Annotated in this window: 46 protein-coding genes (1 of these 46 only partly in view); 14 read left to right on the top strand and 32 right to left on the bottom strand. The window is 62.6% G+C overall.

The genetic code is table 11. The features are described 5' to 3' along the window. Positions 1-19: 19 nt before the first annotated feature. On the bottom strand, positions 20-1,519 hold the full coding sequence (locus ACV1FX_RS01070; protein WP_473115681.1) for a CoA-acylating methylmalonate-semialdehyde dehydrogenase: 1,500 nt from the start codon (positions 1,517-1,519) through the stop codon (positions 20-22). A 147-nt stretch (positions 1,520-1,666) separates the two neighbouring features. Here ACV1FX_RS01070 and ACV1FX_RS01065 point away from each other — a divergent pair, with 147 nt between their 5' ends. Further along, on the top strand, positions 1,667-2,554 hold the full coding sequence (locus ACV1FX_RS01065) for a LysR family transcriptional regulator (RefSeq protein ID WP_473115680.1): 888 nt from the start codon (positions 1,667-1,669) through the stop codon (positions 2,552-2,554). A gap of 50 nt (positions 2,555-2,604) precedes the next feature. On the opposite strand, the gene ACV1FX_RS01060 is transcribed toward ACV1FX_RS01065, so the two are convergent. Next, on the bottom strand, positions 2,605-3,588 hold the full coding sequence (locus tag ACV1FX_RS01060; RefSeq protein WP_473115679.1) for a helix-turn-helix domain-containing protein: 984 nt from the start codon (positions 3,586-3,588) through the stop codon (positions 2,605-2,607). Positions 3,589-3,732: 144 nt separating this feature from the next. Between ACV1FX_RS01060 and ACV1FX_RS01055 the strand changes: the two genes are divergently transcribed. The 5 genes from ACV1FX_RS01055 to ACV1FX_RS01035 all read left to right on the top strand — a co-directional run bounded on the left by ACV1FX_RS01055 (position 3,733) and on the right by ACV1FX_RS01035 (position 9,762). Continuing rightward, positions 3,733-4,953 carry an amino acid ABC transporter substrate-binding protein gene (locus tag ACV1FX_RS01055; RefSeq protein WP_473115678.1) on the top strand — a complete coding sequence of 407 codons (1,221 nt, stop codon included), beginning with the start codon at positions 3,733-3,735 and terminating at the stop codon, positions 4,951-4,953. A 61-nt stretch (positions 4,954-5,014) separates the two neighbouring features. Further along, positions 5,015-5,890 carry a branched-chain amino acid ABC transporter permease gene (locus tag ACV1FX_RS01050; RefSeq protein ID WP_473115677.1) on the top strand — a complete coding sequence of 292 codons (876 nt, stop codon included), beginning with the start codon at positions 5,015-5,017 and terminating at the stop codon, positions 5,888-5,890. Further along, positions 5,887-7,560 (top strand): branched-chain amino acid ABC transporter ATP-binding protein/permease, encoded by a 1,674-nt coding sequence (locus ACV1FX_RS01045; protein ID WP_473115676.1) that lies wholly within the window; start codon positions 5,887-5,889, stop codon positions 7,558-7,560. The genes ACV1FX_RS01050 and ACV1FX_RS01045 overlap by 4 nt, the downstream gene beginning before the upstream one ends. Further along, positions 7,553-8,296, top strand: coding sequence for an ABC transporter ATP-binding protein (locus ACV1FX_RS01040; protein WP_473115675.1), 744 nt, complete (start codon positions 7,553-7,555; stop codon positions 8,294-8,296). Before ACV1FX_RS01045 ends, ACV1FX_RS01040 begins: the two co-directional genes overlap by 8 nt. 14 nt (positions 8,297-8,310) lie before the next feature. Further along, entirely contained in the window at positions 8,311-9,762 is a 1,452-nt protein-coding gene (locus ACV1FX_RS01035) for an aldehyde dehydrogenase (protein ID WP_473115674.1), read from the top strand. 68 nt (positions 9,763-9,830) lie between these two features. On the opposite strand, the gene ACV1FX_RS01030 is transcribed toward ACV1FX_RS01035, so the two are convergent. After that, positions 9,831-10,733, bottom strand: coding sequence for a LysR family transcriptional regulator (locus ACV1FX_RS01030; RefSeq protein ID WP_473115673.1), 903 nt, complete (start codon positions 10,731-10,733; stop codon positions 9,831-9,833). 146 nt (positions 10,734-10,879) lie between these two features. Between ACV1FX_RS01030 and hglS the strand changes: the two genes are divergently transcribed. Both hglS and ACV1FX_RS01020 read left to right on the top strand, forming a co-directional pair. Continuing rightward, positions 10,880-12,304, top strand: coding sequence for a 2-oxoadipate dioxygenase/decarboxylase HglS (hglS, locus tag ACV1FX_RS01025; RefSeq protein ID WP_473115672.1), 1,425 nt, complete (start codon positions 10,880-10,882; stop codon positions 12,302-12,304). Between the two features lie 11 nt (positions 12,305-12,315). Further along, positions 12,316-13,545, top strand: coding sequence for a pyridoxal phosphate-dependent aminotransferase (locus ACV1FX_RS01020; protein WP_473115671.1), 1,230 nt, complete (start codon positions 12,316-12,318; stop codon positions 13,543-13,545). A gap of 31 nt (positions 13,546-13,576) precedes the next feature. Here the strand turns inward: ACV1FX_RS01020 and ACV1FX_RS01015 are convergent, their stop codons facing one another. Continuing rightward, positions 13,577-14,257 (bottom strand): GntR family transcriptional regulator, encoded by a 681-nt coding sequence (locus ACV1FX_RS01015; RefSeq protein ID WP_473115670.1) that lies wholly within the window; start codon positions 14,255-14,257, stop codon positions 13,577-13,579. 165 nt (positions 14,258-14,422) lie between these two features. On the opposite strand from ACV1FX_RS01015, the gene ACV1FX_RS01010 reads away from it, so the two are divergent. Beyond that, positions 14,423-17,827, top strand: a complete 3,405-nt coding sequence (locus ACV1FX_RS01010) for a molybdopterin-dependent oxidoreductase (RefSeq protein ID WP_473115669.1) — start codon at positions 14,423-14,425, stop codon at positions 17,825-17,827. Between the two features lie 50 nt (positions 17,828-17,877). Continuing rightward, positions 17,878-19,332: a short-chain fatty acid transporter gene (locus ACV1FX_RS01005; RefSeq protein ID WP_473115668.1), complete on the top strand. Its 1,455-nt coding sequence runs from the start codon at positions 17,878-17,880 to the stop codon at positions 19,330-19,332. Positions 19,333-19,514: 182 nt separating this feature from the next. Here ACV1FX_RS01005 and iolB read toward each other — a convergent pair whose 3' ends face one another. The 11 genes from iolB to ACV1FX_RS00950 all read right to left on the bottom strand — a co-directional run bounded on the left by iolB (position 19,515) and on the right by ACV1FX_RS00950 (position 32,766). Beyond that, a complete protein-coding gene (gene iolB / locus ACV1FX_RS01000; protein WP_473115667.1) occupies positions 19,515-20,321 on the bottom strand; it encodes a 5-deoxy-glucuronate isomerase in 807 nt (268 codons plus the stop codon). Between the two features lie 45 nt (positions 20,322-20,366). Next, positions 20,367-21,260 (bottom strand): myo-inosose-2 dehydratase, encoded by an 894-nt coding sequence (iolE, locus tag ACV1FX_RS00995; RefSeq protein WP_473115666.1) that lies wholly within the window; start codon positions 21,258-21,260, stop codon positions 20,367-20,369. Positions 21,261-21,268: 8 nt separating this feature from the next. After that, positions 21,269-23,104 carry a 3D-(3,5/4)-trihydroxycyclohexane-1,2-dione acylhydrolase (decyclizing) gene (iolD, locus tag ACV1FX_RS00990; RefSeq protein ID WP_473115665.1) on the bottom strand — a complete coding sequence of 612 codons (1,836 nt, stop codon included), beginning with the start codon at positions 23,102-23,104 and terminating at the stop codon, positions 21,269-21,271. Further along, positions 23,101-25,011, bottom strand: coding sequence for a bifunctional 5-dehydro-2-deoxygluconokinase/5-dehydro-2-deoxyphosphogluconate aldolase (locus ACV1FX_RS00985; protein WP_473115664.1), 1,911 nt, complete (start codon positions 25,009-25,011; stop codon positions 23,101-23,103). Before ACV1FX_RS00985 ends, iolD (ACV1FX_RS00990) begins: the two co-directional genes overlap by 4 nt. A 14-nt stretch (positions 25,012-25,025) precedes the next feature. Further along, entirely contained in the window at positions 25,026-26,036 is a 1,011-nt protein-coding gene (locus ACV1FX_RS00980) for a Gfo/Idh/MocA family protein (protein ID WP_473115663.1), read from the bottom strand. A 27-nt stretch (positions 26,037-26,063) separates the two neighbouring features. Further along, on the bottom strand, positions 26,064-26,993 hold the full coding sequence (locus tag ACV1FX_RS00975; RefSeq protein WP_473115662.1) for a TIM barrel protein: 930 nt from the start codon (positions 26,991-26,993) through the stop codon (positions 26,064-26,066). 163 nt (positions 26,994-27,156) lie between these two features. Next, positions 27,157-28,059, bottom strand: a complete 903-nt coding sequence (locus ACV1FX_RS00970) for a sugar phosphate isomerase/epimerase family protein (protein ID WP_473115661.1) — start codon at positions 28,057-28,059, stop codon at positions 27,157-27,159. A 132-nt stretch (positions 28,060-28,191) separates the two neighbouring features. Then, on the bottom strand, positions 28,192-29,214 hold the full coding sequence (locus tag ACV1FX_RS00965; RefSeq protein ID WP_473115660.1) for an ABC transporter permease: 1,023 nt from the start codon (positions 29,212-29,214) through the stop codon (positions 28,192-28,194). Positions 29,215-29,264: 50 nt separating this feature from the next. Beyond that, on the bottom strand, positions 29,265-30,803 hold the full coding sequence (locus ACV1FX_RS00960) for a sugar ABC transporter ATP-binding protein (RefSeq protein ID WP_473115659.1): 1,539 nt from the start codon (positions 30,801-30,803) through the stop codon (positions 29,265-29,267). 122 nt (positions 30,804-30,925) lie between these two features. Further along, positions 30,926-31,864 (bottom strand): sugar ABC transporter substrate-binding protein, encoded by a 939-nt coding sequence (locus ACV1FX_RS00955; protein ID WP_473115658.1) that lies wholly within the window; start codon positions 31,862-31,864, stop codon positions 30,926-30,928. Positions 31,865-31,947: 83 nt separating this feature from the next. Beyond that, positions 31,948-32,766: a TIM barrel protein gene (locus ACV1FX_RS00950; protein ID WP_473115657.1), complete on the bottom strand. Its 819-nt coding sequence runs from the start codon at positions 32,764-32,766 to the stop codon at positions 31,948-31,950. A 328-nt stretch (positions 32,767-33,094) separates the two neighbouring features. Between ACV1FX_RS00950 and ACV1FX_RS00945 the strand changes: the two genes are divergently transcribed. Continuing rightward, positions 33,095-34,126: a LacI family DNA-binding transcriptional regulator gene (locus ACV1FX_RS00945; protein ID WP_473115656.1), complete on the top strand. Its 1,032-nt coding sequence runs from the start codon at positions 33,095-33,097 to the stop codon at positions 34,124-34,126. A gap of 147 nt (positions 34,127-34,273) precedes the next feature. Here ACV1FX_RS00945 and ACV1FX_RS00940 read toward each other — a convergent pair whose 3' ends face one another. The 5 genes from ACV1FX_RS00940 to ACV1FX_RS00920 form a co-directional block, all read right to left on the bottom strand. After that, positions 34,274-37,378, bottom strand: coding sequence for a DEAD/DEAH box helicase (locus tag ACV1FX_RS00940; protein ID WP_473115964.1), 3,105 nt, complete (start codon positions 37,376-37,378; stop codon positions 34,274-34,276). Positions 37,379-37,636: 258 nt separating this feature from the next. Then, entirely contained in the window at positions 37,637-38,137 is a 501-nt protein-coding gene (locus ACV1FX_RS00935) for a hypothetical protein (protein WP_473115655.1), read from the bottom strand. Between the two features lie 89 nt (positions 38,138-38,226). Then, positions 38,227-39,759, bottom strand: a complete 1,533-nt coding sequence (locus ACV1FX_RS00930; RefSeq protein ID WP_473115654.1) for an AMP-binding protein — start codon at positions 39,757-39,759, stop codon at positions 38,227-38,229. Positions 39,760-39,815: 56 nt separating this feature from the next. Then, positions 39,816-40,937 carry a DUF5938 domain-containing protein gene (locus tag ACV1FX_RS00925; protein WP_473115653.1) on the bottom strand — a complete coding sequence of 374 codons (1,122 nt, stop codon included), beginning with the start codon at positions 40,935-40,937 and terminating at the stop codon, positions 39,816-39,818. 133 nt (positions 40,938-41,070) lie between these two features. Beyond that, on the bottom strand, positions 41,071-41,874 hold the full coding sequence (locus ACV1FX_RS00920) for an SDR family NAD(P)-dependent oxidoreductase (RefSeq protein WP_473115652.1): 804 nt from the start codon (positions 41,872-41,874) through the stop codon (positions 41,071-41,073). A gap of 366 nt (positions 41,875-42,240) precedes the next feature. Between ACV1FX_RS00920 and ACV1FX_RS00915 the strand changes: the two genes are divergently transcribed. Then, entirely contained in the window at positions 42,241-42,843 is a 603-nt protein-coding gene (locus ACV1FX_RS00915; RefSeq protein WP_473115651.1) for a TetR/AcrR family transcriptional regulator, read from the top strand. A gap of 134 nt (positions 42,844-42,977) precedes the next feature. Here the strand turns inward: ACV1FX_RS00915 and ACV1FX_RS00910 are convergent, their stop codons facing one another. From ACV1FX_RS00910 to iolG, 5 genes are all read right to left on the bottom strand, one after another. Continuing rightward, entirely contained in the window at positions 42,978-43,982 is a 1,005-nt protein-coding gene (locus ACV1FX_RS00910; RefSeq protein WP_473115650.1) for a substrate-binding domain-containing protein, read from the bottom strand. Positions 43,983-44,035: 53 nt separating this feature from the next. Continuing rightward, the gene (locus ACV1FX_RS00905) at positions 44,036-45,139 is read right to left on the bottom strand and encodes an ABC transporter permease (protein WP_473115649.1); all 1,104 of its coding nucleotides are present in this window, start codon (positions 45,137-45,139) and stop codon (positions 44,036-44,038) included. Next, the gene (locus tag ACV1FX_RS00900; protein ID WP_473115648.1) at positions 45,129-45,869 is read right to left on the bottom strand and encodes an ATP-binding cassette domain-containing protein; all 741 of its coding nucleotides are present in this window, start codon (positions 45,867-45,869) and stop codon (positions 45,129-45,131) included. Before ACV1FX_RS00900 ends, ACV1FX_RS00905 begins: the two co-directional genes overlap by 11 nt. A 139-nt stretch (positions 45,870-46,008) precedes the next feature. After that, complete coding sequence (locus ACV1FX_RS00895; RefSeq protein ID WP_473115647.1) at positions 46,009-46,818, bottom strand: SDR family oxidoreductase; 810 nt, start codon at positions 46,816-46,818, stop codon at positions 46,009-46,011. Positions 46,819-46,934: 116 nt separating this feature from the next. After that, positions 46,935-47,939 carry an inositol 2-dehydrogenase gene (gene iolG / locus ACV1FX_RS00890; RefSeq protein WP_473115646.1) on the bottom strand — a complete coding sequence of 335 codons (1,005 nt, stop codon included), beginning with the start codon at positions 47,937-47,939 and terminating at the stop codon, positions 46,935-46,937. Positions 47,940-48,134: 195 nt separating this feature from the next. Between iolG and ACV1FX_RS00885 the strand changes: the two genes are divergently transcribed. Then, on the top strand, positions 48,135-49,007 hold the full coding sequence (locus tag ACV1FX_RS00885; RefSeq protein WP_473115645.1) for a MurR/RpiR family transcriptional regulator: 873 nt from the start codon (positions 48,135-48,137) through the stop codon (positions 49,005-49,007). Between the two features lie 22 nt (positions 49,008-49,029). On the opposite strand, the gene ACV1FX_RS00880 is transcribed toward ACV1FX_RS00885, so the two are convergent. From ACV1FX_RS00880 to iolD (ACV1FX_RS00865), 4 genes are all read right to left on the bottom strand, one after another. Further along, positions 49,030-50,100 (bottom strand): Gfo/Idh/MocA family protein, encoded by a 1,071-nt coding sequence (locus ACV1FX_RS00880; RefSeq protein ID WP_473115644.1) that lies wholly within the window; start codon positions 50,098-50,100, stop codon positions 49,030-49,032. Between the two features lie 71 nt (positions 50,101-50,171). After that, positions 50,172-51,146: a Gfo/Idh/MocA family protein gene (locus ACV1FX_RS00875; RefSeq protein ID WP_473115643.1), complete on the bottom strand. Its 975-nt coding sequence runs from the start codon at positions 51,144-51,146 to the stop codon at positions 50,172-50,174. 90 nt (positions 51,147-51,236) lie between these two features. Next, positions 51,237-52,136, bottom strand: coding sequence for a myo-inosose-2 dehydratase (gene iolE / locus ACV1FX_RS00870; protein ID WP_473115642.1), 900 nt, complete (start codon positions 52,134-52,136; stop codon positions 51,237-51,239). A 7-nt stretch (positions 52,137-52,143) separates the two neighbouring features. Beyond that, on the bottom strand, positions 52,144-54,015 hold the full coding sequence (iolD, locus tag ACV1FX_RS00865) for a 3D-(3,5/4)-trihydroxycyclohexane-1,2-dione acylhydrolase (decyclizing) (protein WP_473115641.1): 1,872 nt from the start codon (positions 54,013-54,015) through the stop codon (positions 52,144-52,146). A gap of 172 nt (positions 54,016-54,187) precedes the next feature. On the opposite strand from iolD (ACV1FX_RS00865), the gene ACV1FX_RS00860 reads away from it, so the two are divergent. Then, a complete protein-coding gene (locus ACV1FX_RS00860; RefSeq protein WP_473115640.1) occupies positions 54,188-55,318 on the top strand; it encodes a Gfo/Idh/MocA family protein in 1,131 nt (376 codons plus the stop codon). A gap of 39 nt (positions 55,319-55,357) precedes the next feature. Here ACV1FX_RS00860 and ACV1FX_RS00855 read toward each other — a convergent pair whose 3' ends face one another. The 3 genes in view from ACV1FX_RS00855 to ACV1FX_RS00845 are tightly spaced (at most 9 nt apart) and all read right to left on the bottom strand, a layout consistent with a single transcriptional unit that may run on beyond the window. Next, positions 55,358-55,936 carry a histidine phosphatase family protein gene (locus ACV1FX_RS00855; protein WP_473115639.1) on the bottom strand — a complete coding sequence of 193 codons (579 nt, stop codon included), beginning with the start codon at positions 55,934-55,936 and terminating at the stop codon, positions 55,358-55,360. Continuing rightward, positions 55,933-57,027, bottom strand: coding sequence for an ABC transporter ATP-binding protein (locus ACV1FX_RS00850; RefSeq protein WP_473115638.1), 1,095 nt, complete (start codon positions 57,025-57,027; stop codon positions 55,933-55,935). Before ACV1FX_RS00850 ends, ACV1FX_RS00855 begins: the two co-directional genes overlap by 4 nt. Before the next feature lie 9 nt (positions 57,028-57,036). Next, positions 57,037-57,671 carry the 3' portion of a carbohydrate ABC transporter permease gene (locus ACV1FX_RS00845; RefSeq protein WP_473115637.1) on the bottom strand. It continues 199 nt past the right edge of the window, so only the last 635 of its 834 coding nucleotides appear in the window; its start codon lies off the right edge, out of view; its stop codon occupies positions 57,037-57,039.

The raw sequence follows: 57,671 nt of genomic DNA, 5'->3' as shown, positions 1-57,671 counted from the left end.
CCTCGCGTCACACAGGTGCTTACCTCATCGTTGGCATGACGAAGTCCGCTCCGGCTCGGATGCCGGTCGGCCACCTGCTCGTGATGGTCTTCAGCCGGGTGTAGAAGCGGACGCCCTCGGGACCGTGCATGTGATGGTCGCCAAAGAGCGAGGCCTTCCAGCCACCGAAGGAGTGGAATGCCATTGGCACGGGGATCGGCACGTTGATGCCGACCATGCCGACCCTGATGTCGTGGGCGAATTCGCGCGCAGCGTCGCCGTCTCGAGTGAAAATCGCGGTGCCGTTGCCAAATTCGTGCGCGTTGATGATGCTCGCAGCGAACTTGTAGTCCGGCGCGCGGACGACCGAGAGCACGGGACCGAATATCTCTTCCCTGTAGATTCGCATTTCGGTGGTCACGTGGTCGAACAGCGTGCCGCCGATGAAAAAACCGTCCTCGTAGCCTTGGCGGCGGAAGTCGCGCCCGTCGACGACCAGCTTGGCGCCTTCCGCGACGCCGAGATCGACATAGCCTTGCACCTTCTCGAGATGCTGGCGGGTGACCAGCGGCCCCATCTCGGCTTCGGGATCGGTACCGGGACCGATCTTGAGGTCTCGAACGCGCGGGGCGAGCTTGGCCATCAGTGCCTCGGCGGTCGCCTCGCCGATGGGGACCGCTACGGAGATCGCCATGCAGCGCTCGCCGGCCGAACCGTAGGCCGCCCCCATCAGGGCGTCGACCGCCTGGTCCATATCGGCATCGGGCATGATGATCATGTGGTTCTTGGCGCCACCGAGCGCTTGGCAGCGCTTCCCCGTGCGCGCGGCGGTCTCGTAGATGTAGCGCGCGATCGGCGTCGAGCCGACGAAGCTGATCGCCTGCACGTCCGGATCGGTGAGCAGCGCATCGACGGCTTCCTTATCACCGTGGACGACGTTGAAGACACCCTCAGGCAATCCGGCCTCGGTGAGCCAATCGGCGATCAGCAGCGACGCGGAAGGATCTCGCTCCGAGGGCTTCAGGATGAACGTATTGCCGCACGCGAGCGCGACCGGGAACATCCACATCGGCACCATGGCCGGGAAGTTGAACGGCGTGATGCCGGCAACGACGCCGAGCGGCTGGCGCAGCGAGTGGCTGTCGACGCGCGTGCCGACGTTCTCGGTCACCTCGCCCTTGAGAAGCTGTGGCGCCGCCGTCGCGAACTCGACCACCTCCATGCCGCGCTGGATCTCGCCCTTGGCATCCGAGAACACCTTGCCGTGCTCGGCAGAAATCACTGTCGCGAGTTCATCGATACGGTCTTCGAGGATGCGGAGGAATCGGTTCAGGATTCGCGCGCGACGGAGCGGCGTCGTGGCGGCCCAACCGGGGGCGGCCCCCGAAGCGGCGACCACTGCTTCGCGCACGTCGGCAGTCGAGGCGAGGACGGCCTCGCCGGTCTGACGACCGGTTGCCGGGTTGAACACCGACGCGGTGCGGCTCTTCGCGGGAGCCAGACGGCGCCCGCCGATGTAGTGCGGAATACGTTCGACCATGTCATCCTCCGAGCGAAAAACCGCCCCCACTGAAGGTAAATCGAAGCGGACTTCGCTCCGTGAGGCGGCGTCGCGATCGTTATCTACTTGCGTGTTCTGCACAGCAATGCACATGCTCGCACTCTCGTTGTGCATTGGACGACATCAATGGACTGGAATCAGATCCGCATCTTCCTGGCGGTCGCACGGACCGGCCAGCTGCTCGCCGCCGCCAAGGCGCTCGGGCTCAACCACGCGACCGTAGGCCGCCAGCTGTCGGCGCTCGAGGAGACGATCGGCGCGAAGCTCGTCGAACGCCGGACCACGGGCTGTCGATTGACGCCGGCCGGCGAGGCGATGATGCGCGCAGCCGAGCATGCGGAGTCGGAGTTCCTGCGCGTTGGCGCGACGCTCGGCAAGGAGGGGCACGCGATCCGGGGCGTCGTCCGTGTCGGCGCACCGGAGGGCATCGGGAACTATTTCCTGTCGCGGACGCTCGGTGCCTTCGCCTTGGCCCACCCCGACCTGGTGGTGCAACTGGTCGCACTGCCCAGGACCTTCTCGCTGTCGCGGCGCGAAGCCGATATCGTGGTGACGCTCGACCGGCCGAAGCAGGGGCGTCTCTTCGTGCGCAAGCTGACCGACTATTCGCTCGGAATCTACGCCGCCCGGCGCTACCTCGAGACTCATGGGCCGATCGAGGACGAAGCTGACCTCGCCGGACACCCTTTCGTCACGCATGTCGACGATTTCGTCTACAGCCGTGCACTCGACTATGCGGCCTCTCTCGCAAAGCGCATGACGCGCCGCTTCGAGTGCGGCAGCGTTGTCGGGCAGGTCGAGGCGGTCCGCGCCAGTTCAGGGATCGGCATTCTGCACGACTACATCGCCCGAGAGGATCCGGACCTGGTCCGCGTCCTGCCCACGATCCGCTTCACGCGCAGCTATTGGCTCCTGACCCACCCCGACACGCGCGACCTGCCCAGCGTCGCCGAGGTGCAGCGGGAGATCGTCGACAGGGTAAAAGCGGCGCAGCGCTCGTTTCTGGTCGACTGAGGCGCGACACCACTCGGGACAGCGGCGGCACGCAATCCCGTTGCTCCGCCTCAGGGCCAGTCGGCGAAATTCAGCGTCGGTTTGGAACGCCCGCTTCTGACGCGGGCGGCAACGCGCTTCTGCCAGGCACCTGGCGCCTCGCCCGTGTGCTTGCTGAAGAAACGACTGAAATAGGCAGTGTCCTTGAAGCCAAGCGCAAACGCGATTTGCTTGACTGTGGAGGTCCCGGCTTCCAGTCGCGCGGCGGCTTCCTTGACGACGCGCTGCTGGATCAACGCACTTGGCGATCGCTTCAGTTCACGGGTGCACAACGCATGCAGGCGATCCGGCGTCATGCCAAGAAAGCCGGCATAGTCGGCGACCCTCAATTGCTGGTTGTACCGCTCTTCGAGCAGCCTTCGGAAGCGGCTCAAAATCTCGGTGCTGCTGCCCTCCTCGTCCGGATCGTGGGGGCCTGCGAAGAGACGCCAGAATCGCAGCGTGCATAACGTCAACTCCGCGGACATGATCGAGGCGGCGCCGCTGCGCGCGGGCGTTGAAATCTCCGATGCGATCGCTGCGATCGAACGCGATATTGTGGTTATCAGATCGGGCTCGACCTGAAACGTCAGGATCTCCTTTGCTCCTTCGAGCGCGAGATAAGCCGGCTCCGCCGAAGGCGGCAGGTAGCGGTGCCATGCACCTGATTTAAGGTGGAGGAGTCCCGCGGCAGTGCCCGCCGACACGTCGAGATACGCCGGACATCCTGCGGGCAGCCAGGCAAGGACCGGACCAGCCAATACAGTCATCTCGCCCTCGACTGAGATCTCCGCGACACCACCACTGTGCACACAAAGCAGATGGATGAATGGGCGGGACGTCGCGGAGTCCAGCGCCCAACGTCGTGCCTCGTAGTGCGATGTGATCACCTCGGCTCCGATGGCGGCAGGTCCGCCAGCGACGGCGACAGGCGCGGACCCGCTGACGCCCGCGGCCCCTCGACGCAGCTCGCCACGTCGACCAGAAATGTCCAATCTTTCGCCGGATTTGTCCATTGCGCGAGAAAAGCTCAAGGTGCTTGCTGGGTCAAGTCTTGGCCATGGCGGCTGGAACAAGCCGCCAAGAAGAAGCCGGACGACAGGAAACGACCTGCTTTCATCGTAGCGAACAGCCGAGTGAAATTCGGAGGGAGGATCGACATGTTTTCGGTGAACCGTCGAACGTTGCTGCGCCTCACCAGCTTGACCGCGATGATCGCGGCGCTGGGGACCTTTGCGTCCTTTGCCGACGCGCAAGAAAAAATCCGCGTCGGCTACGCGATTTCCAAGACTGGCCCTTATGCCGGCGGGGCCAGCATCACAACGCTGCCCAATTACGAATTGTGGGTAAAGGATGTGAACGCGGCTGGCGGCATCAAGCTCGGCAATAAGCGACTGCCCATCGAGGTGGTCGAGTACGACGATCGCTCGAGTTCGGAGGAAGCGGTGAAGGCGATCGAGCGCCTGGCCAACCAGGACAAGGTCGACTTCATTCTGCCGCCATGGGGAACGGGCCTCAATCTCGCGGTCGGCCCGACTCTGAACCGGTTGGGCTACCCTCACCTCGCCGTCACCTCGGTCACCGACAAGGCGCCCGAGCTCGCGAAGCGCTGGTCGAATGCGACATTCTGGCTCGGCACCTCGGCTCAGATCTCCGAGGCTCTTGCCGAACTGCTGGGCAAGTTGAAGAGTGAAGGCAAGATCGGCGCGAACGTCGCGATGGTCAGCGTCGCCGATCAGTTCGGCATCGAGCTTGCCGCCGCCGGCCGAGAGGCCTTCAAGAAGCACGGCTTTACACTCGCCTATGACAAGACCTATCCGCTGGGGTCGCAGGATCTCCAGCCGCTGCTGAATGACGCGATTGCCGCCAAGCCCGATGCATTCATCGCCTTCAGCTATCCGCCTGACACGATCGCCCTGACCGAGCAGGCGCAGCTCCTGAAGTTCAACCCCAAGATTTTTTATGTCGGTGTCGGCACGGCCTTCCCGCTCTACAAGGGCAAGTTTGCCGCCAACAGCGACGGCGTGATGGGGATCGGCGGTTGGAACGCAGACTCCCCGCTCCTCAAGGACTATCTCGCACGCCACAAGACGGCGACCGGTAAGGAGCCGGATCGCTGGGCGAGCCCGATCACCTATGCCAGCCTGCAGGTACTCCAGCAGGCGATCGAAAAGGTCGGCAAGGTGGATCGCGCCGCAGTCGCGGCCGAAATTCGCTCAGGCACGTTCGAGACCATCATCGGCAAGGTCAAGCTGAAGGACGGACTGCTGCAGGAGGTCTGGAGCGTCGGCCAATGGCAGAACGGCGAGTTCTACGGGCTCGCGCCGACCACCCTGCCCGGTGCACGCGCACCTGTGGTGCCGAAGCCGCAGTGGCAGTGACCGCAATCCGGCGGGCGGGTCTCGTCGTGAGGCCTGCCCGCCACCAGTAGGACACCGCTTCATGCTCCTGTTCGATATCGTCCTGCCGGGCCTTGTCCTGGGGGGCATGTATGCCCTCATCGCACTCGGCCTGACACTGCAATACGGCGTCGCACGCGTCATGAACCTTTCCTACGGCGAGTCGCTCATTGCGGCGGCGTTCGGTGCGCTGTCTCTCTACTCCGGTCTCGGATTGAGCCCCCTGGTGGCGCTGCTGCTTGCAGTTCCCTGCGCAGCAGCGCTGAACTGGCTGCTCTACCGGTTCCTGCTCGAGCGTCTTATGCGGCGCGGCAAGGATCGTGGCGCCCAGGAGATCGACAGCATCCTCGTCACCTTCGGCATGCTGTTCGTCATCCAGGGCATCATGCTGGTCGCGTTCGGTGGCCAGTATTACAGCTACAGCTATCTCTCCATCCCCGTGGTCGTAATCGGCACGACGCTCGCGGTTAACCGGCTCGTCGCACTGCTGTTCGCGGCCGTGATCGGTACCGCCGTCTATCTGGCGCTGACGCGCACGCGGATCGGCACGGCGGTCCGCGCCATCGCGGTCGATCCCGGTGCGGCGCGGCTGGTTGGCATCGACGTGCAGTCGATGTCCGGCTTCGCCTTTGCCTGCGGCGGCGGTCTGGTCGCGATCGGCGGCGTGCTCGTCAGCATGTTCCTCACCTTCAACGCCTCGATGGGCGTTGTCTTCACCATGAAGGCGCTGGTGGTCGTGATCATGGGTGGCGTCGGCAACGTGATGGGCGCGCTGGTGGCCGGACTGTTGCTCGGAGTCGTCGAGACCGCTGTGGCGCGATTGGTCGATCCCGGCCTGACGCTCGCCGCCACCTATGCACTGTTCCTGGCGGTTCTGCTCGTCAAGCCAACTGGCCTGTTCGGGAGGGCTGCCGCGTGAGCGCGAGGACGACCAGGATACTTGGGTGGTGTGCGGCGCTCGCGCTCGCCGCGACCGTTGCCGCATTGCCGCTCTATGCCAATGGATACTATCTCGCGCTCGGCATCAGCATCCTCTACTTCACGATCCTGGCCACCGCCTGGGCGATGTTCTCCGGACCGACCCGATACATCTCGCTCGCGACCGTCGCCTTCTTCGGGATCGGCGCCTATACGGCCGCCGTCCTCGGCGAGACCTGGTCCTGGCCCGTCGTGCTGTTGGCCGCAGCTGTCCTCGGCGCGCTGGTCGCCGCGGTCACAGGGCTGTCCACGCTGCGTCTATCCGGCATCTACTTCGTGATCTTCTCCTTTGGACTCGCCGAGCTCATCCGCCAGCTCGTGATCTGGTACGAGGTCAATGTCCACAAATCCGTTGGCCGCTATCTCTTCAGCGCCGTGACGCAGGACGTGCTCTACTGGCAACTGCTCGGCCTCACCGCGCTCGTTTTCCTGACCGGCTTCCTGCTCGGCCGCTCGCGTTATGGCCTTGCGCTGCGCGCAATCGGCGCGGATGAGACGGCGGCCAGCCATTCCGGTATCGACGCCACCCGCATCAAGCTCGCGGTATTCGTGCTGAGCGCCGTCTTCATGTCAGTGACCGGCGCGGTGATGGCGCCGCGCTGGACCTATATCGATCCGTCGATCGCGTTCAATCCGATGATCTCCTTCCAGGTCGTCATCATGGCACTTCTTGGCGGGGCCGGGTCGCTGTTCGGTCCGGTGCTCGGCGTGATCCCGCTGGTGCTGCTGTTCGAGGTTCTCACCGCGACGCTGCCGAACCATTTCAGTATCGTGCTCGGCGCGATCTTCGTGCTCATCGTCATGATGCTGCCGAGGGGCGTGGTCGGGCTGCTCGCGCCCTGGTCGTGGTCGACCCCGGAGCACGGCGCCTCCAGCGCTGCGCCTATCCGCTCCGGGAGCGGACCGCTGCTGCGCGTGGACGACGCCAGCAAGTCGTTCGGCGGCCTGCGCGCGGTCGATAAGGTCAGTTTCGAGGTCGCGCGGGGGCAGATTGTCGGCATCATCGGCCCCAATGGCTCCGGCAAGACCACACTGCTGAATCTCGTGTCCGGCGCGCTGGTGCCGGCATCGGGCTCGATCCGGTTCGGCGGCACCATGATCGACGGACTGAAGCCGTACCGGATCGCGCGGCTCGGACTTGCCCGCACCTTCCAGCTGGTGCGGGTGATGTCGGATTTGACAGTGGCCGAGAACGTCGCGGCAGCTGCCCTGTTCAGCGCAGCGCCAGCAAAAGCGACGAGCCGCGAGGTGCTCGATCTTGTCGGGCTTGCACCGATGCACGACACGCCGGCGGGTGAGCTGAACTATATCGACCAGAAGCGCCTTGAGCTCGCCCGTGCACTTGCGCTGTCGCCGCAGTTGGTACTGCTCGACGAATGGCTCGCGGGCCTCAACCCGAACGAGCTCGAGACCGGCATCGCCCTGATCGCGAAGCTTCGCGACCGCGGCATGACCATTGTCATGGTCGAGCATGTGATGGACGCGATCCGGGCGCTGTGCGGCCATTGCATCGTGATGAACGCCGGCAGCGTCATCGCGCGCGGCACCCCCGACGATGTCCTGTCCGACCCCACGGTCGTGACCGCCTATCTGGGAGGCGTCGATGCTTGAGATCGACACCCTCTCGCACTTCTACGGCAAGCATCAGGCCTTGGCGGATGTGAAGCTTAGCATCGGCAGCGGCGAGATCGTGGCGATCCTCGGCGCCAATGGCGCGGGGAAATCAACGCTCCTGAAGAGCATCGCCGGTCTCGTCGCACCTGCGTCCGGCGCGCGCATCCGCTTCGAGGGAGCAGATCTCGCAAAGCTGCCGCCCCATCAGATCGTCGAGCGCGGCATCTCGCTGGTGCCGGAAGGACGAGGCGTCTTCGGCGAGTTGACGGTTGCGGAGAACTTGCAGCTCGGCGCTTATCCCGCCCGGGCGCGCGTCGGTGAAGAGGAGCGGCTTGCCAAAGTCCTCGCGCTGTTCCCGCGCCTGACCGAACGCATGACCCAGGCCGTGCGGACCATGAGCGGCGGCGAGCAGCAGATGGTCGCGATTGGCCGCGCCCTGATGTCGAACCCCGTTTTGCTGCTGCTCGACGAGCCCTCGCTCGGCCTCTCGCCCTTGCTCAGCCGCGAGGTATTTCGTGCGCTGGTGCAGATCCGCGAGAGCGGCGTCAGCGTGCTGCTCGTGGAGCAGAACGCGCGCGCAAGCCTCGACATCGCCGACCGGGTCTATCTGATCGAATCCGGCCGCAACGCAGGCACGGGTTCGGCAAGCGACATGAAGAACAACCCCGACATTCACCGCGCCTATCTTGGCAAGGCGCGCGCGCCGACGATCGCATCACAGCCATCCCCCTAACTATGGAGCGTCCCATGAACGCAATCGATCTTCTCATCGGCGGCAAGGACCAACCGGCGGCCAACCAGCGCACCTTCCAGCGGCGTAATCCTATCAGCGACGAGGTCGCGACCATCGTAGCCGCGGCCTCGATCGACGACGCCATGCGCGCAGCCGATGCCGCCGCGGCGGCCTTCCCGGCCTGGTCGCAGCTCGGCCCGTCCGAGCGCCGCAAGCGCCTCGGCGCTGCGGCCGACATCCTCGCGCGGCGGGCGCCTGAGTTCACCGAGCTGATGGTCGCCGAGACGGGCGCCACCGCCGGCTGGGCCGGCTTCAACGTGCATCTTGCCGAGGGCATGCTGCGCGAAGCGGCTGCGATGACCACGCAGATCTCGGGCGAGATCATCCCGACCGACAAGCCCGATAACCTCGCGATGGCGTTCCGTCAGCCGGTCGGCGTCGTGCTCGGCATCGCCCCGTGGAACGCCCCCGTCATCCTCGGCGTGCGGTCCGTAGCGATGCCACTTGCCTGCGGCAATACGGTAGTGCTCAAGGCCTCGGAAATGAGTCCCGGCGTGCATCGGCTGATCGGCAGCTGCCTCACGGAGGCTGGCCTCGGTGACGGCGTCGTCAATGTCGTGACCAATGCGCCTGAGGACGCGCAGGCAGTGGTCGAAGCGCTGATCGCGCATCCAGCGGTCCGGCGCGTGAACTTCACCGGCTCGACCCGGGTCGGCCGTCTCATCGCGCTCGCCTGCGCAAAGCATCTGAAGCGTGCGCTCCTCGAGCTGGGCGGCAAAGCGCCGCTCGTCATCCTTGACGACGCCGATCTCGATGCAGCCGTGAACGCGGCCGCCTTCGGCGCCTTCATGAACCAGGGCCAGATCTGCATGTCGACCGAGCGCATTGTGGTCGACGACAGGGTAGCCGACGCTTTCATCGCCAAATTCGCCGCGAAGGCAAAGGGTCTGCCATACGGCGATCCCCGCAAGGGCAACGTCGTGCTCGGCTCGCTGGTCAGCGCTGCCGCTTGCGACCGTGTTGGCGGCCTGATCGACGATGCCGTCGCCAAGGGCGCCGTGATCGCGTGCGGCGGCCGCGGCAAGGGCACGATCATGCCGGCTACAATCGTCGATCACGTCACGCCGGCAATGCGCATCTACGGCGAAGAAAGCTTTGGGCCAGTGGTCACGGTCGTCCGCGTCAGCGGCGTCGATGAGGCCGTGCGCATCGCAAACGACACCGAATACGGGCTCTCCTCCGCCGTATTCGGACGCGACATCCCGCGCGCGCTCGCGGTCGCCAAGCGCATCGAGGCAGGCATCTGCCACGTTAACGCGCCGACCGTGCACGATGAGCCGCAGATGCCGTTCGGCGGCACCAAAGCGTCAGGCTATGGCCGCTTTGGTGGCAAGGCCGCCATCGACGAGTTTACCGAGCTGCGCTGGATTACGGTCCAGACCGGGCCGCGGCACTATCCCTTTTGAAAGACCCTTCAAAGTCGCCGTTCCCCATCGCGCCGCTCATCTGAGCGGCGCGGACGACTTCATCTTGATTAGCGGTCAGGCGCGGTTTCCGCGACCAGCCATTCCCGAAATGCCGCGAGCGGCGGGTACTTCGCCCGTTCGGAAGGCCAGACGAGATAGTAGCGTTCGGGACTTTCCATCGGCAGGTTGATGGCACGAACCAGCTTGCGGCTCGCGAGCTCATCCTGGATGAGGAAGGTCGGCAGCAGCGCCACGCCGAGGCCAGCGATCGCCGCCTGGGCTACGGTCGCGAACTGGTCGAACACCATTCCGTGAGCAGTTCTGCCCGACACATCGTGAACGGAAAACCACCGATCCCACGCGTGAAAGCGCGTCGAGATGCTGAGCAATGGGGCCTTTCGCAGATCGCCTGCAGCACTGAAATGATATTGCCGCTTCACGCCGGGGCTGCAGGCAGGGACGACTTGTTCGGATCGCAAGAGAGCCATCTCGGCGCCAGGCCACTCCGGCTGACCGAAGTGGATCGCCGCGTCCAGCGACTCGGTCCGGAAATCAAAATAGGACAAGCGGGTCGTGAGATTGATCGTGATCCCGGGGTTCGCAGCCAGAAACCTCGGCAGGCGTGGCGCGAGCCAGCGCGTGCCGAACGTCGGCAGGATGGCAAGATTGAGCGTGCCGCCCCTCGGGTTCGCATGAAGATTGAAGGAGGCCGTGCTGATCTTGTGCAGCGCTTCGCGAACCTCGCGAGCATAGGATTCACCGACCGAGGTCAGTCGAACGGTCTGGCGCTCGCGAACGAAGAGCTCGACCTCGAGCTGTTCCTCCAGAATCTTGATCTGCCGGCTGACGGCGCTCTGAGTCAGCTGAAGCTCGCGCGCGGCCAGCGTCATGCTGCCGGTGCGGGCGGTGGCCTCAAACGCCGCCAGGATGGCGGTCGAGGGAAGGAAGCGACGAGGTATTTGCGGGTCCATCTCATCATTCCAATTTAGAATGATCTTCTGAGCAAACATCGTTTGAGCTGGCAAATTATGCAAGATTTAATCGCACTCATCATGATGAAAATGCATGACCATGGTCGAACCCGACATGATGGCCGATCCGTCAATGGAGAATCCTGATGCCAGCGGACGCAGACGAGATCCGCACTTTGTTTTCCCGTGCCATGTCGGAAATGTATCGGGCCGAAGTGCCGCAATACGGCACCCTGATAGAGCTCGTCGACGATATCAATCGCGAAACGTTGCGGCAGCACGAGCAGCTCCGTGCGAGTCTAGAGCGAAGCGATGAGCTCGAGCGGCTGAATGTCGAGCGCCATGGCGCCATCCGCTTGGGGCGTGCGGATGAATTGTTCAACATGCGGCGCGTGTTTGCGGTGATGGGCATGCACCCGGTCGGCTACTACGACCTGTCGGTGGCCGGCGTGCCCGTCCATGCCACCGCCTTTCGGCCGATCGACGATGCCGCACTCCGCCGCAACCCGTTCCGGGTGTTCACATCACTGCTCCGCCTCGACTTGATCGAGGATGCGGCCCTGCGCACTGAGGCGGAGCAAATCCTTGATGAGCGACGCATTTTCACGCCGCGGACGCTCGAACTGGTCAGCATTTTCGAGACGGAAGGTCATTTGACCGTCGCGCAGGCGGAGGAGTTCGTTCGCGAAGCTCTGGAGACCTTCCGCTGGCACAGCGAAGCCACGGTAAGCCTGGAGGCTTACCGGAAGCTGCATGATGCCCATCGACTGATCGCCGACGTGGTAAGCTTCAAGGGCCCTCACATCAACCATCTGACGCCGCGTACGCTCGACATCGACGTTGTCCAAGCCGGCATGCCCAAACGAGGCATCGCGCCGAAGGCGGTCATCGAAGGTCCGCCGCGCCGGGCCTGCCCGATCCTGCTGCGCCAGACCAGCTTCAAGGCGCTCGAAGAGCCGATCCTCTTCAGGCAGGCAAACGCCGCAACTGCAGCCGGAACGCATACGGCCCGCTTCGGCGAGATCGAGCAGCGCGGTGTCGCCCTCACGCCCAAAGGCCGCGAGCTCTACGACCGATTGCTCGCATCGGCGCGGCAGACAGGCGCGAGCGCGCGCGACTACGACACCGAACTGACCGAGCGCTTCGAGGCGTTCCCGGACGATTGGTCGGAGCTTCGCTCGCAAGGGCTCGCCTTCTTCCGCTATTCGGCGACGTCCGCAGGCATTGAGGCATGCGAGAGGCACGCTCCGCCATCCAGCCTCGATGATTTGGTCGCCGCGGGCTTTCTGCACTACGATCCGATCGTCTATGAGGATTTCCTGCCTGTCAGCGCGGCTGGAATCTTCCAGTCGAATCTCGGCACCGACCAGCAGCAGAACTATGCCGCGCGCTCGAACCAGGTAGCGTTCGAAACCGCCCTCGGTACCAAGGTTCACGATGAAATGAAGCTCTACGCGCGGGCAGAAAGGGATTCCCTGGAGCAGGCTCTGGCCCAGCTCGGGTCGACCAATACGATCGATTTCGCCCGGACATTGCCGCTCGCCCAGGGCATCACGTTCAACGTGGCGTAAGGAGTGGACGCATGATTGCCCCCCTCCATAGCTCGGCGCTATTCCGCCCCTCCCAGCGCCTTTCGTCGATTGGCGTATCGGAGATCCTGAAGATCACCGGGCTCGCTGCGGAGATGAAGCGCCAGGGCCAGGACGTCATCATCCTCGGCGCGGGCGAGCCTGATTTCGACACGCCTGACCCGATCAAGGATGCGGCCGAACGCGCGATGCGCGCCGGCGCGACCAAATACACCGCTTTGGACGGCGCGCCGGAACTCAAGGCCGCCATTCGCACGAAGTTCAAGCGCGACAACGCCCTCGACTTCGCGCAGGACGAGATCACCGTGTCGGCCGGCGCCAAGCAGGTGCTGTTCAACGCCATGATGGCCACTATCAATCCTGGTGACGAGGTCATCATCCCGACGCCGTTCTGGGTGACGTACGCCGACATCGTCGCAATCGTGGGCGGCACGCCGGTGCTGGTGCCATGTTCCGAGGCCAATGGCTTTCGGCTCTCGGCCGACGATCTCGAGCGCGCCATCACGCCTCGCACGCGATGGGTCATGCTGAACTCGCCGTCCAACCCGTCGGGCGCGGCCTACTCGGAGGCCGACTACCGGCCGATCCTCGACGTGCTCCTCGAGCATCCTCACGTCTGGCTGGTGGTCGACGACATCTATGAGCACATCGTCTATGACGGCTTTCGCTTCGTCACGCCGGCGGCGATCGAGCCGGCGCTGCGCAACCGAACGCTGACCGTCAACGGCGTTTCGAAGGCCTACGCGATGACTGGCTGGCGCATCGGCTATGGCGGCGGGCCAAGCGCTCTGATCCGGGCCATGGCCGTCGTGCAGAGCCAGTCAACATCCTGCCCTTCGTCGGTCAGTCAGGCCGCAGCCATCGAAGCGCTCAATGGCCCGCAGGATTTTATCCGTGATCGCGGCCGGTCGTTTCAGGAGCGGCGCGATCTTGTCGTCGGCGCATTGAACAGGATCGACGGCCTCACCTGCCGCGTGCCCGAGGGCGCCTTCTACACGTTTGCGAGCTGTGCCGGCGTGATCGGCAGAACCACTCCTGAGGGGCAAACGCTGCAGAGCGACAAGGACTTTGCCGAGTATCTTCTGCGCACGGCGGGCGTCGCAGTCGTGCCGGGCTCGGCGTTCGGGCTCGCACCCTATTTCAGGATTTCATACGCGACTTCCACCGTCGAACTCGAAGATGCGTGCCAGCGCATCGCACGCGCAACTGCGGGACTCTCGTGAAAGCGCGAAGAGGCCCCCCGAGCGGCGGCACCTACCGCCCACGCTCGCGGCTGGCGACGAGCGGCTCGCGCGGATTTGTCATCCGCGACAGCGCCTCGATGAAGATGGGTTCCCACGCCCTGATATGGCGTCTCAGAAGATTGGTGAGCGCGTCTTCCTCGCCGGCCATCGCGAGCTCGATGATCTGGTAGTGCTCCGCGGCGGATTCTTGCTGGCGCGCAAGGCCCGCGCGCGACTTGATGCCGTAAAGCCGCATCTGGTCGCGCAATCCCATCACCATTTCTGTCAGGCGCACATTGTCCGCGGCCGCCGTCAGCAATTGGTGAAAGGTGCGATCAGCTTCGAGGTATTGCCTGATATCCTCGTTCTTGACGGCTCGGGCGACTTCATCAGCGAAGCGAACAAGCTCCTTGAGGTTCTTCTTCTTGCGCGCGACGATCGTTGCCGCGTGGAGCTCCAGCACCTCGCGAAGATCGAACAGGTTGCGAAGCTCGGTCAGGGTCGGCTCGACCACCCTGAAGCCGCGGTTGCGCATCGGCTCGATCAATCCGCTGCGCGCCAATTCGAGCAGCGCTTCCCGCACGGGAGTCGAGGACACACCGAGGCTCGCGGCAAGCGTCGGCACCGAATACATCGACCCCGGCAGGCTCTGACCGGAAATGATTTCCGCGCGCACCTGCTGCAGCACCTGCTCCCGCAAATTCTGATCCATTCCATTCCTACTTCGTCGGCTCCGGAATCATCCGGTTGGTCCGCGGCACAATAATCGGCTTTGGCTACGGCACAATAAATGGGCTTGACGACAGATATACCGCGGACGACAGTATGTAACGCTTTACTGTAATGCGCTACTATCCAACGAGGGATGGCCTCTTACATGCCGCAGCGCGTACCGGGCTATTGCACGCTCTGCCGATCCCGATGCGGCTCGACCGCGGTCATCGAGAGTGGGCGGCTGATCGGTATCGAGCCCCTGCCCGGACATCCGACCGGCGGGGCGCTGTGTGCCAAAGGCCGTGCTGCACCAGAGATGGTGCAAAGTCCGCGCCGCCTGACCCACCCCCTTCGCCGGACAGCGCCGCGCCACGCCGTGGATCCCGGCTGGATCGAAATCTCCTGGGACGAGGCGCTGGGCGAGATCGCCCAAAAGCTCGGCGATATTCGCAAGACGTCCGGCGCCGAAGCCGTCGCCTTCGCCCTCACCACGCCGAGCGGCACGCCGATGGTCGACAGCTTCGAATGGGTCGAGCGCTTCATCCGCTGTTTCGGCAGCCCAAATCTGGTCTACGCGATCGAAATCTGCGGTTGGCACAAAGACTTTGCCCATGCCTTGACCTTCGGACGCGGCATCGGCGTTGCCGATTATGAGCGCGCCGACGTCATCGTGCTGTGGGGTCATAATCCGGCCCGCACCTGGCTGGCCCAGGCCACACGCGTCGCGGATGCGCGGCGTCGCGGCGCGCGCGTCGCGGTGGTCGACCCCAAACCGAACGGATCCGGACAACAGGCCGACATCTGGTTGCGTGTCCGCCCTGGCGCGGACGGCGCATTGGCGATGGGCGCGATCCGTCACCTCATCACGACGAAATCATACGACACCGACTTCGTGACGCGCTGGACCAACGGCCCGCTGCTGATCGACACCGACACGGGCCGCTTCGTACGTGCGAGTGAACTCTGGGCCGACCAGACGAAGGACCGTTTCGTCGCGCTGGACCGGTCCGGAGCGGCGCGCGCCGTCGATACCCGCGTTGCGGCGCTCGATGCTGCCTCCTGCAAGCTCGATGGTCGGGTCGCACTCACCGGACAAGACGGCCGTCCGATCAATGCGGCAACAGCCTTCCGTCTGCTAACCGCCGAGGCAGCGCCCTACACGATCGCTCGTGTGGCCGAATTGACCTGGCTCGACGAGAGCAAGATCGCGGCCTTCTACGAGCTGTTCGAGAACAGTCCACGGCTCGCATATCATTCCTGGACCGGCGTTGGTCAGCACACAAATGCGACGATGATCGAGCGGGCCATCGCGACGCTTTACGCACTCACCGGCGCCTGCGACAGGCCTGGCGGCAATGTCTGGCCGGCTGCGCCTCCGACGCGGACCGTCAACGACTATGACTTGTTGCCGCCGGAGCAACGGGCCAAGGCGCTCGGCCTCAGCGAGCTGCCGCTCGGGCCGCCAAGCCGGGGATGGATCACGGCCCGGGATTTCAGCCGCGCGGTTCTCACCGGCGAACCTTATCGCGTCGAGGCACTGATGAGCTTCGGCACCAATTTCGTCGTATCGCAGGGCCACTCTTCGCGCAATCGCGAGGCACTGCGCGCTCTCGACTTCCACGTCCACGTCGACATGTTCATGAATCCGACAGGCGAGAACGCCGATATCGTACTGCCGGCCAACATGCCGTGGGAACGGGACGCGCTGAAAATCGGCTTCGAAATCACGCAGGAGGCCGTCGAGACGATCCAGTTTCGTCCGCAGATGTTGGCGTCGCTCGGTACTTCTAAGGCGGACTATGAAATTGCGGCCGAGCTCGCGGTCAGGCTTGGCCTGGCCGACGAATTCTTCGACGGCGATATCGAGGCTGGCTGGAATTATCAACTCGCACCACTCGGCGTGACGATCGACGAGTTGCGCCGCCATCCCGAGGGCCTGCGTTTCCCCCAGCTCCTTCGTCACGAGAAATACGCGTTGCCAGGGCAGGACGGCGCGGTCGCGGGCTTTGCCACGACCAGCCGCCGCGTCGAGATCTATTCAGAATTGATGCTTGAACATGGCTATGCGCCATTACCGGGCCATATCGAGCCTGCCGAAAGCCCACTCGCAGAGCACGCCGACAATCGCTTTCCGCTGGTGCTCACCACCGCCAAGAGCGGCTGGTTTGTCCACAGCTCCCATCGTCACGTTGCCTCCCTTCGCAAGAAGACACCCGATCCGGTCATCGAAATCAACCCGACCCTCGCAGCGCGGCGCGGCCTCAAGGACGGGGATTGGGCGATCATCAAAACGCCAACTGGCGAAGTCCGGCTGCGCGTGCGGCTGAACGAAGCGCTCGACGATCGCGTCGCCGTCGCCGAATTCGGATGGTGGGAGGATTGTCCTCCGTTGGGACGTGACGCGATTCCGCCCTCCGGATCGCCGACGTCGAACATGAACGACGCCTTGAGCGATGCGACGCGCGATCCAGTGAGCGGTTCAGTGCCGCTGCGCGCTACGACTTGCGACATCCGCAAGGACGAGGCTGCGAGTCGCGGTCACTGGACCGGCAAGCGCGGCTTTAAGGTCGCCGCCGTTCGCAGCGAAGCCGATAACGTCGTCGCACTGGATCTTGCACCGCGCGATGGCGGCGCGATCCCCGCGTTTCGTCCGGGACAACACGTCCTGCTGAGCCTGCCGGGACTCGATGTTGCGCGTGCCTATTCGCTGACCGGCCACGACAGCCAGGATGTGCTGTCGATCGCAGTCAAGAGGCGGTTGCCTCGCGGTTCAGCCGTTGCGGCCGGCACAGTTCACCTGTCCGATCACGTCCATCATCTGGCGGTCGGCGATGAAGTTCAGATCGAAGCGCCGAGCGGCATTTTTACTCCACCGCTAGGAGGACGCCGACCGTTGATCTTTCTTGCCGCCGGAATCGGCATCACGCCCTTTATCGGCCATCTCGAAGCGCTGGCTCGAAGGGAGCCAGGGGCACGCGTTACCAAGGTTCTGCTGCTCTATGGCTGCCGCAACGGCGGCGAGCATGCATTCGCCCGGCGGTTGCGGGAGCTCGCTGACGTGCTGCCGGAGCTCGAGCTCGTCACGGCATATTCCGCACCGCGGGCGCAAGATCGCCGCCCCGCAGACTATGACTACACTGGCCGGCTGGATCCGTCGGCGATCGATCCGTTATTGCCGCTCAGGCCCCTCGCCTATCTCTGCGGTTCGCCGGACTTCACGACGTCGATGACGACTGAACTGGTCGAGCGGGGTGTGCCGCGCTTCGACATATTCACGGAAGCTTTCGCCTCACCGCCGATCGTACCGCGAACGCTGAAGCCGCAGACTGTCCACATTGCCGACAGTGACAGCAGCTTCACGTGGACGCCGGAACTTGGGACGATCCTCGACGCGGCCCAGGCGGCGGGCCTGTCCTTGCCCAGCGGCTGCCGCGTCGGCCAGTGCGAGAGCTGCCTCATGCGCGTCGTCGACGGCAACGTTGCTCAGCTCGGCGGCGACGACATCGCCACCGACCAGTGTCTGACTTGCCAATCCGTTCCGCTTTCGAATCTCACGCTCGCACTCTGATCGGCAATGATGAAACGGACGTAACACCAACGCGACAAATGGGGGCCACAATGACTGACACGACGGACAAAGCCATCTTTCTGGATAAAGCGCCGAAGCAAGCCAACCCGCTTGCGCGATTCTCGCAGTACATGGTCAGCTTTGCCGAGCGCTGGTTTCCCGATGCTTATGTGTTCGTGCTGGTCGCCGTGGTCGTGGTCGCGCTCGGTACGATTGCGCACGGCGGCTCACCGCTTGCGGTCAGCCGCGCCTTTGGCGACGGCTTCTGGAATCTCATTCCCTTCACCATGCAGTTGGCATTGGCCGCCGTCGGAGGCTATGTGGTTGCGATGTCGCCGCCGGTCTCGGCATTGATGCGACGGCTGGCGAGCGTCCCCTCCAGCGCGCGCGGCGCCGTGGTCTTCATCGGTGTGCTGAGCATCCTTCTGTCGCTGCTGAACTGGAGTCTGAGCCTGATATTCTCCGGCCTCCTGGTGCGCGAGATCGCGCGGCGCAAAGACATCAAGCTCGATTATCGTGCAGCCGGTGCGGCGGGCTATCTGGGCCTCGGATGCGGCTTCACGCTGGGCATCACCTCATCGGTTGCCCAGCTTCAGGCCAACGCGGCAAGCATTCCGAACTCGCTGTTGCCGATCACTGGTGTCATCGGCTTCTCCGAGACGATCCTGACGTGGCAAAACCTCGTCACGATTATCGTCGTGACTGTTCTTTCCGCCGCGATCTGCTATTTGACCGCACCAAACGAGGCCCTGACAAGAACCGCAGAGGATCTCGGCGTATCTCTTGATGACGACCTGATCGAGCCGAAGAAGCCGGCACGGCCGGGCGACGTTCTCGAGTTCAGCCCCGTTCTGACCATTCTGATCGTGGCACTGGCATCGGGTTGGCTCTGGCAGACCTTTCAATCCGGCAATCCGCTGATCACCCTGTCGGGCCTGAACACCTATAATTTCGTCTTTCTTGTGCTCGGCATTCTCCTGCACTGGCGTCCTCGCAGCCTCCTCGATGCCTTCTCCAAGGGAACGCCGAGCATTTCGGGCCTGCTGTTGCAGTTTCCTTTCTACGCTGGCATCGCACACATGCTGACGAAGGTGCCAAACGGCAGCGGCTTGACGCTCTCCGATACCATCGCTCACTGGTTCGCACACGTCTCGGTCAACTCGACCGTTTTCTCTTTCCTGATCGGCATCTATTCCGCGGTGCTCGGTTTCTTCATCCCGTCGGCCGGTGGAAAATGGCTCATCGAGGCGCCCTACATCATGAAGGCGGCCAACGAAATCGGAGCTCATCTGGGCTGGACGACGATGGTCTACAATATCGCCGAGACGTTGCCGAACTTCATCAACCCGTTCTGGATGCTGCCTCTGCTTGGCGTGCTCGGATTGAAATCCAAGGACTTGATCGGCTACACCTCCGTGCAATTCTTCGTGCACTTCCCGATCGTCATGATCCTGGCCGCAATCTTGATGACGACCTTCACTTACCACGCGCCCATTCTGCCATGACCGAACGGTCAGCCTGACCAAACGGGATGTCGGAATCTACTCGACCCGACATCCCCAAGGTAAAAGTGTCCAATCGGATCGTATGCCGATTGCACGTCCCGGCCGTTGAGGCCGATGACGAACGCTCGGAGAAGCGGCCCGATCCTCCCTAGTCGGATTGATGCACGGCCTCGCGCCGCGCCTCAGGCATCACGCTTCATGATCCATTCGACCGCCGGGCTCGGCACGAAACGCCACTTGCGCAAGGGGCCAGCCATGACGTTGAGATAGTACATCTCGAAACCGTAGGGCGCGCCGCAGGGATGGTGGCCACGCGGCACCAGGACCACGTCGCCATCGTGCACCGCCATGGTCTCATTGAGCTGCAAATCGTCCGTGTAGACACGCTGAATGCCGAAGCCGTTGGCCGGATTGATGCGATGATAATATGTCTCTTCGAGATAGGTGATGCGCGGGAAATCGTCCTCGTCGTGGCGATGTGAGGGGTAGCTGGACCAGTGACCCGCGGGGGTGAAGACTTCCGTGACCAGCAAGCTGTCGCAATAGTCCTCGTTCTCCATCGCGATATTGTTGATGTAGCGCGTATTCGTTCCCTTGCCGCGCTCGGTCAGGCGGATCTCCTGCGGGCCGATCCTGCGTGCAGCGTGCAGCCCCTTGCCGGGGGCCGAACACACGGCAATCGTGCACTCGGTTTCCGCGGTCGCCTCCCAGGCCGAACCGTTCGGCAGATAGACGCAATGTGGCGGCGTCTTTTCAAAGACGTTCATGCGCTCGCCGAGACTGCCCCAATCCTGCCCACCCCCAGTGACGGAGGCCTTGCCCTCGACCATGACCAGGACGACCTCGCGATCATCAGTCGCTTCCGCTGCACGCTCGCCCGGACGCAGCCGGTAGAGCGAGAAGCCGACATAGCGCCAGCCCGCCGATTGCGGAGTGATCTCGTGCACCTTGCCATGTGTGCCAAAGGGCTTGCGTAGCAATTCCGCCATATGTCTCTCCCGACGTGCCGCACGCTTGGCGGCAACCGCTTGTGGTTACGCGAGCCCGACGCGTGCTGCAATTTCCTTCAGCGTGCGCAAGCCCATGCCCTGATATTTCAGCGGCTCTCGAACGAGGCTGTCCTGCTCAGCCTCGATGACGATCCAGCCCGAATAGCCATGTTGGGCGACAGTGTTCAGCACCGGCTCGAAGTCGATGCAGCCCTCCGGATCGCCCGGCACCGTGAACGCGCCGCGCCGCACGCCCTCGAGGAAGCTCAACCCTTTCTCACGCACCTCGCGCATGATCGGCGAACGGATGTTCTTGCAATGGATGTGGGTGATGCGGCCGATATATTTGCGCACGACTTCCACCGGATCGGCACCTCCGAAGAAAGCGTGGCCGGTATCGAACAACAGCCTTGTATGGGGACCGGCCATCTCCATGAAGCGGTCGATATCGGTCCCGCTTTCGATGATAGTCCCCATGTGGTGGTGGTACCCCATCTTCACGCCCTGATCGTGAGCGTATTTCGAAAGCTCCTCATATCCTTTTGAAAAGCGATCCCATTGTCCATCGGTCATGATCGGCCGGTTGTTGACCGCCGCATCGTCGTTGCCATGCACCGTGTTCGAACACTCGCACGCGTTGATGTGATCTCCACCGGCGGCCCTCACCATGTCGATGAAGGTCTGAAGGTTCTTCTTCTCCGTGTCGATGTCGTTCACGAGAATATTGGTCGAATGCCAGCCGGCTGCAAAGCGTAGCCCATATTCGGCGAGCTTCGCTTTGAGCGCCCGGCCTTCATCGGGCATCTTGTGGCCTTTTTCGATGCCGTCAAACCCGATCGTCCGGCAGTCGCCGAGGCAGTCTTCGAGCGAGAGATGGTCGCCGATGCTCCAGTCGTCGTCATTCGACCAGGCGATGGGGTTGGTACCGTACAGGATCATCAGGGGCCTCAATCGAAAGTGCGTTGAAATCGTGAATTGACTGCGTAGCGTTCTCGCGCGTGCTCCAGTCGCTCTGGACCGCCGGCTTCGGGCACCGCGACGTCCCACCAGTGACCGCCGGCGTCGGTGCCGGGTACGGCATCGGTGTCGATCAGGATGACGGTCGGCTTGGTCCGGCCACGCGCGGCGACGATGCGGGCCTCGAGATCGGCGATGCTCAAAGCCTTCTCGGCATGCGCGCCCATGGAGCGGGCATGAGCGACGAAGTCGATCTCCGGTCCGTCCTCGATGGTGCAGTCCTTGTAGAGATTGTTGAACTCGGCGCCGCCGGTCTCGATCTGCAGCCGGTTGATGCAGCCATAGCCGCGGTTGTCGGTCAGCACGATCGTGAAGGGCACGCGACGCATGACGGCGGTGGCAAGCTCGGAATTCGCCATCATGTAGGAGCCGTCGCCGACGAAGCAGACGACCTCCTTCTCAGGCGCGGCGAGTGCGATGCCGAGCGCGCCGGCAACCTCGTAGCCCATGCAGGAATAGCCGTATTCCATGTGGTAGCCGCCCGCTGCCGCCTGCCACAGAACCTGCAGCGCGCCCGGCATGGTGCCGGCGGCGCACATGACGACCGTCTTGTCGGTCGCGACCCGCTGTACCGCGCCGATCACCTGTGCGTCGGTCGGCAGGACGTTGGCGGTCCCCTCCGGCGCGCTTGTCACCGACTTCACCTTGGCGTGCCAGGCGGCGCGCGAAGCGGCATCCGGGGCTTGCGCCTTGTGGCCGCCGAGCAGGGCCGAGAGCTGTTCGAGCGTCACCTTGGCATCGCCGACCACGCCGATCGCGCCGTGCTTGGTGGCGTCGTAGCCGTGCAGATTGATCGAGACGAGCTTGCGGGCACCGTTCTTGAACAGGGCCCAGCTGCCGGTCGTGAAATCCTGGAAGCGCGTGCCGACGCCAATGACGAGATCGGCTTCGGAGGCGAGCGCGTTGCCGCATTCCGACCCGGTCACGCCGGGCGAGCCGAAGTTCAGGGGATCGGTCCAGGCGTTGGCGCCCTTGCCGGCCTGGGTCTCCAGGAAGGCGATGTTATGCTTCGCAGCGAAAGCGGCGAGCGTCGCCTCGGCGCCGGAATAGATCACGCCGCCGCCCGAGATCAGCACCGGCTTTTTGGCGCTGCGGATCAGGCCCGCGACCTCCTCGACCTCGCGCGGGTCGGGCAGCGGCCGTCGGATGCGCCAGACCTTGGGCTCGAAGAAGCTCTCCGGATAGTCGTAAGCCTCGGCCTGGACATCCTGGCAGAAGGCCAGACACACCGGCCCGCAATTGGCCGGATCGGTCATCACGGCGAGCGCGCGCGGCAGCGCGGTCAGCAGGTGTTCGGGGCGCGTGATGCGGTCGAAGTAGCGCACCACCGGCCGGAAGGCATCGTTGGCCGAGACCGTGCCGTCGTCGAAATCTTCGACCTGTTGCAGCACCGGATCGGGGCGACGGTTGGCGAACACGTCGCCGGGGATGAGCAGCACCGGCAGGCGGTTCACATGCGCGAGCGCGGCGGCCGTCACCATGTTGGTGGCGCCGGGGCCGATCGACGACGTCACCGCCATCGCCTTGCGGCGCTTCATGGTCTTGGCATAGGCGATCGCCGTATGCGCCATCGTCTGCTCGTTCTGGCCGCGCCAGGTCGGCAACGCGCTGCCGATGCCGTGCAGCGCCTCGCCGAGACCGGCGACGTTGCCGTGGCCGAAGATGGCCCATACGCCCTCGATGAAGCGCCCGCCCTCTTCCGTCATCTGCACCGAGAGCCAGCGCACCATGGCCTGCGCCGCAGTCAGTCGGATCGTCTTGGTCATGCTGCCTTCTCCCGCGCCGTCGCGCGCGCCTCGTCCCAGATCTCGCATAGCCGGCGGTAGCGCCGTGCCATCTCGGCGACCGCCGCCTCGTCGGACGTCTCGCCCTTGAACCACGCCCGCGCCGTCTCACCAAAAATGGTGCGCCCCACCGCAAAGCCCTTTACCAGCGGGAAGCCGGCGGCGACACGGAAGCTCGCAGCGAGTTCGGCCTCGGGCGCATCGAGACCGAGCACGACGATGCCGCGCGTGTAGCGGTCATGCTCCTCGATCGCCTTGCAGGCTGCATCCCAGGCGGCTGCGCTCGCCAGCGGTTCGAGCTTCCACCAGTCGGGATAGATGCCGGCGGCGTAGAACTGCCGGATCAGCGTCGCCGTCGTCTCATCGTCGACCGCCCCGACCTTGGACGGGATCAGCTCCAGCAGGAATTCGAGGTTGTTGCGCCGCGAGGCCTCGAACAGGCGCTTGACGCTCTGCTCCTGCGCCGCGCGCGTCGCCGCGTCGTCGTCCGGATGGCAGAAGCAGAGCACCTTCACGACGTTCTCGCGCGCCCACTCCCCGAGGCCCCCGCAGTCCGCCCCCAACTCCGGCTCGAAAGCAAGTGGCCGCGATCCCGGCCATTCGCAGGGCCTGCCGATCCAGAGGCCCGAACCGGAGGCGGCGTGGAGTGCGCGCCGACCGATGCGGTTGTCGCAAAGGATGCCGTAGCCGGGCTTGCCGCCCTGCACTTCGAGCGCAGCCTTAAGACACAATTCCTTGAAGGCGCCGCCCTTGGCGAGCGTGTAGCCGTCCATCTGCTCGAGCTGCGAACGATGGTCGAAAGCGAACACCCGGCATTCCGACCAGTCGCCGGACCGATTTGTCGCCCAGTGGACCTGTTCGAGCTCGGTGTCGTGGCGCAGCGCCTTCACCTTGATGCCGCGCTTCAGGAAGAACTGGAGCTCCTCCCAGGACGGATAGGCCGGCGTGCAGCCGTGGCGGCTGACCGCGAAGGCGCCGCAGGCGTTGGCGTATTCGAGCGCCTTCGGCCAGCTCTCGTCGTCGAGCCAGCCGCGCAGCAGCCCGGCGAAGAAGCCGTCGCCGGCGCCGAGCACGTTGAAGACTTCAATCGGAAATCCCGGGCCCATCTCGCCGTCGTCGAGACTGTCGGGGATGGCCGCAGCAAAAGCGACCGCCCCCTTCGCCCCGCGCTTGCAGACGAGCGCCGCCGGGGTCAGCGCGCGGACCGCCCGCAGCGCCGCGACCGTGTCGGTCGAACCGCCCGCGATGTGGAATTCCTCCTCCGTGCCAACGATCAGGTCGAAGAGATGGAGCGTGCCCTGGAGCTTCCTGGTGACCGCCGCGCTTTCGATGAAGCGGCTTTCACCGGCGCCATGGCCCGCGAGGCCCCAGAGGTTCGGCCGGTAGTCGATGTCGAGCGCAGTGCGGGCGCCATGGGCGCGGGCGAGCCGCAGCGCCTTCAACACCGCGGCTTCGGTCCGCGGGTTCGACAGATGCGTACCGGTCGGCACGACCGCGCGGGCGGAGGCGATGAAGTCCTCCTCGATATCGTCCTCGGAGAGTGCCATGTCGGCGCAGTTCTCGCGATAGAAGATCAGCGGGAACTGGTCCTCGTCGCGGATGCCGAGCAGCACCAAAGCGGTCAGACGCGCGGGGTCGGTCTTGACCCCCTGCACGTCGACGCCTTCCCGATGGAGCTGTTCGCGGATGAACCGGCCCATGTGCTCGTCGCCGACGCGGGTGATCAGCCCGGACTTCAGCCCGAGCCGCGCCGCCCCGCAGGCGATGTTCGTCGGGGAGCCGCCGATATACTTGTTGAACGATCCCATGTCCTCCAGCCGACCGCCGACCTGCGCGCCGTAGAGATCAACCGAGGATCTTCCGATAGTGATGACGTCGAGTTTCTTCATCGGCTGCCTCCTCGTCAGCGGTAGAGCGACGGCCGGTCCGCCATCGTGATGGCAACAGGCGCGCCTGAACTTTCCTGCGCGGCAACGCAGGCATCGGAGGTGATCGCAGCGACATAGCCGTCCCAGGAGCTCGGCCCAGTTGCGGTGCCCGCCGCCGCGGCCTTCAGGAAGTCCTGAAGCTCGACGTCATAGGCTGCGACGAAACGGTCCTTCCAATCGGTCAGGATGTCGTTCTGCAATTTCGCGCCGAGCCGCAGCTCGATCGCCATGGGCTCGGGCAGGCGTGCGGTTCCGTCCTCGCCCACGATTTCGCACTGGATGTCGTAGCCGTAGTGGCAGTTCACGAAGATCTCGACGTCGATCAGCACGCCCTTCCTCGTCTCGAGCACCACCACCTGCGGGTCGCGCAGCCTGGCATGCGACCGCGTAGCGCGACGTGGAAACAGCACACGGGCCGAGACGTAGTCGTCGTCGAGCAGCCAGCGCAGCACGTCGATCTCGTGGATCAGCGTGTCGTGGATCGCCATCGGCGTGACATAGGCCTCGGGCACCGTGGGGTTTCGATGGGCGGCATGGACCATGATCGGCGCGCCCGTTCGCGTCCGGACCGCCTCCTTGAGGGCGACGTAGCCCGCATCATAGCGGCGCATGAAGCCGACCTGCACGAGCCGGCGGCCGAGGGCCGCCTCGGCCTCGACGATCCGCCGCGCGCCCTCCGCCGTCGTAGCGAGCGGCTTCTCGCAGAAGCAGGGCTTGCCGGCAGCAATGGCTGCGAGGACATATTGCTCATGGGTCGCACCCCAGGAGGTGACGAGGACCGCATCGACGTCCTTTGCGGCGATCAGCTCCTCGCCCGTCGCATAGATCGCCGCGTCCGGCGCCACGTCCGACTTCACAGCCTCCGCCGCCGCCCGATTCACATCGGTGATCGCAACGATCCTGCCGCCCGCGAGCACCTGGTTGATTCTGCGGGCATGGTCGCGGCCGATGGCTCCCGAGCCAATCACGCCAATCTTCACTGTCATTGCTGGTCTCACTTATGTTCGGTTGCGTTAGAAGCCTGCTCGCCGCAGGAAATCGCGGCTGGCCGCGAGATCGCTGAGTATCGAGCCGGTATTGCGGGGATCGCGCTCCTGCTCGATCGTAATGTAACCGCCATACCCGATGTCGCTAAGCAGCGTTCGGATGGCCGGATAGTCGATGGAGCCTCTGCCGATCGGGCACATCACGCCCTTGGCGCAAGCATCGAAGAAACGGATGTGTTCGTTCATCACGGTACCGAAGACGCCTGGGTCGATGTCCTTGAAATGGATATAGTCCACGCGCTCACGGTATTGCCACAGCGTGTCGACCGGATCCATGCCCGCATAGGCGAGATGACCGGTGTCGAGGCAGAGGCCGGCAAGCTCGGGAGGAACATCCGCAACGATCCGCTCGATCTCGTCGGCGAACTCGATGTAGCCGCCGGCGTGGGGATGGATCACGGCGCGCACGCCGTATTTGTCTCGGGCGAGCGCCGCAATCGCACGAACGGTCTCGACCATGCCTTGCCAGTCCCTCGCCCCGAGGCGAGGCGCACGATCCGAATGGCCGGCTGCGAAGTCGCGCTCGTCGTGTCCCCAGTCCATGACCGTGAGGTAAGGCGCCTCATGACGCTGGCCATCATGGGTCGCGGGTTTGGGAAGACTCACGATCAGCGCGCAGATCTCATCAGTTTGCCGCAGCAGATTGCCACGATTTTCCGGCGAGACCAAATCATCAAAGATGGTCCCGGCAACGATGCGGAGTCCTCTGCGCTCGAGCGCGTCCGAGATCCGCGCGGCATCGAGGGGCAGGTAGCCGTAAGGTCCGAGCTCGAGACCACCGAACCCGGCCTCCGTCGCTTCGTCAAGCACCTTTTCCCACGCCGGCAAATGGGGATTCCTGACGTCGTCGACACCCCAGCAACAGGGCGCGGTCGTGATGGTGATCGGCTTGATCATTCCCGGCTCCTCATTGGAAATCCACCCACACCGAACCGGCGTCGGCCGAGCGTACGCAGCTCTCGATCCGGCGAACGCCCTCGACGCCGTCCTTGAGGCCGGGAAGCGGGTGCTGGATCGATCTCTCTCGGTTTAGCATGGAAGCTGCTCCCTTCCGCCCTGACTATTTCTTCCAGTGCCTGTCGATGTATTCCTGCATCCTCTGCCGCATGAACCGGCCGGATTCGTCGGCCTTGTCCTCCCAGGCGAAGACGCAGGAGCTCATGATCCCGTCGAAGCCGATCTCGGCGAGAGTGCCGAAGAAATCGTCCCAGGGGACTTCGCCCTGGCCGATATTGAGATGCTGATGCACGCGGGCGTTCGTAGCCGGCGGATTGAGGATATAGCGCAGGCCGGACGAGGCCTTGTGATTGAAGGTGTCACCGACATGCACATGCGCCAGGACATCGGCACATTCCCGAAGCATCGCCTTGGTGTCATCGCCGAAATAGAAGGTGTGCGGGGCACAATAGAGGAATTTCACGCGCTTGGAATTGACGGTTCGGATGATGTCGACGGCGGGCTGCAAGGTTTCACACCAATCCTCGGGGTGCGGTTCGATGTGCAAACTAATGCCCTCTTTCTCGAAGATCGGCACGAGCTCCTCCATCGAGCGCCACCACGCGTCCTCGCAGGTTTCGATCATCGAGCCGGTATGGCAGCAATAGCAGGAACCCTTGTCCGGATGCGGACCTCGCCCGAACTCGGAGTTCATCGTATCGACCTCCATCTCGACGGCGATCTCGATCGCGCGCTTCCAGTGACGCACGGCGGCGCGGCGCTCGACCTCATCATTGGACGCCCAGCGATACATCGGCAACAGCGAGGCGATGCGGACGTCCGCTTGCTTCAGCGCCTGCTTGAAGGACCGGATACGTTCGGGAAAAACGCGCGGAGCCTTGAACCATTCGAGAAAATCTCCCCGCGGCGAAAGCTCGATCCAGTCGTAGCCGAGTTCTTTCACCTTGACGGGCAAGGCTTCCAGCGAGAGGTGCCGATGCATGAAGGGATCGAGGGCGATACGCATCTATCTATTCCTTGGTCTGAACTGGTCCGGTCTAAGGCCGATCCCGATCGGCGCACCGCAGGAGACCTCTGAGAGAGTGAGAGAGAGATCTCGCAGCCCGTAGCGCGAGTGGCGATGTTCAAGCGATCAATCTCATGATTTTTTCTGCCGCTTCTTCTGGCGATGGACATCGGTCACGACGGCGGCCACGATGATCGCGCCCTTGATCATCTCCTGGTAGTAGGCATCGATACGCAAGAAAGTGAAACCGGAGATGACCACGCCGAAAATAATCATTCCGATCGTCGTACCCAGAACCGAGCCGCGCCCGCCCGACAGTGATACCCCGCCAATCACCGCCATGGCGATCGCGTCGAGTTCGTACATCTGGCCCATGCCGGCCTGCGCGGTGAGGCCGCGCGCAGCCACGACGATGCCGGCGAGAGCGGACAACAAACCTGCGACGGCATAGATCTTGACGATGTGGCGTTCGACGTTGATGCCGGTCACTCGCGCCGCTTGCGGGTTGGCGCCGATCGCATAGGTGAATTTGCCGTAGCGCGTGTAGCGCAGCACCACATGCATTACCACGGCGACGAACAGGAAAATGAAGACCGGGGTGAGCTTGGAGCCCAAGGCGGCGAAGCTGTCGGTCGGGAAGCTGATCGGTTGGCCCTTCGTGTACCACTTGGCGAAACCGCGCGCCGTCACCATCATTCCAAGCGTGGCGATGAACGGTGGAATTTGGGTGTAAGCGATCAGCGCACCGTTCACGACACCGCACAGAAGGCCCGTAAGCAGCCCGGCGACGATCGGCACGACGACCGGCATATCCGTCAACGCGGGATAGACGGCGCGGGAATAGGTACTGACCTGGGCAAGACTCATCGAGATCATCGCAGTCGCGCCGACGATCGAGCCCGAGCTGAGGTCGATGCCGCCGGATATGATGATCTGGGTCACGCCTATGGCGATGATACCCACGACCGAGACCTGGAGGATCATGATCGACAGGCGTTGCGGGTTCGCCAAAAAACTTTGCCCCTGGATCAGCCATCCCAGAATCTCGAAGGTCGCGGAAATGCCGATGAGAACGAGCAGAATGCTCAACTCGGGCGGCAACCGCCGCGTCGGCTTCGGCACCGCGTGCACGGATTGAACGACCGCCTCTGTCATGATCGATTCCTCCTCTGCTCTCTCTTGTCCTTCAACTCGCGCATCGCAGCTCAGCGTGCGGCGAGATCCATGATCTTGACCTGGTTTGCTTCGCCGCGATCGAGAAACCCGGCCACATGTCCTTCGTGCATCACCATGATGCGGTCGCTCATGCCGAGCACTTCCGGCAGCTCCGATGAGATCATGAGAACGGCGACGCCCTCGGCGGCGAGGCCAGTGATCAGGCGGTGGATTTCCGACTTCGCGCCGACGTCGATTCCGCGCGTCGGCTCGTCGAGGATGAGAATTCGGGGCTTCGTCAGGAGCCAGCGGGCGATCAACAGCTTCTGCTGATTGCCACCCGAAAGATTCTCGACGATCTCGGCGAGATCCGGCGTCTTGACCCTGAGTTTCGCAGCCATCTCCGCCGCGAGCCTCGTGACTGTCTTCTGGTCGACGAAGCCGGCCCTCACATGCGCGCCGGTGATCAGCGCCGACTGGATGTTCGCGAGGCAATCAAGGATCAGGAAGCAGCCAGTCTCCTTCCGGTCCTCCGTGAGAAAGGCGATGCCGTGCTTCATTGCGGTCGCCGGACTATCGATGCTAACCGGCTTGCCGTCGATCAGTATCTGTCCGCCTTCGGCCGGTACCACCCCGAACAGCGCCTCCGCGACATTGGAGCGCTTGGATCCGACCAGCCCTGCGAGCCCGAGGATTTCACCCCGGCGCAACGTGAAGGAAATGTCGTGGAACACTCCCTTCAGGGTGAGGTTCTTCGCCTCCAGCACGACATCGCCGATCGGACAGTCGACCTTCGGAAACATGTCGGTGATCTCTCGTCCGACCATCATCCGGATGATATCGTCGCGCGTCACGTCCTTCGCGGCATGGGTGCCAACATAGCGCCCGTCGCGGAACACCGTGAATTCGTCGGCGATCGCGAAGAGCTCGTTCATCTTGTGGGTGATGTAGACGATTCCGATGCCGCCGGCCTTGAGATCGCGGATGATCTCGAAGAGGTGCTCCACCTCGCGTTCGGTGAGCGCCGAGGTCGGCTCGTCCATGATCAGGATTTTGGAATTGTAGCTCACCGCACGGGCGATCTCGACCATCTGCTTTTGCGCCACAGTGAGCTCGGAGACTTGGGCGACCGGATCCAGGCTCAAATTGAGCCGGTCGAACAACTCCCGCGTCATTGCCGCCATCCGCGCATGATCGATCAAGCCATACCGATTCCGCGGCTCGCGGCGAATCCAGATGTTCTCCGCGACCGTCATCCAGTTCATCAGCGCCAGCTCCTGGTGGATCATCGCGACCCCCTGCTCCAGCGCATCAAGTGGAGACTTCAGCGTCACGGGCGAGCCGAAGAGCCGGATCTCGCCGGCGTCGGGCTGATAGATGCCGGCGATGATCTTCATCAGAGTGGATTTGCCGGCCCCGTTCTCGCCCATGAGCGCATGGACGGTGCCCGGCCGGACGCGCAGCCGCACGTCGTCGAGTGCAACCACGCCTGGAAATTCCTTGCGGATACCTTCGATCGCCAGAAGACCGTCCTGTTCGATCTTTTCCTTGTAGCGAGCGACCGCCTCCAGCGTTTTCGGACTCAGCACGGGCTTTCCTCCCAGCGTCGTGGGGTTGCGGGCGGGTTCTCCCTACCCGTCGTCGTTCTGCCGCCGTCACCGGCCGCGGGCTCGCAATGGAACATGCCTGCGGCCGGGAAGGCCTTTCCGGCTCAGTTTTTGGTGAGATAGTTCTTCAGATTCGCCGGCGTCACGAGTTCGAACGGCACCCACACGGCGCTGTCGACCTTGCTGCCCTTGGCGAGCTTGAGCGCGGTCTCAACGGCGCCCTGGCCCTGACCGGCTGCGTTCTGGAACACGGTCGCCGCGAGGTCACCGGCCTGCATGGCCGCGAGTCCGTCCTTGGTGCCGTCGATGCCGCCGACGAGGACATCCTTCGTCGAGAGGCCCGCCGCCTTGATCGACCCGATGCCGCCGATCGCCATCTCATCGTTGTTCGAGATGAAGGCATCGAACTTGAGCCCGGCCGACAGCCAATTGGTCATGAGGTCGGCCGCCTGGGTACGCGACCAGTTGGCGGCCTGCTTTTCCACGATCTTCATGAAGCTGCAGTCCGGAGTCGCGATCACGTCCTCGATGTCCTTGGTCCGCTGGCGCGCCGCCTGGTTCGAGAGTTCGCCCATCATGACGACGATCCGGGCTTCCTTCTTGCCCTTCTCCTTGAGCGTGCGACAGATTTCCTTGGTTTCGAACGTGCCCGATTCGGCCTCGTTCGAGCCGACGAACGCCTGGTTGGACGGAAGCTTCTCGAGATTGACCGGCATGCGGTTGACGAAGACGAGCGGGATGCCGGCGTCCGCCGCAGCCTTGCTCATCGCCGCCGTGGCGTCGGTGTCGACCGGGTTGACGATAATGGCGTCGACCTTGGCTGCGGCGAAGTTCTGGATCTGGTTCAGCTGCTTGCCGACGTCGTTCTGCGCGTCTTCGATTTGCAGATTCACGTTCTGCTTCGCGGCGCTGTCCTGGATCGCCTTGCGGAGCACCGTCAGGAAATTGTCGTCGAACAATGCCATCGAAACGCCGACGTTCTCGGCCAGGGCCGATCCAGACATGAGCACCGAAATGGCGGCCGCAAGCACAAGCTTCCTCATTACTTTCCTCCCGTTTTTTCGCGCAGCCGGCGTCCACGCTGATTATGCCGGTGTTGATTTCCGCCGCGTTCCGGCGGCTGCCGTTACGCTGGCGTGAGCGAGACCCTCTCGTTCATGAAGCCAATCGATCGATGCAGCGCGCTCTCCGGATCGGCCAGCGCGTGCACCGCCGGAGAGAAGGCTTCGTACGAAATCGGCCCGGCATAACCGGCCGCCAGCAGAGCTTCGATCTGGGCGATGTTGCCAAGTCGGTCAGCTTCGTCGACGAGGACCCGATGGGCGTCGCGCATATCGGCTACCGCGAGGTCGAGATCGACGACGCCGGAAACGTGGACGATGCCCGTGTATTCCGGGAAAAGGGGACCGCCGCCGGCAAGGTGATGATGGAAGGTGTCGTGAACGAGCTTGTAATGACGCGCCACACCGAGACTCTCGATCACTTCGATCGTCTCCGCCTTGCTGCGGAGCGAGGAGGTTTCGAAGCCGAGCGGCTCGACAAGGGCGATCATGCCCGCCGCCTCCAGCATGGGCGCGATCTCGCGCAAAGCCAGGCGCAGATTGCCGATCCGCTCGCCGGCGCCGAGGCCCCAACCGTCGTTGCGCGGAATGAGACTGATGGTCTCCGCCCCGCAAGCCGACGCCGTCCGGATCAACGCATCGACGGCGGCGCGACGGGTATCCGACCAATCGTTGAACGGATAGACCTGCGACAGGCCGACGATCCGCAACCCCCGGTCCTTGGCCTTGGCGGCCACGACGCCGGGGGCATCGCCATTGAATAGCGGCTGAGCCAGATCATTGCGCAGTTCGACGCCAATGCAGCCGAGCTGCTTGGCAAGAGCAAAGAGGCCCTCGTAGCGCAGCCCCGGCACTGTCATGTGATTGATCGCTATGGGCAGCATGTCCGCCTGTTCCTCCGGCCTGTTGATGTCAGCTTGTTCGTTCGGCTGTCGACGGCCGGGATGTAACGATGCTGAGGCAGCGAACGTCAAGGAGAGTGGTGTATTTCACGTCATTACGTGATGTCTTATGACGTACGCATGAGGCGATCTCCCCATCCCTGTCCGGATCACCCAGCCGGACATATTTTCCTTACATTTCTAATAGATGCACCACCCCTCTTGCCTGTTGACCTCAATTCGCGTTCACGCGATCGAGCTTGACGTGCCGCAAAAGCATCAGCTATCGTTGAGCTAAATGATGTAAATTACATCAGCTTGGCGCGGTGCAATGGCTGATAGGCCGACGATCATCGACGTGGCGAGGGAAGCAGGGGTCAGCCCTTCGACCGTCGACCGTGTTCTCAACGGGCGCCAGAACGTGCGCTCCGACACCGTGAACCGCGTCTTCGCGGCCGCCGTGCGGGTCGGCTATCACGCCACGCGGCTGATCGAGCAGCGCCTGAACCCGGATCTACCGAATTTCCGGTTGGGCTTCATGCTCACCAAACCGGAACAGAGCTTCTATCAGTCGGTGGCGCGGCATCTGGAGCATGCGGCCAAAACCGCTCCGGGCATTTCGGCGCAGGCGATCATCGAGTTCTGCCCGACGCAGACCACCAAGGACATGGCGCAGATGATGCGCGCGATCGGCTCCCGCGTCGATGCGCTGGCGGCCGTCGCCGCTAATCATCAGGACACTACCGCGGCCGTAATCGATCTCAAGGCGGCGGGCGTGCCGACCGTTTCGTTGCTGTCCGACTACGCCCAGGGTGAACGCGCGGCCTATGTCGGGCTCAACAATCTCAAGGTGGGGCGCGTCGCGGCCTTCATGCTTGCGACCGCGATGCACGAGCCGGGAAAAGTCGCGGTCTTCGTCGGCGGTCATCGCTGGCACGGGCATGAGCTGCGAGAAACCGGCTTCCGCAGCTATTTCCGGGAATACCATCAAAGATGCACGGTGCTCGACACTCTCGTCAATCTGGAAACGCCCCAGCTCACGCATGAAGCGACGCTCGACCTGCTCGAGCGCCATTCCGACCTGAAAGGGTTGTACGTTGCCGGCGGCGGTATGGAGGGTGCAATCTCGGCCTTACGCGAAGCGCGCAGGCCGGGAGAAGTAAAGCTCATCGTGAACGAGCTGACGCCCGAATCCCGGGCCGCGCTGTCTGATCGCTACGCCTTGTTGGCTGTCTGCACTCCGCTTGAAGAGTTCGGCAGGGACCTCGTGTCCCTCATGGTCAATGCCACGCGGGACCCTGGCGAAAGCCTGCCTGGGCAGCGCTTTCTGGAACCGCATCTCTATCTGCCGGAATCTCTGTGACTGGGGGAATGAAAGCGCTCTATCTCATGCCAACCTGAAGGCTCGAGCTCTCGCGCCAATCCATCATGGGGCATTTTTAGGCCAGTTCGGGAATCGATCATGGCAAGAAGCCGTACGCGCGTTGCGGCAGCTTGCCCGACGCCGCGATCATTCATCCAGAGCGTCGAGAAACTCTTCGACCTTTCTCAATGCCCCCTCACCATCCTTGCTTGTGTAGACAACCCGGTCGCCGTCGCGTTGCAGCGATCGCGCCCTGGACTTCCGTAATCGTCCCGGCAGGAACGTCGCGGCTACCGCCTCGGGTCCGACGTCGAGTCTTATGATACCCCGTCGTCTGCAGTCGATCCTGAGCCTTGCAGTGGCAAAGAAATCGCGGGCCGCCGGCGGCAGTTTGCCGAAGCGACGCAGGGTTTCCTCCTCCAGATCATCCAGCTCGTCCTCACTTCGGCACCTTGCGGCGCGAGCATAGATCTCCAGACGAACCGCCTCCGATTGGATGTAGCCTGGCGGCAACATGTCGACGACCGGAAGATTCAGGTCAGGCACCCACAGATCGGCAGCCCTGTCATCGACTTTCTCCGAGGCCAATTTGAGAAGATGGCTGTAGAGCACCGGTCCGAACACCTGCAAATGACCCGACTGCCGCTCCGAGAGCAGATCGCCCGCTCCTCTCAGGTCGAGATCGCGAGCGCTGATTGCAAAGCCCGCTCCAGGTCTACTGAACTCCTCGAGAACGGCCAACCGCTTCTCGGATCGCTCCGCGTTTGAATCGGTCAGCAAATGCGCAAACGCACGTATCCCGCTGCGCCCAACTCTTCCTCTGAGCTGATGCAGTTGCGCGAGGCCGAATCTTTCGGGCCAGCAGACCACGATCGTGTTGGCCCGCGGGATATCGAGACCGCTTTCGACAATGTTGGTCGCCAGCAACACGTCTGCTCCGCCCTCGACGAAGCTCATCATTCGGTCGTCCATCTGGTCCGCGGACAGCTTGCCATGAAGGCAGACTATGCGGAGATCAGGAGCCATCGAATGTACCCGCGCCAGCATCGGATCGAGATCCTGGATACGGGGACAGATCAAGAAGCTTTGCCCATGGCGCCGCTGTTCGCGCAACAGCGCCGCGACAATTGCTGCGTCGGAAAGCGGAGCGATCTTCGTCACGACTGGAAGCCGCTGAACGGGCGGAGATGCAATAACGCTGAGATCCCTGAAGCCTGCCAAACCTGCCGCGAGCGTCCGCGGTATCGGCGTGGCACTCATCCAAAGGGTATGGATGCCCTTGGTCAGCGCTGATAGCTTCGCCTTCTCCGCTGCGCCAAAATGCTGTTCTTCGTCGATAATAACCAAGCCAAGGTTGGCGAACTTCACGTCCTTCGAGGTGAGAGCCTGCGTTCCGACCACGATTTTCAGTCTTCCGCGCTTGAGATCTTCCTTCGCTGCCTTTGCCTCGGACGTCGACGCGCCCCGAGACAGGTTTCCGACCTCGATATCGAACGGCGCGAAACGCTTGCGGAAGGTCGCAACATGCTGTCTTGCCAGGACGGTCGTCGGCACAGCCACCGCCACCTGCTTTCCGGACAGCACGACCGCAGCCGCCGCTCGCAAAGCTACCTCGGTCTTGCCGAATCCGACGTCACCGCAAATCACCCGGTCCATGGGGTGACCTGAGGCAAGATCATCCAGAACGTCCCGAATAGCTCTCGACTGGTCCACCGTCGTGAAATAGGGAAAACGCGCGACGAACCTCTCGTAGAGCGAGCCCGGCGGCACGAGTTTCGCGGCTCGCCGGCGGCGTCGCAGGCTGATCTGTTTGGCAAGCTGCTTGCCGGCAAGCTGAAGCTCCTGCTCCGCCTCGGTACGCCGCGCCCACCATGTGCTTCCATCGGCCTTGTCCAGGGTCAACTCCCCGAGTTCCGACGCATAGGGCCAGATCTGGGTCAGATCGGCTGGCGGAACGAGAGCGGCATCGTCTCCTGCAAATGCGAGCCTGATCATCTCACGCGACGACACCCCCCCAGTTGTTACCGTCCGCAAGCCCTCGAGCAACGCCAATCCTCGCTGCAGATGAACCACGACTGAGCCGACCTCCGGGACATCAGCGTGGTCGAAGGCAGCATTCCAGGCTCTCGTCATGGGTTGAGGATGATGGGCTCTGCTGCCGAGCACGTCAGACGCCGTCACGACGACAAGAGGTTTTCGTCCGGGCTCGACAAATCCGCTATCGAAATCGGCCAATAGTGCGGCGGCGCGATTGCATCCGGCCGCAGCCTCGATCCAGTCAGAAAAGCGCTCGGCTTTGACCCCGCTCATCCGCTCCAGAGTGCGCAGATCCTCATCCAGCGCTGCAACAAACATGAGCCGCGAACCAGCGCGCCGCGTCTCGTCGACGAACGTTCGCAGCGCTTTCCTTGGCGAAGCAACCTTCGAGAAATCTGGCGTGGGAGTGAACGGTGCCTTTTGGGGCAACACGTGCATACGCCTGGTCGCCGCCTTCCAGTCGCGCCGCCCAAGGTAATCGCGCTCCCGGTCCGTGCGAACGGCCGCCTCCTCGATCGTGCTCAGCCAGCCATCAGCGTGCGCCGGAACCATGGCATCCGCGATCCACTTGGCTCGTCCGCAATAGTCGAACAGATTGGAGCGCCTGGTGCGCTTATTCCCGTACGCAAGGCGCTCCGACATGGGATCGATGATGAGCTCCTTCGCTTCGAACAGAACCTCTTGCTCGACGGGATTGAACGCCGAAATCCGGCGTATCGCATGGCCGGAATGCTCCACGCGGAACGGACCAAGTGCCCCGGCGGGAAAGATCTCGAATGTCTTCCCGTGAAACAGCGCGCCGCCGGGGTAATCCGCCTCGTCATCGAGGTCATAGCCCAGTGCCTCGAACCGCGACTTGAGGTGCTGTTCGGAGAAGGTGGCGCCTACCCTTAAACGCTCAACCAGGCGAGTCCAACTTGCCGGCATCGGCAGGCGCTCCATCACGGCCTCTGCCGTGGACACCAGCAAGATCGGCTTCTCGGGCTTCGCAAGGCGTCTCAAGACCGAGCTGCGTCTACCGGCGATTTCGTGCGATGGCTCCAACTGGTCGAACGGCAGCGTATTCAGCCGCGGAAACACAAGCACGCCGCATGAAGGATCGAGTGCATGTACAATGGCACCTAGGCGCTCGGCTCTATTCTCGTTCTCGGCCAAAAAGACAAGGCCATTGCGCCCGGACTTCCTCCATTGCGCCAACAGATGGAGCCCCAACATGCCGAGCGGGGACGAAGAAGAGATCGCAGTCCGCGGCGTAGACTTTTTTTGCTTCTTTGCGCGGCTGGCAACACGCGCTTTACTGGAACGACCCACGTTGATCCCGTCGTTGTTTCGCAATCAGCTTAGGCTAAAGGCAAGGAATTTTCGATCGGCACCTCGAGCACCTGCCTCGACGGCAGTTCCCGAAGGACACTCTCGCAACAGGCTTCGAGTAAGCACCAGTCGAGACAGAGGTTCCGTCAGATCCGTCCGACTCTACGAGCTGAACCCTGCGTGACGATCTTTAGAGGACTCATTCAGAAGGCCAGCAAGACGGAGACCTTCCAAAATGCCTTCCAGGCGCTGCTCCCGGATCAATGCGGCAAGCATTGAAACGGCGTCTCTCTGATGGACGGTGAAGTGAACGGCGGGCGATCGCCCAGAAAGGATATCCAGGAGCCCCGGCACGTCCGCCACGTGATGGCGCAAGGTCGAAACCGTGTCCTCTGCAAGGTAGCCAGCCAGATCTCCATTCGGCGGAGGATCAAAATCGAAGTCGGACTTCGCGTGTTCATTGATCGATTGTCGTATCAGACCACTTTGCTGTTTTGCGGCCATCGACAGCATAAAGACCGCGTCAGCGAGCTTCGCTCGCGGCACGCTTCGCAATTGAGCAATGCCTGTCTGGATGTCCTTGCCGGAACTATCGCCCCGATCGGCTCGTTGCTGCACCGACTGCGCATTGCGCGCGCGCGAACTTTTCTTCCTTCGAAACATGTGTCGTGCTCTCCGGCGACGGTATATCCCGGAGAAACAGTCAAATGGAAGGGCAAAGATTGCACAGCGCGAAATTCGTGGGATGCAGCTCAGCCCGAGCCTTGCAGCAGCCTGGCGCGGACATCGGCCTTCAAAACCTTGCCGACCTTGGAGCGTGGAAGGTCGCTCCAGACCTCGATCTGTTTCGGTGTCTTGACGCTGCCGATGCGGGCCTTGACGAAGGCGGTAACGGCGGCTGCATCGACACTTTGGCCCGGTCTCGGCTGAACCACGGCGACCACGCGCTCGCCCCATTTGGGATCGGGCAGACCGACGACGGCGCAGTCCTGGATAGTCTCGATCGCCCGCAATGCGTTTTCGACCTCGACGGAATAAACGTTGAAGCCGCCGGTGATGATCATGTCCTTGGCACGATCGACGATATAGAGGAAGTTGTCGGCATCGAGATAGCCGACATCGCCGGTGTGATGCCAGCCATGGACCGAGGCCTCCGCGGTGGCCTCGGGATTGCTATAGTACCCGTCCATCACCAGCGAACCCCGCACCACGATCTCGCCGCGCTGCCCGCTCGGCAGGAGATTGCCGTCGCCATCCATGATGCCGACCTGGACGAGCGGGCTCACACGGCCCGCAGAGGACAGCCGCTCGATGGCGATCGAACCGTCGGCATTGAAATGCTCGTGCGGCGCCATGGTCGAGATCATCATCGGTGCCTCGGTCTGCCCGAACAGTTGCGCCATCGGTCCGATGCGCTGCAGCGCTTCCGCCAACCGTGAGGCCGAGATCGGCGCCGCGCCGTACCAGAAGCACTGCAGCGAGCCGAGGTCGGCGGCGCCAAGCTGCGGATGATCGAGCAGCATGTAGATCACGGTCGGTGGCAAAAACGTGTGAGTGACGTGATGCTTCCCGATCAGCGAGAGGAATTCGCCGATATCGGGGTGATGCATGATGATGATCCGTCCGCCGAGCGCCATCACGGGGAAGCACAGCACGCCGGCTGCGTGCGTCAGCGGCGCCAGCGCGAGGTAGGTCGGGCGCCCCTTAAACGGATAGCTCATCAACGTGAGCGCGGTCATCGTCTCGATGTTACGTCCCGACAGCATCACCCCCTTCGGTTTACCGGTGGTGCCGCCGGTGCCCGGCAACATGACGAGGTCGTCGACCACTTCGCACTGGAAATATCCGGCGTCATCAGCCAGCCAGGCATCGAACGATTCGGCGAACGGCAATGCGGCGTCGAGGCATACCATTGCCCGCAGCTTCGGGAGAGTGGGACAAATCTTCGCTACCATCTCGGCGAAACTGGAATGAAACAGCAGAAGGCTGCAATCGAAGTCGTCGAGGATGAGCTTGTTCTCCGCCGCCTCGTTGCGCGGATTGACGGGACACCAGACCGCGCCAGCGCGTGAAAGGCCGAACACGCACGCAAACGCGATCGGGTCGTTGCCCGACAGGATCGCGACCTTGTCGCCGGCAGCGACACCGGTCCGCACGAGGCTGCGAGCGATCCGGTAGCTCAACCGCTGCACGTCTGCGTAGCTCAAGTCACGGCCGTCCATGGTCAGGCATGGCGCGTCCGCTCCCAGCGAGGCGCCCTTGTCGAGATAGTCGATCAGCCGCATGGCCGCCTCCGCGCGAAGAGAGGCCGGGCGCGGACCATGCCGCGCCGGCCGAGCCGTCAATTGTGGATGGTCAGGATCGGGTTCATCACCAGCCCGAAGCTGCGCAACTGGCCGAGCAATTCACGATGACCAAACGCCTGGCAACCCGACGCGAAGCCGACCTTCTTCGGCGGGGTCTGCAGCAATGAAAACGCCGCATAAGCCTGCAGCATTCCGGTCTGCTTGTAATTGCAGTTGCCGTGGATCACACAATGCGCACGACCGAGCGGCCCGGAGGCGTAGACCGAGTCGATCGAGGTGTTGATGCGCGGATTCTCCCGGGGCGGCATGGCCGCCTGAATGGTCGCGGCGATGTCGGCGAGAGCCTTCTCCTGCTGATCAGGTGGCAGCGGCTTGATTTTCTCTTTGACCATTTGGGTGGTCTGAACCACCCCCTCCATGACGGGGCGCGCGAGCACGCCGCCGAGCACGCGACAGTTCGAGACGCGCGGATCGTTCTTGAACCAGACGGGATGCGCGGTACCGCCCCACGGCACGGCAATGGCGGTTTCGTGCTGGCCCGGGACCACGACGTCGGCCCGAGCGGTGACATCCCATTCGACGAACTTGTTTTGTTCGAGATAGTACCAGTTCGCCTTCAGGATCGTGAAGATCGTCTGGGTCGAGGCGTAGGTCGGAAGGCCCTTCCAGAACACCAGGATATCAAGCGTGTCGAGACCGGGATGTTCGAGACAGATGTTGGCGGCGATTTCGCCGGTCGTATACATCTGTGCGATGTTCGGTGCGAGCAGCAGGTTTCTTGCCGCGAATTTTTCGCCCCAGGTCTCCTGACACTTCAGCACCCAGTCCTGTTCGCCCGTCGTATCGCTGTAGTGGCAGCCGGCATTGAGACAGGCCTCGACGACTTCGTTGCCGTATTTGATGAACGGGCCGACCATGTTGCTCACCATCTTCGCGCCCCTGAACAGCTTGGTCAGCGCTTCGACGTTGTGCTCGACTCCGACGACTTCGTAGTCGGCGGTCTCGATGCCGGGGATCTTCTCGACCACGGCCTTGACCTTCGTGGCATCGCGGCCGGCGGCGATGAAGGGAATGTTGTATTCCCGCAGATATTCACAAACCAGCCGCCCGGTATAGCCGGACACACCATAGACGACGACGGGGCGCTTCTCGCTCATGTTGAATCCTCCAGATGATTTTGCGTCTTGATTTGGTTCGCAGTTCAGCCGGCCATGACCTGGCCATACGTCTCCGTTCCGAGAAGCGACTGAAACTTCCCCGGCAACGTGGGTCAGGACGAAATGAGCGGCGCTACATGCCCATGCCGCCGTCGACCGGCAGCCCGGCTCCCGTGATGAAGCGGGCCTCGTTGGAGCAGAGGAACACGGCCGCATCGGCGATGTCGCTGACCTCGCCGAGCCGACCGAGCGGCGTCTGCTCGACGACCGACGCAACGGCGGCATTGGGGTCCGGCGCGAGCCCCACCTTCACGATGTCGCCGGCGAGCTGCATGCCCATGTCGGTCGGCACCAGGCCTGGATAGAGGCAATTGACCCTCACGCCGTAGCCGAGCTTGCCGGCTTCCATGGCCGCGACGCGCGTCATGCGATCGACCGCAGACTTTGTTCCCGAGTACCCCGCGATGGCCGGAAACGCGATTGTTGCGGCGACGGAGGCGATGTTGACGATCGCGCCGCCTGCCCCGGCCGCGCCGCCGGGACGCATCGCGCGGAACGCGTGTTTCATGCCGAGCCCGACCCCAACGACGTTCACGTCGCACATGCGACGCAGATCCTCGGCTCGCACATCGATCACAAGCGACGTGATCTCGATCCCGGCATTGTTGATGAGGATGTCATAGCCGCCAAGCGTGGAAACGGTGGTTGCAACCGCCCTCTCCCACTGCTGGTCGTCGGTGACGTCGAGCTTCACAAATCCAGTCTTCGTGCCTGATTTCGCGATCGTCCCCGCTGTGTCCTTGCCGACGTCCTCGAGGATATCGGCGATCATGATTGCCGCGCCGGCATCTGCCAGCGCCTGTGCAATCGCCGCGCCGATACCCCGCGCGCCTCCGGTCACCAGGGCCTTTCGGCCCGCAAGTGTCTTGCCACTCATGACGTCTCCTCCGTTGCTTGTTTTGATTCAGGGCGGCGATCGCGGGCTTTCTCGGTGCGGCGCTCTCTTGCGCGTCAGCTCGGGGGCAGCAGCATTCGATCGACGAGGCGGGTTGCATCCGCTCGATTATCCTCCGCTCATTCCGCTTTTTTTGCTTTTCTTGACGACCGTCAAAATTATTTTTTACAAATGTGCAGCCATTCTTTTACAGTTGTCAAGACGTCGCTTGACGATTGTCAAAATTCTTGATGCAGCTACACTGACCATGCTGGGACGGAAGAAGCGAGTGTTCGCTTCCGAACGGCAGAGCAGGACGAGGACCGGACGTCGATGGCGCAGCAGGTGGCGAGTGCGAGGAAACGTGTTTTGGACGCGACCGAGGCGCTCAAGGAGGAGAAGTTCAATGCGCGCCGGCTCGAACTCGCCGAAGCCGCGCTCGAGACGCTTGGCGAACTCGGCTATGCACGCACCTCCTTGCGTGAAATCGCACAGAACTCGGCGTTTACGCACGGAGTGTTTCACTACTATTTCCGTGACAAGACGGATCTGATCTGTTGCTGCGTCAGCCACTACAAGGCCAAGTGCGTGACCCGCTACGATCAGGTCACCGCCAGCGCTCAAACTCGCGAGGAGCTCATGGAGGGCTTTCTCGTCAAACTCGCCGAGACCCTCCGCAAAGAGGCGCGCATGCACCGCCTCTGGTACGATTTACGCGCGCAGGCGCTATTCGAGGACGCCTTCCGCAAGGATGTCGTCGAAATCGACAAGAGCCTCGAAAACATGATCTGGCGGATCGCCTCGCGATATGCGGAACTCGGCGGCAAGCGCCCTGCGGTCTCTGCCGGTGTGCTCTATGCGCTCTTCGACGGGCTGTTTCAGAATGCCCTGCTCAAGTTTTTATCGAAGGACGACGGCGCCATTCCCGAATTGCTGGACGAGGTTCGCCGACTGCTGCCAACCATTTGCTGAACGGGTTGCGTGGTCCAGGCAGTCCAGATGGTCAGACGATCAGGCACGACTGAAATTCCCAAACGGCTTGCGACCGCATCGTCGTGGAACGTCAGCGGGCTTGGTTCTCTAGCCCGCTGACGTCCGCGCACGAACTACTTGGCGATGCAGGTATCGACGGTCTTGGTCGTGCAGACGTCGAGGCCTGTATAGGTCGGATCCTTGGGCGGAGCCTTTCCTTCCTTGACGTCCTTCAGCGCAAACATGGTCTTGTAACCCATCTCGAACGGACGCTGTCCGACCTGGCCGAGCGACAGCCCTTCCTTCATCTGGTCGATCTGAACCGGCAGCGTGTCGGCAACCACCAAGGCCAAGTCCTTGTTGGCGATCTTGGCCTTGAAGGGTGCGACCGCAGCGCGGTTAGCATCCGGCACGAATTGCGGGAAGCCGCCCGTCGGCGTGAACGCGTCCAGGTTCGGATTCTTTGCCATGGTGTCCTGGAATTGCTGCACCGACAGCGGGAAATCATCATTGGTGTAGAGCGGGCAGCCCTCGATCTCCTTCCAGCCATTCTGCCCGGTCAGCCGCTCTCCGGGCGATTGGGCAGACTCCTTGCCGGCCAGCGTGTCGCGAATACCCTTCATGCGTTCGTTGTGGTTGGCTGCTGCTGCGCCGCCGGACTGGATGCAGATCGTCCCGCCCTTCGGCTTGATGGTCTGCACGATCTTGGCGATGTTGACGCCGATCTCGTAGTTATGGGTGCCGATATAGGCAAGGCGCAGGTCCTTGTTCTCGGGTAGCAGGTCCGAGTCCCAGGTCAGCACAGGAATTCCGGCACTCTTGGCCGCCTGCAGCGCAACCGCCATCGCAGCCGCATTGGACGGTGACACGGCAATGCCATCTACCTTCTTCGCAACGAGGTCCTGCACGATCTGAACCTGCTCCTCACCACCGCCATGCTCGCCGGGGCCGATATACATGCATTGGAAGGCACCCTTGGACTCGGCTTCCGCCTTCTTGCAGCCGTCGCGCGCCTGGTCGAAGAACGGATTGTTCATATTCTTGGGAACGAGCGCAAAAGTGAACTTCTGCTGTGCGCAGGCTTCTCCTCCCATCAGCGCCGAAAACGCGACGGCGGCCATCAGTATATGTTTGTGCACTGTCTCCTCCATCTTTGTTGACCCCAACTCTCCGACCTGTTGTCGTCGGATTCCTAACCCCGCTTCCAGGCAACCCACTCGCGGATCGTAGCAACAAGCGACGTTCCGCTGGTCTGCATGCCGAGAAGCACGGCAATGACGATGAACATGCCAACGAAGGCACCCTGCCAGTTCGAGTCGATGCCGGCCATCAGAAGCGCGTTGCGGATCACCTCGAGGAAGGCCGAGCCTATCACGGCACCGAAAGCAGTTCCGTAGCCGCCCATCAGGTTGGCACCGCCAATCACGGTACCGGCGATGACGCGAAGCTCGTAGCCGGTCCCCATCGCGTTGATCGCCGAGCCGCTGTAGCCGAGGAGCAACAGCGAGGCGATCGAGGCCGTGAACGACGAAAACACGTACGCCTGGAATTTGATCCAGTCGACCGACACGCCGGTCAGGCGCGCAGCATTCTCGTTGGAGCCGATCGCATAGAGGTGACGCGCCCACGCGGTAAAGATGAAGACGGCGCCGAGGATGAGCGCAAGGATCACCATCACCCAAAAGTGCGAAGAGAATTCCGGCATCCAGTGTGGCGCCCACCCAGCCGGCGCATGCAGCGGCCACTTCGCCTGCCCGATCGCCCTGACGATCGGCGCATCCGGGCCGAACTTGTAGAGCATCTGATTGCCGGAAAGCACCACGGCCAGCGAGCGCGCGATCGACAGCATACCGAGAGTCACGACGAAGGACGGCATGCCAACATAGGCCACGAAGAAGCCGTTGAAGGCTCCGCAGGCCAGTCCCGCCAAAAGCCCCGCAGCGAACGCGACGTACCAGGAATACTGCCAGGTCAGCAGCAGTCCGCTGACAATGGCGACGAGCCCCATTACCGAGCCGACTGACAGATCAATCCCCCCGGTGATGATGACCACAGTCATGCCGAGGCTCATGATCGCGAGCGGAGCGAAGTTGCGCGTAATGTTCGTCACGTTGTCTGCCGTGCCGAAAGTCGGCTCCAGCCAGGTCATGAACACCACCAGCGCAAAGAGCGCGCCGGCCACCCAGAATGCCTGGCTGGTCATAACGCGATGAAGGGCGCCCTGCTCGCGGATGTTGACGATATCGCTGATTGCGGCGTGTGTCTCTTCGATCACTTTGGCAGAACTAGGCTTCACGGATCGCCCCCGTAATCAGGCCGGTGATCTGCTCCGGCGACGTCGTCGCGGTTTCCTTGTCGGCCACTTTTGAGCCACGTCGGAGCACAATGATACGATCGCAGACGGTAAACACATCGGGCATGCGGTGGCTGATCAGCATCACCGACACTCCGCGAGATTTCAGCCGACGGATGAGTTCGAGCACCTCAGCGACCTGACGTACGGAAATGGCCGCGGTCGGCTCATCCATCAGGACGAGCTTGGCATTGGAGAGCCGCGCCCGGGCTATCGCAACAGCCTGCCGCTGCCCCCCTGACATCTTCTTCACGAGATCCCGGGGCCGCGTTTCCGATTTGAGCTCGTCAAAGAGCTCACCGGCGCGCCTGATCATCGACTGTTTGTCGAGAATGCGGAGCGGCCAGAATCCCTTCTTGATTTCGCGCCCGAGGAAGACGTTCTCCGTGGCCGTGAGATTGTCGGCCAGTGCGAGCTCCTGATAGACGACTTCGATGCCCTCGGCGCGGGCCTCGATCGGTCTATGGAAATGGCAGGCCTTGCCATCAACGACGATGGCGCCTTCGGTCGGCGGAAAGTTTCCGGCAATCAGTTTCACCATGGTCGATTTGCCGGCGCCGTTGTCGCCCATCAGGCCGACCACCTCCCCTGCATCGACCGAAAAGCTGACGTCGTGCAGTGCCCGAATGGCACCAAAGCTCTTCGAGATGCTACGCACATCAAGCAAAGCCACGCGTTCCCTCCATCGTGCGGTGGCAGCTCTATGCGGCCGCTTCACCTTCCCGACATACGCAATTAATATTGCACAGGCGACAATCTCGCAACGTCTATTTCATGAGATGAACGTCCCTTTGCAAGGGCATTCATATTGCTCAGAGCGGCGCTTCCGGGTGTGGCGAAGTATCGTAGGCGCCCCAGATGCTTTGATCGAAGTTGATCGTAGCTCCCGTCATCATTCCGGACTCATCGCAGGACAGAAACGCGACGGCGCGCGCAACCTCGATGGGATCCAGCAATCGGCCGAAGGGCTGCCGCCCCGCGACCTCCTCGAGCCAGCCGGCAGAGCGACCATGATAGACCTGCTGTGTGTTGAATTCGCCTTCCGAGGCCATCCAGCCGATATTGAGACCATTCACGCGGATGCGGTTGCGCAGCAGCGCATGGGCCGTATTTCGCGTTAGCGTGTCGAGTGCGCCTTTCGATGCGCAATAGGCGGCAATGAAGGATTGGCCGCCCATCGCCGACATTGAAGAGACGTTGACGATCGTGCCCTGCACCTTGTCGCGACGCATGAGCTTGATCGCGTCTTGCATCAGAAAAAAGGGAGCGCGCGTGTTGACGGCGAAGATCTTGTCGAACAATTCAGGGCTCGTATCGATGATGGTGCCGCGGCTTGTATCGCCCGCGGCGTTCACCAGGGCGTCCACGCGCCCGAACGCCCTGTCCGCCTCAGCCACGACCCTGGCGCAATCCTCGACTTTTGTCAGGTCAGCGCGCACAAAGACCACCGCTGCGCCCGTGGCCGCGGCGATCGCGTCGGCCTTCGCGCGGCCCTTCGTCTCATCACGACCGCACGTGACGATGCCCTTGGCACCGCGCTCGGCGAAAAGTCTGGCGATGGCCGCGCCGAGCCCCTGGGTGCCGCCCGTGACAATCGCGATCTTTCCAAGCATCGACGTCATGCAAGCTCTCCAACAATCGGTGCGGGCGCGCTCAGTCTCTCTCTGGCTCCGGGGCGTAGCTTGCGCAGCCTGACCCTACCGCTCCTCGATGGCCACAAGCATCTCCCCATTCAACGTCATACGCCAGCGCGGACCTCGACCTTCTTGCCGGTCCTTGCAGATTCGACGGCAGCCTCCGCGAGCATGAGCGCGCGGTAACCGTCGTCGAAATTCGCCTGAGTGGGCCGACCATCGCGAACGGCAGCAATGAATGCGGCGATCTCGGCTTCGTAGGCCTCGGCGTAGCGCTCGATAAAGAAGTTGAGATACGGCTCGGCTGCATCAGTCGTGGTGGCGCCGTAACACCTCAGCTCATGCGCCTTCTTGTTGTCCGAGATGACCATCCCCTCGCTGCCAAACAGCTCGATCCGCTGATCGTAGCCGAAGCTTGCGCGGCGAGAGTTATTGATATGGCACAGCTTTCCATCGGCAGTACGCATGATCACCATGATGGAGTCGAAGTCGCCGAACTCAGATCCAATGGTGGGGTCAACAAGCGCGCTTCCAGTCGCGAAGACCTCGGTTGGCTCGTCATTCAACATGAAGCGAGCCACGTCAAAATCGTGGATCGTCATGTCACGGAAAATACCACCCGAAACCGCAGTGTAACCGCGCGGTGGCAACCCGGGATCACGCGACGTGATGACGACCTGCTCAAGCTTTCCGATCTTGCCAGCAGTGCAGGCGTCGCGCGCAGCTCGGTGCCCGGGATCGAAGCGGCGATTGAAGCCAATCTGGATTGGCACGTTGCAACCCTCAATCGCCTTACGGCATGCTCGCACACGGTCAAGACTGAGATCGATCGGCTTCTCACACAAAATCGCCTTGCCGGCTTTTGCCGCCAGCTCGATCAGATCGGCATGGGTGGCGGTCGATGTCGCAATAAGAACTGCGTCGGCCTTGCCGATGGCGTCTTCGGCACTTGTCGATATCCCGCAGCCATGCGATCTGGCGACCGCTTCGGCGGCGGCTGTGTTGAGATCGAATACGGTCTCGAGGCGCGCCCCGTCCGCCTTCGCAAGATTCCGGGCGTGCAAGACGCCAATGCGCCCACAGCCGAGCAATGCGAATTTGATCGCCACCGTCTCCTCCCATCCACGCCCGCTCGATTTTCTTGCAAGAGTAATTGCGAATATGCAAAAATGTCAATAACTGTTCACCGAGCGATCGATGATTCAGCGCGAAGCGCATGCCGGCTTTGGAGCGGACGGCCTTCCGAATGAGAGCGATGTCGTCAGCATCCTTGCACGATGAAACCAATGATGAGAGCACCTTAAATGCAGGACGTGAAGACACCGGAAGACTATGAGGAATTGATCCGTGTCATCCACGATCGCCACGATGACATGAGCAAGTCCTACCAAAAGATAGCCGTTTATCTGACCCAGAACCCGAATGATGTCGCGGTCCTGTCGGTCAACGCTATCGCAGATCGATGCGGCATCCATGCTTCGAGCTTCGTGCGCTTCGCCCAGTCGCTTGGCTACGAGGGATTCAAAGATCTTCAAGCGCTGTTCCAACGGCGCCTGTCAACCGCCGCCCCGGGGTTCGAGGCGCGCATTAAAGCCCTGGAAATCGAGTTGGGCGCCCGCACCGATCGCAGTGAAGTTGGTTTCCTGCGCGACCTGGTCGTCCGTGACATCGCCTCCCTTCAGGACATGCTTGCGGATATTTCCCCAAAAGCTCTCTCGGAAGCGGTGAGCCTGCTTGAGAGAGCCGACTCGATCTTTCTGATCGGGCAACTGCGTGCAGCCCCCGTGGTTGAATTCCTTCGCTACATATTGACCATGCTGGGCAAACGCTGCGTATTGCTCGATGCGGGTGGCGGACTCGCGACCCACATCGCGCGAACGATCCGTAAGAAGGACGTGCTCGTGGCGGTCTCGTTCCGATTCTACGCAAACGAAGTCGTCAACGTCGTCGAGGAAGCCGGACGCAATCGCATTCCCATCGTTGCGATATCGGACAGCACGCTGTCTCCGCTGGCCAAGAGCGCCCGCGTTCTGTTCGCGGTTCCGGAGCATGAGTATACGTTCTCGCGTTCGCTCGCCGCTCCGATGTGCCTTGCCCAGGCCTTGACGGTGGCACTGGCAGCGCGGCTACAGAAGAACGACGTCAATCCGAGGATTCCAACGGTTACCGGTCAATAAAACGATTCGTCTCTTCACGCTCTCAGAAAACCAGTCGTCGTTCGGTTACAGGGGTCACTCGCACCATGTCTGGCGTTGGATGATGGGCACGAGGGCGGGACGTGATGACCTGCGGTTGTCCGGTCAAACCGGCCGTCTCAATGGCGAGCAGCGCGCGCATGTCCGCCAACCCCTCCTCGCCGTCAGCCTCGGGCGGCGTTCCGGCCTTGATGCAATCCGAAAAATACTCCACCTGCGCGCCAAAATGGTCGATTTGCGGAAACTGCGTTTCACGGACCACGCCGTCGCGGCGCAGGCGTAGTCGTGTTGCAGTCTCGAACCTGAAGCCGGGATCGAGTTCGAGATCGCCCAACGTTCCGACAACCCGATAAGTGTCGACGGCGGCCGCCCCGAAGCTGGCGACGAATTGCGCCAAACCGCCGGAAGGAAAGCGCAACAGAGCTGCAACCGACGCTTCCACCTCGCCAAAACGCGGGTCATCATCCGGCCGGTGCGCCATAGCCATGGCCTCAATCGGCTCTTCAGCAAAAATATGGCGAGCCGCATTGACGCAGTAAACGCCGAGGTCCTGGAGCGGTCCACCCCAACTCGCAGCTTTCAGTCTGTGGTTCCCTGCCGCCGCCTGCAAACTGAAAACCGATTGAAAGAAGAGCGGCCGGCCAATCGCGTCGTTGCGGATGTGTTCAAGGACCGCGACGGTTCCGGGTTCGTTGTGAAGCCTGTAGGCGGTCATCAGAAACACGCCGGCTTCGCGCGCAGCGGCAATCATGGCAACGGCATCTTGTTCGCTTGTGGACAGAGGCTTCTCGACCAGGACGTGCTTGCCGGCACGAGCCGCGCGAATTGCAAAGTCCGCATGCAGGTGGTTGGGCAAAGCAATGTACACCGCATCGATGTCATCGCTTCTCAAAAGCGCATCGTATCCATCATAGCCAACGATCTGGCCGATACTATGGAACTCCGCCAACCGCGCAGCCTTGTCCGGATCGCCCGTCACAATCGCGGTAACCTTCGAGTTTGTGGACTGTCCCACTCCCGGCAGGAAGGCTTGTTGAGAAATCCAGCCTGCGCCGACAACTGCATACTTGATCATCGTTTCCTCCCCGGGACTCGCATCGGATCGCGTGAGACGCCGTCGATTTTTCTCCAGCCTCGTCCGCTCTGTCAGTCATACAACGAAGGACGTGGCTCATATCTCAGGGTTGCGACGCCATTTCCGGCAAGCGCCTGCGCGACTTGCTCAGCGATGGCCGAGGCGACATAGCCGTCCCATGCGCTCGCTCCGACCGCCCCTCCAAACTTCACAGCGCTGACCCAGTCAGCCATCTGTCTACGATACGCCTCTTCGAACCTCGGCACCCAATTGTCCGGATACGAAAGACCACCGGCTCTGTCTCTGTTCAACAACGTAAGCGATGCCGGAGCCAGCGATATCGTGCCCTGCCGGCCGACCAGTTCGGCATGGACATGATAGCCGTAACTGGCGTTCACGAACACCTCGGTCGAAACAATCTCGTTCTTGTCGGTTTTCATCGTGATCATGAGAGGTTCGCCCCCGGGCCCCGCCTCCACGTGCACGGAGACCATCTCCGATCCCAAAAGCCAACGGCTGATGTCGATCTCGTGGACGAACGAATTCGTGATGGCCATCGAACCGTCGAACCACTCGGGCGCGCGAACGTTTCGGTGCACGTTGTGCAACAACACGGGTCCGCCTATTTCACCTGCGTCTTTGACGCGCTTGATCTCCCGGTAGCCCGGGTCAAATCGGCGCATGTATCCGACCTGGATGAGCCTGCGGCCCAAGGCAACTTCGGCCCGCACCACGTCGAGGGCACCGGCCGCCGAAGACGCCAAAGGCTTTTCGCAGAGAACAGGCTTTCCTGCCTCAATGCAGGCGAGCGTCAGCGCGGCATGTGTGACATCGGGCGATGCAATCAGAACCGCGTCGATCTGATCCGATGCGATTAGCGATCGAGCATCCGAAAAGACAGCCGCTCCAACGGCCACTGCCTGCGCCCGAGTCGGGTCGGGGTCAAAAATCCCGGCAAGATGAGCACCGGGGGTTTCGTGTCGGAGTATCCGAGCATGCTCGGCGCCCATTACACCCGTCCCGATGACTCCAACCCCGATACTCATTTCAGCTCTCCTCCCGACGTCGCGCAAGGATGCCCCCGGGGCAGGTCGAGACCTGAGCGCTTCTTGTGCGACGACATCAGATCGTACGGTTCATTGCACGACTTCGTATCCGGCAGACGCCATCAAACGCGTCAATTCGGCGTGGCCCTTCGTGGCCATCTCGAGCGGGGGACTGATCTTCGGATCCTGCTCCGCCTCGACGACGAACCACCCCTCATAGCCATAAGACGCCAGGCGGCCGATGATCGCGGCGAAGTCGAGCGAGCCGTCGCCTGGAACGGTGAACGCCCCCTTCACCACCGCATCGAGGAAGCTCTCTTGCTTCCGGTCGAGCTTGTCGATGACGCCGCTGCGGACGTCTTTGGTATGCACATGGCTGATGCGCGAATGATGCTTATCGATGACACGCAAGACATTGCCGCCGGCAAAAGCCATGTGGCCGGCATCGAACAGCAGCGGTAGCGCCTCGCTCGAGTTCGCCATGAGCAGGTCGAGTTCAGCTTCGGTCTCGATCGCCGCTGCCATGTGGTGATGGTAGGCAATCGGCATTCCCTGCCCGGCGCACCACTCGGCGAAGTCAGTCATCTTGCGCCCATACGCCCTGATCTCCTCGCCCGAAAGCCTGGGTTTGGTATCGAGCGGCGCGGAGCGAACGCCCTGGATCGAACGCGCAGTCTCGCCGTAGACGATGCAGGGCGCCTTGGCCGCAATGAAAAACTCCATCTGGGCGCGAATGCGGTCCTTTTCCCGCTCGATGTCACCATCGAGCAGAAGGCCGGAGAACCAGCCGCCACACACGGAGATGCCGAACCGTGCGAGGATCGGCCCGAGCTCCTTCATGTTCATGGGGAAGCGCCGTCCGGTCTCCATTCCCGTAAAACCGGCGACGCTCGCCTGACGCAAACACTCTTCGAGACTCACGTCATCGGACAGTTCGGCGAGATCGTCATTCCACCAGGCAATGGGAGCAATTCCAAGTTTCGCTTTCATGGCCTCCTCACACCCCGATGCGCTGCTTCGCGCGGATCTCTTCTTGCTGCTTGCGCGCGCCTCGAACCGTCTCGCGCGAAGATACTTGGGGCACACCCACGTCCCAGTCCGCGTCGCCAGGAACCCAGGAATACGCGTCCGAGGCGATCGACAGCACAGTGGTGCGGTCGTTGCCTTTGGCCCATTCGAGTGCGGCAACAAGGTCGGCGATGCTCTCGCAATGCCGTGCAGCCGCCCCCATGGACTCCGCGTGCTTGGCAAAATCGACGTGAGCAGGATTGTCGCGATTCTGAATTCGACAGTCGGTCAACAAGTTGTTGAAACCTGGCACGCCCTTGAATTGTTGCAACCGGTTGATGACCGCGAAGCCGCCATTGTCACAGACGACAACGATCATCTTGTGACCGCTCAGAACCGTCGAATAGATGTCCGAGTTCATCATCAGATAGGTACCGTCGCCGACCATCACGATCGGCGTGCCGCCGAGTCCGCCGGGCCCGGAATTGGCCATCGCATGGCCCCAACCCGCTGCGATCTCGTAGCCCATGCAAGAGAAGCCGAACTCAAGGTCGAAGGTGTTCGGCGCCTTGACGCGCCAGCCCTTTGCCACTTCGCCGGGCAGTCCGCCGGCGGCTGAAATCAAAGTATCTTTGTCGCCGGCCGACGCATTCACCGCTTGGACTATCTGCGCATAGGTCGGCACCGGTGCGTTGCCGGGAGCCTGCAATGACTCGAGCAGCGCGTCCCATTCCCTGAAAAGCGCCTGAGCGCGCGCCATGTGGCCGGGGTCGACGCGCCACGCGTCGAGTGCCGCATCGAGTTCTTCAATCCCCTCGCGCGCGTCGCCCACCACCGCCAGCGCACGATGCTTCACCGCATCGAACCTCGCCGTGTTGATCGAGATGAAACGCGCGTCCTGGCTGAAGGCAGTCCATGATCCCGTCGTGAAATCCTGAAGGCGCGTGCCGACCGCAAGGATAACATCAGCTTCGGCTGCGAGCGCATTCGCTGAGGTCGAGCCAATGATCCCGATCGGCCCCGCATGGGCGGGGTGATAGTGGGTCACCGCGCCCTTGCCGGCGATCGTCTCCACAACAGGAATTCCACGCTTCACCGCAAAATCCGCGACGACGTTTCCCGCCAGCGAGTAGCGCACGCCGCCGCCGGAGATGAGGATCGGCTTCCTCGCTGTCTTGAGGAGCGCGGCTGCGTCAGCGAGCCTCTGTCGGTCGGGACGCGGACGCGGAATTGCCCAGGTTCGAGGCTCGAAGAAGACCTCGGGATAGTCGAAGGCCACCTCCTGGGTGTCCTGTGGCAGCGCCAGAAAGGCCGGACCGCAGTCAGCCGGATCGAGCATGGCGGCCACGGCCTGCGGGAGCGAAGAGATGATCTGCGCGGGATGAGTGATCCGATCCCAATAGCGCGTGACCGCCTTGAAGGCGTCGTTCACGGTGACGGTCGGGTCGCCAAAGTGCTCGACCTGCTGGAGAACCGGATCCGGTAGGCGATTGGTGAAGGTATCGCCAGCGATGAGAAGTACGGGCAGGCGGTTTGCGTGAGCCGTTCCCGCCGCCGTCACCATGTTCAGAGCGCCGGGGCCAATAGACGACGTCGCGACCATGATTTGCCGCCGAAGCTTGGCCTTGGCGAAACCGACGGCCGCCAGCGCCATCGACTGCTCGTTCTGTCCGCGCCAGGTCGGCAGCCGATCCTGCACCGCCTCCAGGGCTTCGGACAGGCATGTCACGTTCCCATGACCAAAAATGCCGAAGACGCCGGCGAACAGGGGCGCGCGAACTCCGTCGATTTCGGTGAACTGTTGAGTCAGCCATCGCACCAGGGCCTGGGCCATGGTGAGTCGGATTGTGGCGCCGGTCATGTTGTCGCCTCCCTCGCCGGTTTGTGAGGACCATAACCTCTTGCATTGAATATTGACAATAACATTTTTTCGCAACAATTATTGCGGACGATGTCTTCCCCCTTCAGAACGTGCTCGATTTTTTCGAAGGTCGCCTCAACACCGTTCTCTTTCGCGAACAGGGAATTCCGACATGCCCAAACCGAAGCTTCGCATCGGCCTCATCGGTAGCGGATTCATGGGTAAGACCCACGCTTTCGGTTACTCCATCGCCGCGCGTGTCTTCGACCTCCCCTTCGAGCTGGAACTGCATGCGGTCGCGGATATCAGCGACGAGGTGGCCGCGAAAGCGGCCTCGGCCCTGGGTTTCGCGCGCTCGACCTCGGACTGGCGCTCGCTCGTGGCGGACCCGGCTATCGACGTCGTGAACATCACCACGCCCAACGCGCTCCACAAGGAAATGGCATTGGCTGCAGTTGCCGCGGGCAAACATGTGTATTGCGAAAAGCCGCTAGCGCCGCTTGCGACAGACGCCCGCGAAATGGCCGAGGCCGCCGAAGCGGCCGGAGTCAAGACGCAGGTCGGCTTCAACTATCTTTGCAATCCCATGCTCGGCCTCGCGCGCGACATGATCGCGGCGGGAGAACTCGGCGAGATACGTGGCTACCGCGGCGTGCACGCCGAAGACTACATGGCCGACACAAACGGGCCGTTCACCTTCCGGCATGAGCCGGTGGGCGGCGGCGCGCTGGCGGACATTGGCAGCCACGCACTGGCCACTGCCGAATTCCTGTTGGCTCCAACCGCCGGACCGATCATTCGCGTCATGGGCGATTGCGTCACGATGATCAAGGAACGGCCGGACGGCAAGGACGGCCGGAGGCGTGTCGAGGTCGACGACGTTGGCCGGGCTTTCCTTCGCTTCGCGAACGGCACCTCCGGCTCGATCGAGGCGAATTGGATTGCGACGGGGCGAAAGATGCAACACGACTTCGAGGTTTATGGAAGCAGAGGCGCCCTCGCCTTCAGCCAGGAACGATTCAGCGAGTTGCATTTCTTCTCGACCGACGACCGCGGTGGCCGTCAAGGATTCCGCCGGATCGAGGCAGGTCCGGAGCATCCGCCATATGGCCTGTTCTGCGTTGCGCCAGGCCACCAGCTTGGTTTCAACGACCTGAAGGCGATCGAGGTCGCGAATTATCTTTACGCAATCGCTGGACGTCGATCGGAGCCATTCAACTTCCGCGCTGGCCTGCGCATTCAAACGCTCGTCGAGACCATTCACGCATCAAGTCGCGCCGGAGCGTGGAAGGATGTCCCCTGAGAACATTTTCATCGCTCGAGCGCGCGCGTATTCAGCCTCTCAGAGGTCTTCGAGACGGCGCCAAGAATGTTGCACGCGGCGGTCGTCTCTGCTGAACGCAAAATAATAACCGCCGCCGCCGGGCTGGTCATGTGCTCGATCAATCGCGACGCCCGAATAATGGCAATACAGCAGAGTGCCGACGCCACCGTGGCCGACGAAAAGCACGTCACCCGGTTTATTCCGAGCCAGGACGTGCTCGACCTCACGGACGATGCGCAGCTGGGCGTCGACCGCCCGCTCCCAGCCTCGAACGCTGATTTGGGGGTGCGCAAAGAACTGATCGGCGACCGCCTGAAACTCGTCAGGCATCAAGAAGCCCGTTGCAGATCGGTCATTCTCATGCATCGCCTCCCGCAGTTCTACCTCGATGTTTAGCTTGGCGGCGATGATCTCAGCCGTCTCGATCGCCTTTCGCTCGCCACTGGAGATGATCTGCGTGGTGCGTGAGAGCTGCCGAGTACCCGCGACTGTAGCAGTGCGGGCCCTCCCGACTTCACTCAGCCCCCAGGATGGGACCGGGATCGCCGGATCAATGTTCACCTGGGGATGGGTGAGATAGCGCACGAGGCTCGTCATGAGCAAGCACCCGGCGTCGAGACCCGCAGGCCCTCGGCATCGAACACGTGCACGTCGGGAGCCGCAGCAATCAGCGTGGTCCGCTCGCCCGGCGTCGGCGTCTGCCGGCCGCGCACCTCGGCAACGAACAGCCTGTCGTCGGCACGGCGCAGATAGGCGAAGGAGGATTCACCGAGACGTTCGACCAACTCGACGACGCCTTCCACGGCGAAGGAACCGTCTTCTCCCCGGGCAAGATGCTCCGGACGGACGCCGACCGTCAGCCCATCGCCGACCTTCAATGAGGTCGCCGGCAGATCGAAGCTGCGAAAGCCCTGCCCCGCGACGCGTGCGCATCCGCCCTCGACGCTAGCGACCTTCGCCTCGAAGAAATTCATCGCAGGCGAGCCGATGAAGCCGGCGACGAACAGATTGGCTGGCGTATAGTAGAGATCGAGCGGCCTGCCGACCTGCTCGATGCAGCCTTTGTTCATCACGACAATGCGGTCGGCGAGCGTCATCGCCTCGACCTGGTCGTGCGTGACATAGACGATCGTCGACTTGAGCATGCGATGCAGATTCGCGATCTCGACGCGTGTCGAGACACGCAAGGCCGCATCGAGATTGGAAAGCGGCTCGTCAAACAGGAAAACGGCAGGCTCCCGCACGATCGCACGGCCGATGGCGACACGCTGACGCTGCCCGCCGGAGAGATCGCGTGGATAGCGCTCGAGCAGTTCCTCGAGCCGCAGCATACGGGCCGCCTCCGTGACGCGCCGCTCGCGCTCAGTCGGCTGCACCCCGGTGAATTTCAACCCGAACGTCATGTTCTTGCGCACATTCATGTGCGGATAGAGAGCGTAGGACTGGAATACCATCGCGATGCCACGCTCCGCGGGTGCGAGCGTGTTGACGAGCTTGCCGGCGATATGGATGTCGCCGCCCGACGCGCCGTCGAGCCCGGCAATCATCCGCAGAAGCGTCGACTTGCCGCATCCTGACGGCCCGACGAGAACGACGAATTCGCCGTCCTCGATGCTCAGGTTGACGTCGTTGAGCACCGTCGTCGCGCCATAACGCTTGTTGAGGTGCTCTATGTGCAGATTGGCCATTCTGACAACCTATTTGACTGCGCCGGAGGTGAGGCCTGCGATGAGTTGGCGCGAGAGGATCACGTAGATTATGACGACCGGCAGGATCGCCATCGACAGCGCGGCAAGCACGGAATTCCAGTCGGTGATGTACTGGCCAAGAAACTGCTGCACGCCGAGCGTGACCGTATGCGTCGAGTCGCTCGACGTCAGGATCAGCGGAAACCACAGGTCGTTCCAGATCGGCACGATGGTGAATACAGCGACGGTCGCGATCGCCGGCCGCAGCAGCGGCGCGACCACCTCGAAGAAAATGCGGGTTTCCGGCACACCGTCGCAGCGCGCGGCGTCGCGCAAGTCCTTGGGAATCTGCTGGATGAACTCGCTCAATATGAAGATCGACATAGGCAAGCCTTGCGCGACATAGACGAGCACCAGGGCCGTCAGCGTGTCGTTGAGGCCCGCAGAGCGCATCATGTTGAGGATCGCAACGGAGCCAAGGCGGATCGGCACCATGATGCCGATCGACAAGAAAAGTGCGAGCGCCGTCGAACCGCGAAAACGGTATTCGGTCAGCGCCCAGGCCGCCATCGCGCCAAACAGCAGCACGAGTGCCATGCTGACGAGAGTCACGATCAGTGAATTCGAATAATAGGTCAGGATAT

It is taken from the genome of Bradyrhizobium ingae (assembly GCF_055791185.1).
Note: the sequence above shows the minus strand (reverse complement) of the source record. Positions and strands in the feature narration are given on the sequence as shown.

Excerpts from the sequence above, each read along its gene's own strand:
- ACV1FX_RS00930 (WP_473115654.1), bottom strand. The coding sequence starts at position 39,759 with ATGCGGCTGATCGACTATCTCGACAAGGGCGCCTCGCTGGGAGCGGAC.
- ACV1FX_RS00895 (WP_473115647.1), bottom strand. The coding sequence starts at position 46,818 with ATGACGTCGATGCTTGGAAAGATCGCGATTGTCACGGGCGGCACCCAG.
- ACV1FX_RS00970 (WP_473115661.1), bottom strand. The coding sequence starts at position 28,059 with ATGCGTATCGCCCTCGATCCCTTCATGCATCGGCACCTCTCGCTGGAA.
- iolD (WP_473115665.1), bottom strand. The coding sequence starts at position 23,104 with ATGACCAAGACGATCCGACTGACTGCGGCGCAGGCCATGGTGCGCTGG.
- ACV1FX_RS01040 (WP_473115675.1), top strand. The coding sequence starts at position 7,553 with ATGCTTGAGATCGACACCCTCTCGCACTTCTACGGCAAGCATCAGGCC.
- ACV1FX_RS00875 (WP_473115643.1), bottom strand. The coding sequence starts at position 51,146 with ATGAGTATCGGGGTTGGAGTCATCGGGACGGGTGTAATGGGCGCCGAG.
- ACV1FX_RS00880 (WP_473115644.1), bottom strand. The coding sequence starts at position 50,100 with ATGATCAAGTATGCAGTTGTCGGCGCAGGCTGGATTTCTCAACAAGCC.
- ACV1FX_RS01070 (WP_473115681.1), bottom strand. The coding sequence starts at position 1,519 with ATGGTCGAACGTATTCCGCACTACATCGGCGGGCGCCGTCTGGCTCCC.
- hglS (WP_473115672.1), top strand. The coding sequence starts at position 10,880 with ATGCCAGCGGACGCAGACGAGATCCGCACTTTGTTTTCCCGTGCCATG.
- ACV1FX_RS01060 (WP_473115679.1), bottom strand. The coding sequence starts at position 3,588 with ATGGACAAATCCGGCGAAAGATTGGACATTTCTGGTCGACGTGGCGAG.
- ACV1FX_RS00935 (WP_473115655.1), bottom strand. The coding sequence starts at position 38,137 with ATGTTTCGAAGGAAGAAAAGTTCGCGCGCGCGCAATGCGCAGTCGGTG.
- ACV1FX_RS00920 (WP_473115652.1), bottom strand. The coding sequence starts at position 41,874 with ATGAGTGGCAAGACACTTGCGGGCCGAAAGGCCCTGGTGACCGGAGGC.
- ACV1FX_RS00850 (WP_473115638.1), bottom strand. The coding sequence starts at position 57,027 with ATGGCCAATCTGCACATAGAGCACCTCAACAAGCGTTATGGCGCGACG.
- ACV1FX_RS00955 (WP_473115658.1), bottom strand. The coding sequence starts at position 31,864 with ATGAGGAAGCTTGTGCTTGCGGCCGCCATTTCGGTGCTCATGTCTGGA.
- ACV1FX_RS00860 (WP_473115640.1), top strand. The coding sequence starts at position 54,188 with ATGCCCAAACCGAAGCTTCGCATCGGCCTCATCGGTAGCGGATTCATG.
- iolB (WP_473115667.1), bottom strand. The coding sequence starts at position 20,321 with ATGGCGGAATTGCTACGCAAGCCCTTTGGCACACATGGCAAGGTGCAC.
- ACV1FX_RS00855 (WP_473115639.1), bottom strand. The coding sequence starts at position 55,936 with ATGACGAGCCTCGTGCGCTATCTCACCCATCCCCAGGTGAACATTGAT.
- ACV1FX_RS01015 (WP_473115670.1), bottom strand. The coding sequence starts at position 14,257 with ATGGATCAGAATTTGCGGGAGCAGGTGCTGCAGCAGGTGCGCGCGGAA.
- ACV1FX_RS01020 (WP_473115671.1), top strand. The coding sequence starts at position 12,316 with ATGATTGCCCCCCTCCATAGCTCGGCGCTATTCCGCCCCTCCCAGCGC.
- ACV1FX_RS01030 (WP_473115673.1), bottom strand. The coding sequence starts at position 10,733 with ATGGACCCGCAAATACCTCGTCGCTTCCTTCCCTCGACCGCCATCCTG.
- ACV1FX_RS00980 (WP_473115663.1), bottom strand. The coding sequence starts at position 26,036 with ATGACAGTGAAGATTGGCGTGATTGGCTCGGGAGCCATCGGCCGCGAC.
- ACV1FX_RS01035 (WP_473115674.1), top strand. The coding sequence starts at position 8,311 with ATGAACGCAATCGATCTTCTCATCGGCGGCAAGGACCAACCGGCGGCC.
- iolE (WP_473115642.1), bottom strand. The coding sequence starts at position 52,136 with ATGAAAGCGAAACTTGGAATTGCTCCCATTGCCTGGTGGAATGACGAT.
- ACV1FX_RS00885 (WP_473115645.1), top strand. The coding sequence starts at position 48,135 with ATGCAGGACGTGAAGACACCGGAAGACTATGAGGAATTGATCCGTGTC.
- ACV1FX_RS00950 (WP_473115657.1), bottom strand. The coding sequence starts at position 32,766 with ATGCTGCCCATAGCGATCAATCACATGACAGTGCCGGGGCTGCGCTAC.
- iolE (WP_473115666.1), bottom strand. The coding sequence starts at position 21,260 with ATGATCCTGTACGGTACCAACCCCATCGCCTGGTCGAATGACGACGAC.
- ACV1FX_RS00925 (WP_473115653.1), bottom strand. The coding sequence starts at position 40,937 with ATGAGCGAGAAGCGCCCCGTCGTCGTCTATGGTGTGTCCGGCTATACC.
- iolD (WP_473115641.1), bottom strand. The coding sequence starts at position 54,015 with ATGACCGGCGCCACAATCCGACTCACCATGGCCCAGGCCCTGGTGCGA.
- ACV1FX_RS00945 (WP_473115656.1), top strand. The coding sequence starts at position 33,095 with ATGGCTGATAGGCCGACGATCATCGACGTGGCGAGGGAAGCAGGGGTC.
- ACV1FX_RS00965 (WP_473115660.1), bottom strand. The coding sequence starts at position 29,214 with ATGACAGAGGCGGTCGTTCAATCCGTGCACGCGGTGCCGAAGCCGACG.
- ACV1FX_RS01010 (WP_473115669.1), top strand. The coding sequence starts at position 14,423 with ATGCCGCAGCGCGTACCGGGCTATTGCACGCTCTGCCGATCCCGATGC.
- ACV1FX_RS01065 (WP_473115680.1), top strand. The coding sequence starts at position 1,667 with ATGGACTGGAATCAGATCCGCATCTTCCTGGCGGTCGCACGGACCGGC.
- ACV1FX_RS00975 (WP_473115662.1), bottom strand. The coding sequence starts at position 26,993 with ATGATCAAGCCGATCACCATCACGACCGCGCCCTGTTGCTGGGGTGTC.
- ACV1FX_RS01055 (WP_473115678.1), top strand. The coding sequence starts at position 3,733 with ATGTTTTCGGTGAACCGTCGAACGTTGCTGCGCCTCACCAGCTTGACC.
- ACV1FX_RS01050 (WP_473115677.1), top strand. The coding sequence starts at position 5,015 with ATGCTCCTGTTCGATATCGTCCTGCCGGGCCTTGTCCTGGGGGGCATG.
- ACV1FX_RS01005 (WP_473115668.1), top strand. The coding sequence starts at position 17,878 with ATGACTGACACGACGGACAAAGCCATCTTTCTGGATAAAGCGCCGAAG.
- ACV1FX_RS00940 (WP_473115964.1), bottom strand. The coding sequence starts at position 37,378 with ATGTTGGGGCTCCATCTGTTGGCGCAATGGAGGAAGTCCGGGCGCAAT.
- ACV1FX_RS00985 (WP_473115664.1), bottom strand. The coding sequence starts at position 25,011 with ATGAAGAAACTCGACGTCATCACTATCGGAAGATCCTCGGTTGATCTC.